Origin of the sequence: Prosthecobacter sp. (assembly GCF_044236155.1) — a bacterium.
Classification (GTDB): Bacteria; Verrucomicrobiota; Verrucomicrobiia; order Verrucomicrobiales; family Verrucomicrobiaceae; genus Prosthecobacter.
On sequence record NZ_JBIIHA010000035.1, the window covers coordinates 1 to 44,794 of the forward strand.

Consider the following 44,794-nt stretch of genomic DNA (forward strand, 5'->3'; position numbering starts at 1 on the left):
TGAAAAGATCAAACGCATGCAACGCGTGGCCACCCGGTATGACAAAACCGATGTTTCATTCATGGCTTTTGTCCTTCTTGCCATCTGCACTTTATCCCTCAGAAACCAATTTTAAAACACGCCCTAGCTCCTATGCTTTCCAAAGAAGAGTTTGAATACCATCTCGACCAACACATCAAGGCTTGGAATCCCTACAAGAAGCCTAAATCGGTGCACCCTGCTTTGACCTTACCATTTGAGAAGCAGCAGGAGATTCTCGAGGCCGCCATGATGCTTCCTTCAACTGGCGAGAGACTTCGAATAGACTATCAAAGTAGCCTTGCTGGAGTTTTGCTGGGGGCAGGTGTGCCAGTGGTCGATGATCTGATGGCATCCTGGCTACAGTGCCATGCTGAGTTCAAATACCCCTTCACTGCGTTACCATTGGCAGGCTTGGTCACATGGGCGGAGCAAAGGCAGGCATCAAATCCGCTATCGGTGGGACTACTCACCTGCCTGCGAAAGCATCATCCCAAGATATCGAAACGAGCCACGGATAAGAATCACCGCAGCCTGATGCATCGAATGGCTGTGGCGTTAGGCTTGGTCAGTAGTGACATCATTCCTGGCCCTAAAGACGCATGGACTGCGAAAGCTCTCGCATGGCGTGACTCACTTCCCGACGAGAACAAGCAGGCATGGGAGTCTTTGCTAAAGCTCGCCAGTGCCCAAAAATCCTCCAACCCATCCCAATCCTTTCTCAAGAGCGCAGGAGACTTGGTGGCTGCCTTGCCCCAGTTCAGCATGATCATGCGCGACATCCTGGAAGCGCTGGGACGAGACGGCCCCGTCGGTGTCACCTGGCGCGGCTACCCGTCGTCGATGAAGAATCTGCTGGATGATGATTACACCGACCTTTTGAGACCCCTGATCTGGCTTTGCGCTCCTTATCCTGATCTGACCAACTCGCTTGGTGATGCTTCCGCGCGTTGTTCCACCAAGATCAAAAACATTGGCCCTCTGTGTACCAAAATTGCAGCAGCTTGTGCTGACACACTGAGTCGCCAAGGGGTGGAAGCGGCAACACCATCGCTCTCCAATCTCCAGGGTGCCGTGAAACACAAATCTACGCGAAGAGCTCTGACCAAGGCAATGACTGCGGTCGCCGCCAAAGCGGGCACCGGATGGAATGAACTTGAAGAAAAGCATGTGCCCGATCACGGTTTCAAACAAGGTCATCAAATCGGCTCATTCACTGCCAAGCTCGCATGGTCGCATTCTGGCACACCTGAACTCATGTGGCATCAGGATGGGGCTGAGCCCCAGAGGTCTGTTCCAGTCGAAGTGCAAAGGAGCCACTCTGATCAGTTGAAGGAAACCAAACTCCTCCTCAGAGACGTCAAGAAGACTTACCGAGCCCAAGTCTTACGCCTTGAGAAGCTGATGTGTGAAGGTCGCGATCTGCCATATGAGATCTGGCAGGAACACTACTGTGATCATCCCATCGTGGGTGCGTTGGCTCGTCGTCTTCTTTGGAGGTTTGGCACTGAACTCGTTTATCTGGGGCAGAACTCTGCCCATTCAGATAATCGAGTCCCAATGACGCTCGACGGGCGCTCTGTCATTGGCTCTAGCGGAATGAACATCCGCCTATGGCACCCAGCAGAACTAAAAAATGATGAGCATGAGGAATGGCAAAAGTGGGCGCTAAAAAATCGCCTCGTACAGCCCTTCCAGCAGGTGTTGCGAGAGGTTCATCGTTCTGCAGACTCTCCCGATGAGACAGACGACCATCGCTACCGCAATGAACGTCTTCATCAAGGCGCTTTCGCGGCTCTGTGTCGTCAGAGAGGATGGCTCTACAGCTTCCACGGAGGTCCCGAGCAGTTCAGCCCGTCGATTTCCTACCCACGCTTAAACATCCGTGCGGTCATGAATGTCAGCGAAGAGCCAGACACTCAGGGCCGACCTATCATCTGGCTCAAGATTGCTGCCATCAGGTTCCACCAGGCTGACAGAATCGTGCCATTGAGTCTGGTGCCTGCGGTGATTTACAGCGAGGCCATGAGAGACATCGGTTTGTTCGTCGCTGCGAGCAAAGCAACCAACGATTCGGGCTGGCGTGACACCATTCCGAGCGAAGAGATGAGCGAGTAGATCTCTCAGAATCGGATCTCCCACAGATAGATTCCCCATCGTGAGGGAATTTGCGAAATAGCTCGTCACCCCTCCACCAACCCATTCGGTTTCCGCCACTTCACGCGGGCGAGGTTGAGTTCGCCGGTGTTGGTTTTGGGGCACCAGGAGCCGTCGGTGATCCAGGATTCGCCGGGGCTAGCGTTGCAGACGCCGAAGTTGCCGTTGAAGGCGACGAGGTCGGCAGCGCAAAGTTATCTCACACCAACTTCCACCCCATGCTCGCGTTGATCTTGTCCACGATCTGACGACGGCGGATCGTTGCGACAGCGCCGCGCTTCTTTGTCAGCTTCGACTTTTCGACGAGCCACAGAGCATCGCAGCGGCACAGGGTTTCCCAATCGAGGCCATCGGCACCATTGAGGCGCACTTCGGTGGGTTTGGGAGGGCGGTTGGCGCGTTGGGTCGTGCAGAGGAGGACATTCACCCACTCAGCTTTGGCCACGCGATCTGGATGGGAAACGATCACGGCCGGATGTGGGCCGACATCGCCAAAGTCATAGGTGTAGATGTCCCAGGGTTTCATACCTCGTCAGGCTTCGGGATGCGGACTCGCTTGGCGAGCTTTGCTTCGGCGGCGTTTTCCTCCTTGGTGTAAAGATGCTTCAGGCTGCCTGCTGGAAAGACTTCCCCTTCGGTTTCCTGGAGCTTGCGTAGTGCGGTGCGGACAACCTCGCTGGCGTTGTTGTAACGGCCAGAGTCGATCAACTGACGGATGAAACCTTCCCAATGAGCGGTGAGTGCGATGTTCATAGTTGCTATCTATTGCTACACGAGTGCGGTGTCGTCAAGATGGGGGGGCGTCTGTTTCGGGTGGTTTTGTTTAACTGCTGGTCGCTGGCGACCCACAACTCACCCCTCCACCAACCCATTCGCCTTCCGCCACTTCACGCGGGCGAGGTTGAGTTCGCCGGTGTTGGTTTTGGGGCACCAGGAGCCGTCGGTGATCCAGGATTCGCGGGGGCTGGCGTTGCAGACGCCGAAGTTGCCGTTGAAGGCGACGAGGTCGGCGGCGTTCACGCCATCGCCGATGAGCGGGAGCACGACGCGCTCGGTGGTGCGGATGAGGCGGAGCGTTTTGGGGTCCACCTGCGCCACCCAGAGCGGCGCACGCCAGCGGATGACCTTTTCGTTGGTGGGATCGCGTCGCGTATAAACGAGGAAGAGGCCGTCGGAATGCGTTAGCCAGTGCTGCTGCGTGCTGTTCGTCAAGAGCGGCGTGCCGTCGTCCCAGGTCCAGGGCTGCTGCGGCTCGTAGTGCAGGCCGTCATCGCTCACAGCGACGTAGCCTTTGCGATCCTCGGCGCGGATGGTGAGGTAAAAACGGCCTCCGAACCGCGTGAGCGATGGCTCGAGCAGTCCACGGCCGACGCTTTTGGTGAGCGCGTTGCCAGTTTGCTTGATGAGGAGCTGGTCGCCATCAAAGGAGCAACGAACGCCGCACACGGAGCGCGTCTGGCCTTTGACGCCAAAGGTGAAGCTCATGAGCACATCGCCATCCGGCAGCACATGGCGCTGGCCGCAGTTGTTCGAATAGATCTCGGTGGCACGCGGGTCGTCCCACACGAGCTTGCGACGCGGACCCCACGCGCCGTCTTTCCACACGGCGTAGATCGGCCAGCGCGGTGGTTGGTCGCGGAAGAAGCCTCGGTCGCGGTAGAAGACATTGTGACCGAGCGCGAGCACGCTGCCGGTCTGCGGATGAAACTCGGGCGTGATGTCGCAAACGGCCTCATTCATGCCATCGGGCAGCTTTTCCCAACCCAGCGGCGGCACGGGGGTGAAGTCGTTCCATGTTTGGCCGAGGTCATCGGAGGTGGTCCAGTGCACGTGCCCGAAGTGATCGGAGCCCACGATGGGCTGCGTGGTCATGAAGGCCTTCTTCCCGACCATGCAGGCTCGCGGATGAAACCAGGTGCCCTTGGGCAATGCGGGCGTCTTCACCACGACTTTCTCGATGGACTCGATGAGCGGGTCCTCTGTGGCAAAAGCGTGTGTGTGAGCCGACGCGAGCGCGAGGCTGGTCGTTTGGAGAAAATGGCGGCGGGTGAGGTGCATAATCATGAAACGGCATTCAGTTCCCGACGTTTGCAGGCGCACCATGGTCCGACACTTTGTTTTCCTCACCTTCGCGCTTCCTTTGATGGCTGTCGTCCTGACCGCTACGGAGAAACCCAACGTCATCTTCATCCTCGCGGATGATCTCGGTATCGGGAACGTGGGCTGTTACGGCTCGGATCGCTACAAGACGCCGCACATCGACAAGCTGGCGGCGGAGGGCACGCGGTTCACGCAGTGCTTCACGGCGGCGCTTTGCGGACCCTCGCGGGCGCTGATCATGAGCGGGCGTTATGCGTTTCGCAATGGAGCGACGAATCAGGACGCCTGCACGAACCTTGATCCGAAGGAGATCGTGCTGCCGCGTCTGTTCAAGGCCGCGGGCTATGCCACGGCCTGCGTGGGCAAATGGGGCCAGCTTCCCGGTGAGCCGGGCGATCATGGTTTCGATGACTGGATGCGCTTCAACGGCAGCGGCGTATATCGCAACGTCGATGGCGGCAAGCCAGAGCGCTACAGCATTAATGGCGACGACAAGAAGCTCGCCGATGGCGAATACATGCCGGACATGTGCCACGACCGCGTGGTGAAGTTCGTGCGGCAGCATCGCGACGAGCCGTTCTTCGTTTATTACCCGATGTCGCACGTGCATGGCGAGCTGCTGCCCACGCCGGACAGCGCTCCCGGCAGCAACGACCTCATGGCGGACAACATCGCCTACATGGACAAGCTCGTGGGCCGCCTGATCGCTGAGCTCGACACGCTGAAGCTGCGTGAGAAGACGCTCGTCATCTTCATGGGCGACAACGGCACGGGCAAAGGCATGGCGGATCGCGCCACTATCGGCGGCAAGGTGCTCTCGGGCATGAAGGGCACGATGCTCGAGTGCGGCGGCCTCGTGCCGATGATCGCGTGCTGGCCGGGCAAAACACCCGCAGGTCGTGTGAGTGCTGATTTGATCGATTCGACGGACTTTGTCGCCTCGTTTGGCGAGTTGATCGGCACCAAGCTGCCCGACATGACGTTCGATGGTCAAAGCATCGCGCCGCAGCTACTCGGGCAGCCTGCGAAGCCGCGGGAGTGGGTTTTCAATCAACTCGCCCGCATGTGGTATGTGCGCGATGCGCAGTGGAAGCTCAACGAGAAGGGCGAACTCTACGACATGAGCGGTGCGCCCTTCACCGAAACGCTCGTCAACGGTCCGCATGAGGCCCGAACGCGTCTGGAGGCGGTTTTGGCCAAGCTGAACCCCGCTGGCGGCATCCTCGACCAAGGCGACGGCAGCGGCCGCCACGCGAACAAGGAGAAAAAGAAAGCGAAGGAGTGAGGCAGGCTGAACTGAACCTGTAGGCAGAAGAATAGGGGCAAAAGAATGATCCATGCATTCTTCCGCCCCCATTCTCTTGCCTATGGGTCCAGGCCCTTGACGCAATCCTGACAAATCTCCCGAGAATCGCTGAAGCCGTTTTGACGCGCCTAGAGTTAGTAGGCAGTGCTATGAAAACGCTCCCTGTCCTCTTGCTGCTCACCACAAGCCTCGCCGCGCATGATCTGGCCACCACCGACCGCGAGGCGCTGCGGGCGCACATTTTGGAGGAGTGGAGTGTGAAGCAGACACTCCTGTCTGCCCAAACGTCACCTGATACAAATGCAGACAAGAGTGTCCGCATCACTCTCCGCCCACAAGTGGCCTCCACGGCCTCTGTCGTCCAACTCGCCGCCGCGGCAGCCGCGAAAGCGGCGAATGCGCCGAAGACCGCGAAGGCCTTTCTGCCCTTCACGAAGCTCGATCTGCATGCGGACAGTGAGTTTCTCTATGTGGGCTCGAATGGCTTGCCGGATCACAACATGATGGTGGGCATCACCGCGTGGCAGCAGCAGGTGCCGCTGCCGCAGCCGTATTTCGATGACAATGCCTGGCGCATCCCGCTGAAGCCGGTGCCAGCCAAGGAACCCGCCATGATCAAAGGCCGCTTTCTGCGCGGCGCGATCGCCTTGGCGGTGAATGGCATCCCGATCTTCAATCCGCAGAACAATCGCGGCGAGATCAGCTACGAGATCGGCGAGCTCGATCAGTGGGGCGGGCATTGCGGTCGTGCGGATGATTACCACTACCACATCACGCCGCTGCATCTCCAGGCGCAGGCCGGGAAAGGCATGCCGGTGGCTTATGCGCTGGATGGTTATCCGATCTATGGCCTCACGGAGCCGGATGGCTCGCCCGTGGCGAACCTCGACGAGTGCCACGGTCACGAATCGCCCGGCGGCTATCATTACCATGCGTCGATGAAGTATCCCTATGTCATCGGCGGCTTCCATGGCGAGGTCGTGGAGGCGGGAGAGCAGGTCGATCCGCAACCGCGAGCCCAAGGCGTGCGCGAGGCCCTCACGGCGCTTCGCGGTGCCAAGATCACCGCCTTTGAAAGCACCGGCAAGGACAGCTACAAACTCAGCTACGAGATGAATGGCGACAAACGCAGCGTCAGCTACTCAATCAAGGCCGATGGCACCTATCCCTTCCACTTCGACAATGGTCGCGAAGGCACGGCGGATGAAGTTTACACCGCCCGTCGCCAAGGCGGCGGTGGTGGCGGCGGCGATCGACCGCCTGGTGGTGGTGGCCCCGAAGGCATGAAGGGCAAAGGAAAAGGCAAGGGACAGGGCAAAGGTGGTCGCGAAGGCGAGATGCGTCGCGGTGATGAACCGCCGCCGCGTCCCGGTGAAGAAGGCGGTCGCCCACCGCGTCCGCAGGCCGAGGTGGAAGGCATCCTCGATGTGAATGGCGATGGCGTCGTGACCGCGCAGGAGTTTGCCGATAACGCGAAGTCGAACGCCGCGAAAAAAGGCCTCTCACTGCCCGACGCCATGGCGAAGGCCAAAACGGCCTTCACCGACATTGACAAGGATCGCAACGGCCAGCTCGAAGCCAGCGAATGGCAGTCGCCCGAGACTCAACTAGGTCAATCCAGTCAAAAAGGTCAATCTGGTCAAAAAGGCCCGGGCGGTGGCAAAGGCGGCAAAGACACCTTTGTCGAGCGTCCGGATCAGCCCCGCAGCAGCGACGGCAAGTTTTTGCTCACCAGCCCGGTCGTCGAGGACTTGAAGGAGCTACCGCAGGAGTTCACCGGCGATGGCGAGGCCGCCACACCGCCGCTCGCGTGGACCGGCGCACCGACAGGCACGAAGAGCTATGCCTTGATCATGGACCACGCCGACAAGGAGGGGAACATGAAGTGGTATTGGACGCAGTATGACATCCCCGCCGGCACCACGAGCCTCGCCAAGAACGCGCACGACATCGGCAAGATGGGCGCCGGCTTCAAAGGCGAGGTCGGCTACGAACCGCCGATGTCCAAAGGTGCTGGCTCACGCATCTACGTCATCACGATGTATGCCTTGAACGAGCCATTGAACGTCGCTGGCACGCCCGGACGCGAAGAGCTCATCGCAGCGATGAAGGGCAAAGTCGTGGCGAGTTCATCGCTGCGTGTCGTGCATGTCAGTGGTGGCAGCGTCGGACAGGTCCGACCCGTCGGACAAGTCGGACCTAAACCAGTGGAAGCACCCGCACCGCCGCCACCCACCGCCGCAGAGCCCAAAAAAGGCGGCAGCAAAGGAAAAGGCAAAGGAGGCCCTCCAGGCCTCGTCAAACCGAGCATCGCCGACACGATCAAACTCAACGTCTATGCCGACAATTGGTTCATGCTCTACGTCAACGGCCGCCTCGTCGCCGTGGACAGCATCCAGTTCACGCCGCACAACGTCGTCAGCGTCGATTTCCTCCCGGAGTATCCCATGACCATCGCCGTGCTCGCGAAGGACAACGCCGATCCAAAGACCGGCATGGAATACGGCACCAGCATCGGCGATGGCGGCTTCTGCCTGAAATTCGCCGACGGCACCGTCACGAACGCGACTTGGAAGGCCAAAAACTTCTTTCACGGCCCCGTGAATGGCGACACCACCAATCCGCAGGTCAAACAAGAGCCTCTCCCCGCCAACTGGTGGGCCGCCGACTTCGACGACAGCACCTGGAAGCAGGCCAAAGAATACACCATCGAGGAAGTCGATCCCAAACAGCCCTACTTCGAGAACGACTTCGAAGGGGCCAAGTTCATCTGGACCGATGACATCGCCCTCGACAACACCGTCATCTTCCGCACGAAGGTTGAGAAACCCGGCTGGACGCCACGGTGGAACACGAAGCCCGATCTCGATGTGAGTGGCGTGCCGCAACGATAACTCTTCTTCCTGCACGAATATGAAATCGCTTCTCCTCCTGCTACTCGCAGCCTCCGGTGCCTTCGCCGCCGCGCTGCCAAACATCCTCTTCATGCTCTCCGATGATCAGGCTTGGAGCGGGCTGTCCTGCCAGATGCACCCGGACATGCCGGACTCGAAAAGCAGCATCGTGCAGACGCCGAACATCGCGCGACTCGCGGAACAGGGCATGAGGTTCAGCGCGGCGTATGCGCCCGCGCCGGTGTGCTCGCCGACACGCATCAGCTTGCAGACGGGACGCAATCCGGCGGCGCTGGGATGGACCAAGGCGGCACCGGCGGAGATGGGTCATCGTTTGATCGAAGGCGACAATCGCAAAAGCATTCGCGACGACGAGATCACCATCGGGCAGATGCTGAAGTCCGCTGGCTACGCCACCGCCCACTACGGCAAATGGCATCTCTCCGGCGGTGGACCCGCCGCACACGGTTACGACGAGAGCGATGGTGACACGGGCAATCAGGACGCCGCGCCGCATCTGCCGCCGAACCCGGTGGATATCTTTGGCATGGGCACACGAGCCGTCGAGTTCATGAAGAAGAGCCAGGCGGCCAAGAAGCCGTTCTTCATTCAGATGAGTTACAATGCGCTGCATTATCCAGAAAACGCCACCCCCGCGTTGGTGGAGAAGTATCGGAAGCTCGCCGGTGGCAGAGACGACAAGGAAGTCGGTCGCGCAGCCATCGCGGAGGATCTCGATCGTGGTGTGGGCGAGTTGCTGGCCAAGCTGGATGCCATGGGTCTCTCCAAGAACACCATCGTCATCTACATGTCCGACAACGGCGGCTCGAACCGCCGCACCCTGAACGGCGGCAAGGGCGATGTGTGGGAAGGCGGCATCCGCGTGCCGCTGATCATTCGCGGCCCCGGCATCGAGGCAGGCTCATGGTGCCATCAGCGCGTCGTCGGCTACGATTTCTTCCCGACTTTCTGCCGCTGGGCCGGTGTGAAGTCTCCACTGCCAACGCAACTCGAAGGCGGCGACATCACCCATCTGCTCAGCGGTTCATCCGATCCCGTGAAACGATCCCGCGAGCCGCTGGTCTTCCATTTTCCGCATTATCAAGGCGACTCACCGCACTCCGCGATCCTCAGCGGCAACATGAAGCTCATCCACTTCTACGAAACGGGCGAAAACCAGCTCTTCGACCTCCAAGCCGACATCGGCGAAACAAAGAACCTCGCCTCCAAACAACCCGAACTCACTGCCAAGCTCTCGAAGCAGCTCGCGGACTACTTGATCGAAGTAAGAGCCGAAATGCCAAAAGCCAATCCGAACTACGATCCCAAACAAGAGCCCGCAAAGAAGGGCGGAGGAAAAGGTGGGAAGAAGGGAGGCAAAAAGCCATGAAGCCGCTTGTCTTATCATCTGGGTTTGCCGCGCTAGCCTTGCTATTGATCGCCGCCGCGCCGGACGAGAAACAGAAGGGCGGAGGCAAAGGTGGCGCAGGCCAGGGAGGCCAGGTCGAGCCGGCGGTGGTGCCGCCTTATCTTTTCAATGTGTGGCTTTGCAGACCGGGCGCGGAGTCAGTGACCGTTAGCGTGCTCGCTTGGGACGAAATGGAAGCTTTCATCGAGTATGGCGACGGATTGAAGACTGCACCGATGAAACTGAAGGCCGGTGAAACGCAAAACATCGTGCTGGGAGGTTTGAAGCCGGACACGGGTTACAACTACCGTCTGACCTACCGCCGCGCGGGTGGCGAGGCTGTGCAGGATGTCATGCGCAGCTTTCACACGCAGCGGAAGGCTGGCGAGCGCTTTTCGTTCGTCATGCAGGCGGACTCTCACCTCGACATGAGCACGGATGTGCGTGTTTATCAGCAGACGCTGGCGAACATGCTCGCCGACAAGCCGGACTTCATGATCGACCTCGGCGATACGACGATGGTGGACAAGTTCGGCAGCTTTTACACGCGTTCAGAGTCGCAATACAAGGCGCAGCGCTATTACATGGGCCGCGTCGCGCACAGCGTGCCGATCTTCATGGTGCTGGGCAATCACGACGGCGAGCGCGGCGAGCGTTCCGACATGGCCGAGTGGTCCCTCCGCATGCGCCACACCTACTTTCCGAATCCGACGGACGGCAACGACAAGCACAGCTACTTCGCCTTCGAGTGGGGAAACGCGCTCTTCATCGGCCTCGATCCGTTCTGGGCCACGACCAAGCGAGGAGCCTCCGGCTGGGACATGACCCTCGGCGAGACGCAGTATCGCTGGCTGTCCCAAACGCTCGCGAGCAGCAAGGCGGCGATGCGTTTTGTGTTCATCCATCACCTCGTCGGCGGTCTGGGTCGTGATGTGCGCGGTGGCTCCAAAACGGCGGCCTACATGGAATGGGGCGGCAAAAACGCGGACGGTAGCGAGGGCTTCAAACAGAACCGTCCCGGCTGGGAAATGCCGCTGCATCAGCTTTTCGTGAAACACGGCGTGAACATCGTCTTCCACGGCCACGACCATCTTTTCGTCAAAGAAGAGCTGGATGGCATGATCTACCAAGATGTGCCGCAACCCGGCCATCCGAGCGGCGGCACCCGCAGCGCCGAAGAATACGGTTACGGCGGCGTCATCCTCGGCAGCAGCGGACATCTGCGCGTCACGGTGGAGGCGAATCAGGCCAAAGTGGACTACGTGCGCAGCATCGTGCCCGGCGTGACGCGTTCCGATCTCGAAAACGGCGCGGTGGAGCACAGCTACATCGTGCGCCCGCGGTAAAATCGGCGCGCAAGGTCAGGGCTGCGCCTCTCGTTTCAGCGCGGCCATGAAAACCATGTTGTTGCCTCTCCTGCTAGTCGCCTCCGCTTTTGCCGCGGAGGCGCCGCGTCCGAACATCGTGTTCATGCTGGCGGATGATCTGGGCCGCGCGGATTGCGGCTTCATGGGCGGGAAGGACATCCAGACTCCGCACCTCGACAAGCTGGCGAAGGCAGGCGCGATCCTTGACCAGTTTTATGTGCAGCCCGTGTGCTCGCCGACGCGCGCCGCCTTGATGACGGGCCGGTATCCGATGCGTCATGGCCTGCAGGTGGGCGTGGTGCGGCCGTGGGCCTTGTATGGCCTGCCGCTGGAGGAACGCACGCTGCCGCAGGCGCTAAAGGAATCCGGCTATGAGACGGCCATCGTGGGCAAGTGGCACCTCGGCACCTTCCAGCCGGGTTATCTGCCGTTGCAGCGCGGCTTTGATCATCAATACGGCCACTACAACGGCGCGATCGATTACTTCACCCACATCCGCGATGGCGGCTTCGACTGGCATCGCGATGACAAGGAGAACCACGACGAGGGCTACTCGACACATCTGCTCGCCAAAGAGTCCGTGCGCCTCATTCGTGAGCGCGACGCGAAAAAGCCGCTCTTTCTTTATGTGCCTTTCAATGCTGTGCATGCGCCGCATCAGGTGCCGGACGAGTATTTGAAGCCCTACGGTCATTTTAAAGGCAATCGCCAGAAATATGCGGGCATGCTGGCCGCGATGGACGAGGCCGTGGGGCAGATCGCGGCGGCGATCGATGAGGCGGGCATGCGCAAGAACACGCTCTTCATTTTCTCCAGCGACAACGGTGGCCCGAATCCAGGCCAGATCACTGACAACGGCCCGCTGCGTGCCGGAAAAGGCACGCTCTACGAAGGCGGCACGCGCGTCGTCGCTTTCGCGACCTGGGACGGTGTGATCAAACCCGAGAGCAAGGTCACCGCTGCGCTACACATGGTCGATTGGTTTCCCACACTTCTGAAGCTCGCAGGCGCATCGCTCGAACAAAAGCTGCCGCTGGATGGTCGCGACGCATGGCCCGCCATCACGGAAGGGGCGGCCTCGCCGAACGAGTTCATCCTTTACAACACCACGCCGGGCAACGGGGCCATACGCGTGGGCGACTGGAAACTCGTGATGGGCGGCAACGTGGCTGACAGCGAGGATGGCAGTGCTGAAGCCGCGCCGAAGAAGAAAAAGAGCAAAAAGAAGCAGGAAGGCGGCGGGCCGCAGATCGAGCTCTTCAACCTAGCCACAGATCCGAACGAGAAAAACAACCTCGCGGCCTCCAATCCCGAAAAAGCGACCGAACTGCGCGCCAAGCTCGCAGAACTGACCGCGCAGGCCGTTCCGCCGAAGAGCGCGCCCAAGGCCGCGGATTTCAAGACACCCCGCGTCTGGGGCCAGGCGGACTGAGCCGCGCTGGTGATTTTCATTCGCCATTCATCATTCGGGTTTCATCATTCCTGATGGACCTGCCCGATGTGATCGCCCATTGCCTGAGTCTGCCCGGAGCGGAGGAAACAATGCCGTTCGGTCCCGAGGCGCTCGTTTACAAGGTGGGCGGGAAGATGTTCGCCGTCACCGTGCCGGAAGATTTTCCATCACGCATCAATCTGAAGTGCGACCCACAACGTGCAGTCGAGCTACGGGACGAGTACAAGGGCATCAAGCCTGGCTGGCACATGAACAAGAAGCACTGGAACACCGTGATGCTCGACGGGAGCGTGCCGCCGAAACTCGTGCGTGAACTCGTCGAGCATTCGTACCAGTTGGTCGTGGCTTCTTTGCCTGGAAAAATCCACGCAGGTCTGGAGAAGCAGCCGTCTTCCCGCCGGAAGAAGTGACTTACTTCTCTTTCGGTGGCGACCACTCCGCTGGCTGCGGGCTCGTGGAGGTCAGTGGCAGGTCATCGGTGTAGTGCTTCTGCCAATGGGTCATCTTTTCCAGCAGTGAGGCGATGCGATCTTTCTGCGCCGGATCATCTGCAAGATCGTTGAGTTCCTCGGGATCGTTCGTGAAGTCAAAGAGCTGCGAGCGGTTGATCTGCGGGTAGCGGATGAGCTTGTAGCCGTCGGCGATGACAGCGCGTTGCACCTTCATGTAAGCGAGGAACATCTCCTCGCGCACGGTCTTGGCCTTGCCCTCGATGACCGGCTTGAAACTGATGCCGTCGATGGTTTTCGGCACCTCGGCACCGGCGAGATCACAAACGGTCGGATAAATATCGAAGAGATACACAAGCGCATCGCTGCCACCCGACGGGATGCCGGGACCGGCGAAGAAGAGCGGCGCGTTCATGCCTGCGTTGTAGAGATTCTGCTTCCCGAGCAGGCCGTGACTGCCGACGGCGATGCCCTGATCGGCAGAGAAGAGGATGATCGTGTTTTCAAATTGCCCGCTCTCCTTCAACGCGGCCAAAATGCGCCCGATGTGATGATCCATCGCCGTGATCGTCGCATAATACTCGTGCAAGGTGCGGCGGATCTCATCTTCCGTACGCGGCCAGGGCGAGAGCTTCTCATCGCGGATGGACATCTCGCCATTGTTGAAGGGGTGAACAGGCCGGTAGTTCTTCGGCAGCGGGATTTGATCACGTTTGTAGAGATCGAGATACTTCTGCGCGGCGACGCGAGGATCATGCGGATTGCCGAAGGCAAGATACATGAAGAAGGGCTTCGATTGGTCGCGCTCCTTGAAGAACTGCACCGCATGATCGGCAATCTCCTGTCCTGGCTCGCCGCTTTTGCGTTCTGCCGCGTCGTTTAGCAGGTACTTGTTGTGCTGGAACTTCGCCTGGATCAGCGTCGCCGTGTTGCCCTTCTTGCCGTGGTGATAGGTCTCGTAGCCCGCGGCTTGCATGGAGAGCGGGAAGTTCGGCGCGTCACCCGGCGCCAGCATGCCCTTCGCGCCGCCGCCCTTGTTCTTCTTGTTTGGATTCTTGCCGGCATTGGCCGCAGGCGGCTGATAGTCCTTCCAGCGGAAGAAGGCGTTGCCGGAGAGCAGCATGTTGCGGCTTGGCGTGCAGACCGCGGGCGAATTCCCGCCAAAGCAGAACGCGTTTTTGAAGGCGAAGCCGCGCTGCACGATCGAATCGAGATTCGGTGTCTTCACGACCGGATTACCGAGTGCCGCGATGCTGTCCGCGCGCATGTCATCGGCAAAGAGAAACAATACGTTCGGCTTTCCAGCCGCGCTGACTGCGAAAGGGAGCAGAAGAATCGCGAAGAGCAGGGATTTCATGGTCGGGACGACTTCAACGTGCCGCCGCATCCATGCTATCGTCCTTTTGCGTGTCCCAGAGCAGCTTCATGGCGATCACTCCGAGCCAGGGAGTGAGACCGGTGAGCGCGAGCGCGGGATCATAGCTGCCGAGTTTCACGCGGAGCCAGCCAAAGAGCGACTGCAGCGGTGAGGTGGTGATCCACACCCACATGCTGAAGAGGCCGGTGAGCCGCGACACATGCTCCGCGCTCAGCTCCTGCACAAAGCTGTAGTAGCACGGAAACATCGCGAGTGACGCAGCGCCAACGACGAGCAGCAGCCCCAGCAGCAGCGGGCTTTTGCCAAGCCACGGGATGCAGATGGTCAGCGATGCCAGTAGAGCCGCCGCGTCGAAGATTCGTCGCTTGGCCACATGGTTCGACAGAGAGAAGCGCTTCACGAGTTGCAGCGACAGGACGCCTGCGAGGATGCAACCCACGTCCGTGGCGATGTAGTAAACCGAGACGAAGTTCGCGGTGCTGAGCGCGTCGTAGCCACGGCCTTGCTGCAAAAACAGCGGCAACCACGCACGGATGATTTGCCAGGGAATCTGGATGCCGACGAGCAGCAGCGCGATGGCCCAGAACTTTTTGCTGACGATGAGCGGCATCAACGAGGAGGAACCAGCCTTTGAATCGCTTTCATCCGCGGTCGCCGTCGTGGTTTGCAGGCGGAAGGATGCCAGCCACAACACAATCCAGACCACACCGGTCAACGCGATGACCTGGAAGGCAAAGCGCCAGCCCTGTGGATGCCCGTCCGAGAGCCAGAGCACGAGCCGGGGCGTGATGATCGCGCCGATGGACGCGCCGCTTTGCAGCACGCTGTTGCCCATCATGCGCTCGCTCGGTTGCAGCAGGCGGAAGGTCGTCTTCAACGCGCACGGCCAATGCCCGGCCTCGAACAAGCCGAGCATGATGCGCGCCGCCATGAACTGATGATAGTCCGCCGCCCACGATGACAGCAATCCCGCCAGCGACCAGCCGCCCAGCACCACCGGATACATCCAGCGCAGGCTGAAGCGCTCGCAAAGAAAGCCGAACACCAGCGAGCCGAACCCGAAGGCGAGGCCGAACGCCGTCTCCAGATTGCCATACTGCAAATCATCCAGCCTGAACTCCGCCTTCACCGCCGCCGCCGCATTCGACAGCGTCTGGCGGTCCATGTAGTTGATCATCGTCGCCAGCAACAGCAGGCCGCAGATGTACCATTTCCAGGCGGGAGAGCGGTTCATGTGATGTTTAAGTTGTTATCCCTCCCAGCTCTTCCCATCCCACGCGATCACACGTTCCAGCATCTTCACGACTTGTTCGGTGAAGCATGCGAACAACACCTCGCCCTTCTCCGCCGTCGCAGAGCGAGGATCACCGACGTGGCCGGGTTCGCTGCGGTCGGTCATGATCCAGCCGCGTGAGGCGGGTTCGAAGGCGTTGCCGAAGGGAACGTCGCCGGTCTTCGTCAGATCACCGACGAGTTCGGGCCGCAGACGCAGCACCATGCTGGTTTCCCATTCGCAAGCGTGGCCCATGACGCGTTGTTTGATGCAAGGATCACGCGTCCAGGGCTCCGCGCCGAGATTCCAGTAGGTGGCGAAGAGCAGCAGCAGGTCTTTGCGGTTGCGGTATTTCTGTCTCGTCTCAAAAACGGCCTGCTTGCCGGGGATGTCGTTACCGCCATGACCGTTGAGGAAGACGAGGCGCTTGAAGCCGTGGGCAATGAAGTTGTCCATCAGGCCGTTGAGCAAATCGAGATACACCCGCGGCTCCGCCGACAATGTGCCGGGGAAATCCATGTGATGATGCGAATTGCCCAGCCAGGTGAGCGGCGCGATCAAAACGCGATCTCCCAGCGCCGCTTCGGTGCGGCGGATGAGTTCGTTCGTCAGCATGCTGTCGGTAAAGACCGGCATGTGCCGTCCGTGCTGCTCCAGCGCGGCCACGGGGAAAATCAACGGCGTGTCACGGCTCAGCGCATCCACCTCGTTCCATTTCAGATCGGCGAGTTGCATGGCGTTCAGCGGATTTCTTCGATCTTGATCGTGTGCGTGACCGGTTTGATGGATTTCCTCACGTTGGCATCCATCCTCGCGTGCTCGTCGGCGAATTTCTTTTTCAGCTTCGCCAGCGCGGCAGCCACTTTCGGTTCCTCGGCGGCTTCGGTGGCCACGACGCGCATGTGCGTGACGAAGCTTTTGATCAGCGTCGTTTCGTAGGTCTGCTTCAAGCCGATGGCGTTGCTCAAACCGGCAAACGCGGCATCAAACGGCGTCTGCGTGAACTCGGCGGCGAGATTGATGCCTGCTTCGAGCTGTTCACGGCTGAATTCTTTGCTCTGCGCTCCCCAGGTGACCTTCGCCTTCGCGGAGCCGAGGTTTTTCACCTGAAGCGTCAGACGATTAAGGTCCTGATTGAAGCTGGTGAAGGGCAGGATGCTGCGATTGCTGCCCGCGCTCTTGGGATCAGCGTCGAAGCAGAACGGCCACTTCGAGCTTTCCAGCTCCACACTGCCGCCTTGGCTACTTTTGACGACGTGGCCGCTGCTCGCCGTGCTTTGGCCCTTCAAATCCACCGTGATCGTGCCGATCTCGCCGTCGAAGCCGAGCGCCTTCAGAAACGCCTGCGCCATGAGAAGCTGCCCCGCAGGAGCTGGGTGGAAGCCGTCGCCGCCGAAGGGCCCGTAGCCTTTGCCCAGCGCCGCCTTCGACTTCGTGAGCGCGCTCATCATCGTGTCATGCACGTTCGCGAAGGGCTGTTTGTTCTCCTCAGCGAGCTTCTTCGCGATGTCGCGAAGCTGGGCGAGGTTTTCGTTGTAGATCTCGCCCTTGATTGTGGGACGCGTGAAGAAATCCGGATCGACACCACCCGGCGAACCCACCGCCACCAGCTTCACACCGACTTTTTTGAACCCGGCCAGAATGGCGCGCATGTTCTTCTCATATTCAGCGCCGATCTCCGGCAGATATGCCTTGTAGCTGCCGTCATTCATGCCGTAGCAGGTCGTGGCGACGTTCGGATTGAACACGGCGAGATCATTTTCCAGACGCGCCGCGAATCCGCCCGCCCGCTCACCGCTCCAGCCAAACTGGAACACCTTGATGTCGCCGCGCCCGGTGCAGGCCAGCAGGTAGGCCTCGATGTATTTGGAGTAAATTTTCTGCTCCGTGATACTGTCCCCGATCACAGCGACGCGGGCGTTGGGCGGCAGCAGAGATTCAGCACGAAGACTGGCGACAGTGAGGAGGATGGAAAGAGCGGAGAGAATGCGCATGGCAGAGATGCACATACCGCCAAAAAGCCGCTCTTCTGGCAAGGATTTGTTTTTCGCGGTGAGCCAGGGTTAAAAGCCATCAGATGTAAACCGCTGATGAGACGCTGAGATGACGCTTATCATGAAGCGTTGAAATGCTCTTATCAGCGTCCCGTTAGCGTCATATCAGCGGTTAAGTTCGGGAGAGCTATCATCGCATCATGCTCTCCGTCTGCGCCAGCACGTCGGCGAAGGGAATGCGCTCCAGCAAACCAAAGCTTGGGTGCCTGCCGAGACGTTCGCGGCTCGTGGCGGGGCTGGTGAGGCCGCAGAGGAAGCGGGCGAGCTGGCGTGAGCTGCGCAGGGAGGGATGCTTCTCGCGCAGCAGCTCGTGGATGGCGGCGACATGCTCGGTGGTGATGGGAGGAGCCTCGGATTGCGGGATTTCACGCGGTGAATCGTCGGTGATGCCCTTTTCACGCTCTTTGCAGCTCGTGCAGGTGCCGCAGTCGGCTTCCATGGCTTCGCCGAAGTAGTTGAGGAGCCATTTGGTGAGGCAGCCGCGATGCTGGGCGAGTTCGAGCACCTGGCGCAGGCGCTCGACATCGCGGCGTTCGCGGTCGGCGAAGAGCTGCTGCATTTTCTTGGTGATCTCCTTTGGATCGCGGCGATGCGCATCTTCGGCGAGGCGATATTTCTGGCGGCTGCCGCTGGGCTTGAGTTCGATGTCGCCGCTTTCCTGGAGCCAGGTGAGCGCTTTGAGCACGCGGTCACGCGGTTCTTCGAGCGCGGCGGCAGCTTCATCCGGATTGAGCGTCGTCCATTTCGTGCCGCGCTTGCCGCATTGGAAAAGGCGGCGCAAAAAGGCCTGCCGCTCCGGTTTGTGGCCGCTGAGGATGCGCTGTTCGGGTTGGAGGAAGCGGAACTGGTAGCTGGCGTAGAAGGAACCGAGCGGACGCAGGATGCCGTCGAGTTCCAGATTCGTGATGACGGTCTCGATGACCAGCGGGCGGATGTCCGTGGCGTGCGAGAGATCGTACATCGACACATCAAACTCGGGTCCGGCAAGCAGCAGGTGATCAAGGAGCTGGCGGATGGCCTGTGGCGTGGGTGTGTCGCCAAAGGTGAAGTTTTCGAGCACGATGCAGTCGTCAGCACACGCGAGCATCTCGCAGACGGACGTTTTGCCATCGCGACCAGCGCGGCCGGTTTCCTGCGAGTAGTTTTCGAGCGTCTTCGGCAGATTGTAGTGATACACGGCGCGGATATCCGCCTTGTCGATGCCCATACCGAAGGCGATGGTGGCGACGATGACATCCGTCTGCCCGTTCATGAACGCATCCTGCGCTGCGTGGCGATGCTCGTCGGGCAAACCCGCGTGATAGGCGAGGGCGTTCACGCCGCTCTTCTGCAAATGTGTCGCCACATGCTCGGCGGTGTGTTGCAGCGTGACATAGACGATGCTGGGCACCTCGCGCTTGAGCAGCAGCTTGGTGAGCACAGGCAGTCTTTGCTGCGCGGAGCAGGGCGTGATGCGGAAGTGCAGATTGGGCCGCAGGAAGGTCGTTTGCACGTGATCTGCCTGCTCAATGCCAAACGCCATGCGAATGTCTGCCGCGACGGACGGCGTGGCCGTGGCGGTCAGCGCGAGCACGGGCTTGATGCCGAGTTCCTTCGCCACCAAGGCGAGGCGCAGGTATTCCGGGCGGAAGTTGTGGCCCCACTCGGAGATGCAGTGAGCCTCATCGACCGCCATCATCGAGATTTTGAGGCGCTTGAGCCGCTCGACGAAGTTTTCGTTCATGAGCCGTTCCGGGGCGATGTAGAGCAGCTTCAGCGTGCCGTCGCGCATGTCGTCGAAGACCTGCATGGCCTCCTGCGGCGACAAAGACGAGTCCAGGCGTGCCGCGGCAATGCCACGAGCCTTCAGCGCCTGCACCTGGTCCTTCATCAGCGCGATCAGCGGCGAGATGACGAGCGTCACGCCATCCATGAGCAACGCAGGCAGTTGATAGCACAGCGATTTGCCCGCGCTGGTCGGAAAGAGCGCCAGCGCACTCCGTCCGGCCAGCAGCGCCTCCATCACCTGTTCCTGCCCGGCACGAAAGGCCTTATGGCCAAAGTGCTTTTGGAGGGCGGCTTGGAGATCGTGAGGCATCCCCCACTCTTGGCACATTCAGGCTTCGGGCTGCAATGCAAACCTAGCGGAGTTCGTTCTCTCGCGACCATGAAGACCTGTCTCGCCGCCCTCCTCTGCCTCTCCACCGCTGCTTTTGCCGCTGACGAGGGCTTCACGCCGCTGTTCAACGGCAAAGACCTCACGAACTGGACCCTTCCCGAAGGTGACAACGGCCACTGGAAAGTGATCGACGGCGTGATCGACTACGACGCGTGCAGCGAGGCACCGGGGAAAGACAAGAACCTGTGGACCGCGAAGGAATACGGCGATTTCACGCTGAAGATCGACTGGCGGCTCAAACAGACGACCGGCCTCTATCCGATGCCCGTCGTGCTGCCAGACGGCACCCACAAGCTCGATGAAAACGGCAAGGAGATCAAAATCCCGACGCCCAATGCCGACTCTGGCATCTACCTGCGCGGCCAGGGCAAATCGCAGATCAACATCTGGTGCTGGCCCATCGGCAGCGGCGAGGTCTATGGCTACCGCATGGACAAAACGATGCCGCCCGAAGTGCGCGCCGGTGTGACACCGAAAGTGAAGGCCGACAAGCCGGTGGGCGAGTGGAACACCTTCGAGATCACGATGAAGGGCGACCGCCTCACCGTCGTGCTCAATGGCCAGACCGTGATCGGCAACGCCCAACTTCCCGGCGTCCCCGCGAAAGGAAAACTCGGCCTCCAGCACCACGGCGGCAAGAATCCCAAGACCGGCGAGCTTTCTGCCGCATCAAGCCTGATTCAGTTCCGGAATGTGTCGATCAAGGAGCTGTGACTGGCATGTGGTAGATCCATTTTGGAGAATTCCCACATGCTATTTACCCGCCTATTTGAGCAGAAACCGACGTTTGTGTTGCTTTGCACGCAAATAGCCGGGTAAAACCACACCATCAGTACAAAACCCCGTCGCAAAGAAACATTCTTGTCGGAGATAAAGCTGCTGACAAAACAACGCTTCTGTCGATAAATCACCTGTTCTGCCAAAAAATGAAGAGCCATGAACCTCTTTGAGCTACTGTTCTTCATCGCCGCTATCGTCTGCGCAATCTTCGGTGCGACCTAATTTAGCCAGTTCGGAGTCGTCGCGGCTCTTGGTGGCGGAATAGCCGGATTGACTGCGCCTTTCATTTTGGGTCAGGTCGTGTGCTGGATTGATGACATTCGATTTTCGCGAACTCGCGAGGGACGACGCAGAGCAATTGCTGAGGCTGAATTCGACAAAGAGTTTGAGGAGAAGCGGATTTCATCTTGGCGCGCACGGCCACGCAAAGGGAAGGATGGATCGTTCATCGTGACCATCTACTACGGGAATACCCGTCCGCCCCGCAGGGCATTCTTCCGATTCGCAGGCGATTCTATGACACCGGAGGTGATCACAGGCGATGAAGCACAGAACTACATCGATGTCCCGCCCATGCGATAAACCAAGGCAGAACAAGTCAGTGGTGGCAACGGCGGACAACGCCGCTAGTTCGCTCCGCTCTGGACGCCATTTTTCCGCCGTCCCACACTTCAAACGTTCCCAATCCCGATGAATGGGGAACGTTCGCGGAAGAATCGATTCAGCTCCGTGACCCGGTGTTGCCGACTCACTTGCTGTGCACGTCGCACTTCTCGGGCTCGGGATCGGTCTCTTCGACGACGGCTTTGTCCTTGAGGAACTCCATGGCTTCCTGCAGGAGCAGGTCACCGCGCACGTTGTCGATGAGGCCATTTTTCTGCGCCTCGGCCATGAACTTCTTCGCAGGCATCTTCTGACGCTCGGCGATCTGGGCGAGGGCCATGGCGACTTTCTGGCCGGGGACTTCGAGGGCTTCCTTCTTCGCGATTTGCTCGAGGATGAAGCTGACCTTCACGTTCTGGCGGGCCTGGTTGGTGGCGCTGTTGAGGATGTCATCCTGCTGCTTCACCAACTCGTCCTCGCTGATGCCCTGCTGCATGGCACGCATGGCGATCTCGTTGGTGCGGCGCTGGGCCTCGCGATTCACGACTTCCTGCGGCAGCTCGAATTCGACCTTCTCAAACAGGTGGGCGATGACCTGGTTGGCCTTCGCAGCGTCACGAGCCTGCTCTTTCCGGCGGCGGATGGCGTCACGCACTTCCTCACGCAGGGTTTCCATCGTCATTTCCTCGCCGCCGATCTTTTTGATGAATTCCTCGGTGAGCTCCGGCACGGCCTTGTTCTTCACGCCGTGGCACTTGGCGGCCAGGGTGATCGTCTTGCCGCGCAGGGCCTCAAAACGGAAGTCGTCAGCGAGGGTGAGGTTCAGCGTGCGCTCGTCATCCTTTTTGATGCCGACGAGGCCAGCGTAGAAGCCGGGGAGGAAGTCGTCCTCCTCGGCGAGGAGGAACCAGTTTTCCTTCATCTCCTTCAAATGAGCGGGCGCGTCCGGCATCGCCTCGTCGAGAGACTGGCCGTCGAGGCTGCCCTCGGTGCTGAGCACGACGACATCGCCGATGGCAGCAGCGCGGTCCACGTCTTCATAGCTGGCCTGGTTTTCGCGCAGGTGGAGCAGGTCGTGATCGACATCGGCGTCCGTGACTTCGATGCGGGGCAGTTTGACCGGGATGCCGGTGTATTCCGGCAGCTCAAACTTCGGCGCGAGGCTCATCTCGATGGTGAAGCTGAAGCTCTTGTCCGTGTCGTGATACATCTTGTCGTTCACGGCGAGGACGTTCAGCAGCTCGAGGCCTTCGCTCTTCACGGCCTGGCGCAGGCCTTCGCTGATGAGCTTCTTTTCCAGCTCGTCCTTCACCTCGTTCTCGTAGCGCTTCGCGACGATGCTCTTCGGCGTCTTGCCGGGGCGGTAACCTGGGAGGCGCACCATGCTGGCGAAGTAGGTGATGATCGCGTCACGCTCCTTGCCGACTTGGTCGGCGGGAACGCGGACGTGGGCGACGGCGCGGCAGTTGGGCTGGTGTTCGACGTTGATGTTCATGAGAAAAAGGTGGTTGGGGGGCGGTCTGCGGGGCTGCAAACCGGCCTCAGGGTCCGGGGGGCGGGCATGCTAGGACAACTTCCCGGTTTGACAACCCCGGAAAACCCGGTTCTTCCCCTCCATGCACTTGTTCAAACGATTCGAGGTCTGGCTGCTGCTCGTCGCGGGCGGCATCGCCATGTGGTGGTCTTTTCAAGACGGGACGACTCCCGCCGATGACCTGCCCGTGGCAGCGATGAGCCCCGATTCCCCGCTCCAGCTCCGCCGCTGCACCCTGGAGCGCGATTTTGGCAATGCCAGGCTCGACCTGGAAATCCGCTACAAAAATTCCAGCCCACGCCAGCTCTACATGCAGCCGCCGGACGTGCGCCTGATCAACGCGGCCGGCAAGGACGTGCCGCCCTTCATCCTGCCGGTCGAAAAGCCCGCCAGCATCGAGGCGCAGACCACGTCCGACCTTCGCCTGCGCTTCTGGCTTGAAAAAGCCGACCTGGCCGGCCCCCTGACGCTCGACATCCGCGGGCAGACGCTGGAGGTGAAAAACAGCGCGCCGTTTGATCTGGAGAAGCTGGAGAACAAGAAGCCGAAGGTGTGGACGGGTGCGGTGTGGAGTTTGCAATGACGAAACCAGAATGGCGAATGCCGAATGGGTGAATGCATTGCGGTGCTCTGGCTCCTGTTTGTGGACATCTTGTTCCCCATTCGGGCTTCGGGTTTCATTCCTCATTCGCCATTCTGATTTCGTCATTTCCGTCGCGCAGAGCATTCCGACTGAATTAAAAATCGCGTCTCACACCTCCAGAATCACCCACGTCGCGCCCCACGAGCCACTCGTCTCGTCCGCGGGCCAGATCCACTGCCGCACCTCCGGCAGTTTCGCGAGCAACTGATGCACGCCGGTCCTCAAAGCGCCGCTCCCTTTGCCATGGATGATGCGGACGCAGTGAATGCCGCGTTTCCGGCACTCGGCGAGGTATTCGGGGATGAGGCTGCTGATTTCATCCGGCCGGAAGGTGTGCAAATCCAGCTCCGGGCCGATCGGGTGCTCCACCACGTCTGGAATCATGTCATCTTCGGCTGCGGACATGCGGCGAGTGTGACTGGAAGCAGGATGAACGTCCAGCAGCAATCGGGTTGTGATCCAAACGTCCGCGTCTAGCATGCGCGGAGCGTTTTCCGAGGAGATGGCCTTGCTTCCCCACCTACGATCCTGGTTTCAGCGGCTGCGTGATCTCGCGCACGAGGGACGGTCGTTGCTGCAAGGCGTCGTGGCCGACAGCGCGCTGGATCCATTCCCGCTGAAGCGCTCGCTGCACGGCTACGGAAAACGCAGCTTCCTAGCGGACCTGCGGGCCGGTGTCACGGTGGCCCTGCTGGACATCCCGCAGGGCATGGCCTACGCGCTCATCGCCGGGCTGCCACTGCAATACGGCATCGCCTGCTCCGCCGTGGCATCGCTGGTGGGTCCGCTGCTGGCTTCCTCACGCCAGACGATCTTCGGGTCCACGAATGCGACGGCCTTCATGGTGTTCTCTTACTTCGCGGCGTATCCGCAGCTCGACCGCCTCGGCATGATGCCACTGCTGGTGTTCATGACGGCGGCGCTGCTCATCGCCGGGGCGTTTTTGCGAGTGGCGGATCTCACGCAGTTCATCAGCCGCACGGTGGTGGTGGCGTATGTGACCGGCGCGTCGATCCTGATCATCGTGAACCAGCTCCCGGTGCTGCTCGGCATCCCGGCGGAGGTCTTGCAAGCCAGCGGCAAGCTGGTCATCACCTTCCCCGGCCACGTTCACCGCATCCTCACGCATCTGGATCATTCGGGCTGGCTCAGCATCGCGTTTTCCGCGCTGACCTTCGGCTGTTTCATTGGCATCAAACGCTGGCTGCCGCGCTGGCCGGCCTTTGCGGCCACGATCATCGTGATTTCCCTGTTCGCGCTGATTCCGGCGGCGTTCGGACTGCATGTGCCGACGTTTCGCAACGCCACCTTCGCCTGGGACGAGTTGCTGCCGCCCTTCCCTGACTTCGTCTCCAGCGGAGCGCTCGCGGACGCGAGCCGGTTGTTCGGTCTCGCGCTCGCGCTGGCCTTTCTCGCGACTTTGGAAAACAGCGCCATGTCCAAGACGCTCGCCAGCCGCTCAAATCAACGCGTGGACCCGAACCAGGACATGCTGGCGCTCGGCGCGGCGAACCTGGCCTGCGCCTACCTCAGCGGCATGACGGCCTCCTGCTCGCTCACTCGCACCGCCTTGAACCACGCCTCCGGGGCGCGCACGGGCTTCGCCAGCATGTGGAACGGCCTCTGCTGCCTCGTCGGCGCGCTGACGATCGGCGGCGCCGTGGCCTACATCCCGCGCGCCGCCCTGGCCGCGCTGGTCGTGTGCGTGGCCGCATCGCTCTTCAACAAGCGGCACATTCTCATCTCCATCAACGCCACGCGCTCGGACGCGCTGGTGTTTGCCGTCACGCTGCTCGCCACGCTGATGCTGCCGCTGCACGTGGCCATCTTTGTCGGCATCGGCGTCTCCATCGTGCTGTATCTGCGCAAGGCGAGCCGCCCCTCGCTTGTCGAATACGAGTTCAACGAGGAAGGTCATCTCACGGAGGCGAAACAGGGCGTCCGCCAGCATCCGGCGATCTCCATCGTGCATGTCGAGGGCGAGCTGTTCTTCGCCTCCGCCGATCTCTTCCGCACGCAGATTCAGCGCTCCTGCGCCGCCGACCCGAACCTGCGCATCATCATCCTGCGCCTCAAAAACGCCCGCCATCTCGACGCCACCTGCGCCATGGCCATCGAGGATCTCGTGCGTGCGTTGCGCCAGGACGGCCGCGATCTCATCATCAGCGGCGTGGTGAAGGATCTTTATCGTGTGTTGAAGGACTCCGGCCTTGTGGAGGTCGTGGGCAAGGACAACATCTTCCCCGCCAGCCCCGCGAACCCGAACCTCGCCACGCGCAACGCCCTGCGCCGCGCGCAGGAGATCCTCGGCATCAAGGACGCCGAGGTGCGCATCTACTACGATCCGTCCAAGCAGCACAAAACGTAATCCTGCCGTCATGAAATGGTCCTTCCGCATTTTCACCTTCGCCGGCACCGAGGTGCGCATTCATCTGACTTTCTTCCTTCTGCTGCTGTTCGTCGCCAGCCAGGGGCTGATGGGCGGCCAGGGCATGGCCGCGGCGGTGGAGTCAATGCTGTTCATCGTCGCGATGTTCGCCTGCGTCGTGCTGCATGAGTTCGGGCATGTGCTGGCCGCGCGCGGCTATGGCATCAAGACGCCGGACATCACGCTGCTGCCCATCGGCGGCGTGGCACGGCTGGAGCGCATGCCGCGCAAGCCCTCGCAGGAGTTCGTCGTGGCCGTGTGTGGACCGCTGGTGAATGTGATCATCGCCTCCGCCATCTACCTCGGCCTCGGCATCACCGCCGAAGTGAATCCCGGCTACGACTTTCTCCAGTCCGGGCACTTCTTCCAGAAGCTCATGGTCTGGAACATCTTCATGGTGCTCTTCAACATGATCCCCGCCTTCCCCATGGACGGCGGACGCGTGCTGCGCGCCATTTGCGCGATGTTCCTCGACTACGGCAAGGCCACGCGCCTCGCAGCCTCCATCGGCCAGGGCATCGCGATGATCGTGGTGATCGCGATGCTGGTGAACCAGGTGCATTTCAACCCCATGCTGCTGCTCATCTGCTTTTTCATCTTCATGGCCGCAGGCCAGGAGGCCGCCGCCGTCACCCAGCAGGAGGCGACGCGGAATCTGCGCGTGCGCGACGCCATGCTCACCGACTTCCGCACGCTGCCGGCGCACGCCACGCTGCGCGACGGCGTGGAACTGTTGCTCGCCGGCACGCAGCAGGATTTTCCCGTGCTGGACCCGCACGGCGGCATGCAGGGCATGCTCACACGGCATGATCTGATCTCCGCGCTCGCGGAAAAGGGGGCCGCGCATCGCGTCATCGACGTCATGCGCCGCTGCCCGGAGGCCACGCAGCCCGCGTTCGAGCTTGCTCAAGCTCTGGATGCGCTCAACGCGAGCGAATGCCCCGCGCTTCCGGTCATCGACCCGCTCAGCGGCGAGCTTGTCGGCCTCCTCACGGCCGAAAACATCGGCGAGGCCCTCATGATCCGCGCGGCGCTGATGAAGCTGCGCGCTTGATCTGGTTCACTCCGCGTTGGGCAGATTCACCGCCGGCAGCGGCGCGACGATGTTCACCGGCCACGGCGCAAACTTCTCGATGATGCCGGGGCCGAGTTCCTTGCCGGTTTCGTAGGCTCGACGGAACATCTCGAGTTTGGCGTCGATGTTATCGACGTGATGCAGCGCAATCGCCTCCGGGGTCTTCGGCAGCACCGGGGAGCCAAATTCATGCGTGCCATGATGCGCGGCGATGAGATGCAGCAGATGCAGGCGCACGCTCTCAGACGCCGGTTCGAGCGTGGTCCAAGTCGCCGCCTCGGGCGAGTCCATCACGTCACGCCACAGCTTGTTCACCAGTTCCAAACCGAGCGGAATGTGGCCGAGCATCTCGGCGGTGAGGTTGTAGGGCATGGTGAAGCCGGATTCAGCATACGCGTTCTCCCAGAGCTTGCCGCAGTCGTGAAACAGCACGCCCGCGATCATCAGATCGCGGTTCAGATTCGGATAAACACCGGCGACCGCCGCCGCGCAGCGCATCATCTGCGCCACATGCTCCACGAGGCCGCCACGACGCGCGTGATGATTTTTCCGCGCTGCTCCGGTTCGCCGGAAACGCTCGCCGTGACGCTCCAGAAACACGGAACACAGTTTCAGCAGCCGTGGATCGCGAATCGCCCCGACGAAGGCCGTGATGTCGTCATAATCGGCCTGCTGGCGTGCGGCGAGCTCAGGATCACCGAGCAGCAGCGTGCTCATTTCCGCTTCTGAAAGCGCGCGCATCTGCACCTGTCGCGGCTCCAGGCCGTATTTGCCGTCCACCCACTGCCCCGCGAGCTGGATGAACATATTCCGCCCGAGCTTCGCCACGTCGTGAAACTGCGGGTTGTTGTCAAACACACGCCACAGCAGCGAATCGGCCGCATCGACCAGCTTCACCTCGAAAAACGGGCTGCCAGCGCTCGTCGTCTTCTCCAGCCGCGATTCGACCTGCACATGCAGCCGATACGGCTGCGGCGATTGATTCGCGACCTGGCGGAGCTGCGTGATCGTGATCAGGTCGAGCTCGTCTGGCAGTATTTCGCTCATGAGGAGGAGTTTTTGGTGTGTCCCGGATTGTTTTGCCAAGGCGTGCCTGTCGTGTCGGAAAGCGGGGCGCTGATTTTCGGTGCGTTTCCAGGAATCTTGTCGTCTTCGCCGATGAGCATGAAGAGCACCATGCCGATGACCGGGGCGAGGGTGATCACCAGGAACCAGAGGATGCGCTCGTGAGTTCCAAAGCGCCTGCGGTTAAGCAGATAGGCAAGAACCGCACAGTAAATCAGGATGTATAAGACCCAGGCCGCGACCCAGAGCGGCTCTGAACTGGTAATTTTGAAATCTGGCATGGCTCCGCGAATTCAAGCGGCAACCCATGGAAAAGCAACCGGGCATACCGCCGCTACATCGCCGGCTGGCCGATCTCGCGCCACGGTCCTTGTTTGAGCACGATATCGGGCACGAGGGACTGCCAGTTGGCATCACGGGCGTGGATCATGTTCCGCACCTCGGCGCTGGTGTGGAAGAGGAATTCCTGGTTCGGTTCCTCCAGCGCGCGCACGCATTGGGTCTCGATGAGGTAGCGCAGCAGATGCTTCTGCTCGGGTGTGACGCGGGCGTCGTTCACGCCGCGCACTTTGCCGGTCATGGGATCGCCCATCGGATAAACATAGACGCGCACCTGGTTCTTGAAGAGGCGGCCGAAGGCTTCGAGCAGGCCGCCTTCGAGGTCGGAACACCAGCGTTCGTTGAACAACTCCTGGAACAGCGGCAGTCCAAGCACGATGCCGATGGGACATTGCGTGTGGCGGGCCAGATAGCTGCTGACGCGGTGAAACTCGGGATACTTTGAAATGAGCACGTTTTTTCCGAGCGCCTGCAAAATGTCCGCGCGCGCGAGGAATTCGCTGTCCGGCACCTCGGCGCCGCCGGCGAGGAGGTTGTGCATGGTGATCTCGAGGATTTCGACGTTGTCCCGCGCACCATCGCCAAAGTCGGCCTGAAACGCGGCCTGGCCGCGCTCGATCATGTCGAGATTGAGCTTCGTGATGGGGTCAAAGCTGCCGCGCTTGAGGAAGACGGGCTTTTTGTAGAAGACATCGGACGCCTGCCAGATTTCGCCGTTGGCGCCGAACAACGCGGCATCAGCGAGACCGTGGCGCACGAGCTGGAGCGCGACAAGGCGGTCCTGGAATTCGGAAGCGGCGAATGCAGGGCCGCTGAAGTCGATCATGTCGATCTCGACACGTTTGCGGGTGAGATCGTCGAGCAGGCTTTGCAGGAAAGTCGGCAGATCATCGCGCAGATGGAAGGCGGCGTAGAGCAGATTGACACCGAGCTTGCCGAGCGCGTCGGATTGCCGCGCATTCGAGTCATCAAGGAGACGGACATGAAGCTGGATGTCGTTGCTGGGGCCGCAGGGCTCGGTTTGAAACCGCAGGCCCAGCCAGCCGTGGCATTCCTCCTTGGTGTCACGATACGATTTCGCGCGCACGGTGTCGGCGAGCGCGAAGAAGGTCGTGGTGGTGCCGCGTTTCGCATTCAAGCGCTGGATGAGCATCGGATACTCATGTTCCAGCATGGCGCACATACGCTGGCGCGAGACGTAGCGCGTGGCCTTGCCGTAAATCTCGTCGCTGATGATCATGTCGTAGGCGGACATGGTCTTCGCCACGGTGCCGGAAGCGCCGCCGGCGCGGAAGAACCAGTTCGCGATCTCCTGTCCGGCGCCGATCTCCGCGAACGTGCCGTAGATGGTTTGCGCAAGGTTGATCTTGAGGGCTTTCTCAAGCGTGCCGGGGCGGTCGTTGACTGGATTCATGGGGTGGAATCATGATGCGCATACCGTGCGCCGATGCACGAGACATTTGAAGGCGCTTCCGGCACCGTGAGGGTCGAGAAGCTGCGGCGGAGCGCCGTGTGGACGGAGAAATTCGGCAAGAGTTTGATGCGAGGCTTCTTCGATGCCGAGCTTGGCCAGCCACGCTCGATAGTCGGTGAAGTTGATGTCGGCGGTGATGTCCTGGCGGCCGGGGTTGGCATAAATATCGGCTCCTGTGAGCCTTTGATGCAGCAGGTAAGCACGCAGCGTGCCTTGTGGACGTCGATGATAGAGCTGCGGAAATTCGCCGCCGTAGTCGATGGAGAGCATCGCGCCACTTTTCCACTGCGGCGTCCAGTTTCGCAGCCAGTCGCGGATGCTGGGGTGGATTTCACAACGCTGGCCGTCTTTGAAGGCCGTGTGGCGGAGAACGCTGTAGTGCGCCGCTTCGTGCTGGTGCGGATGGAGTGATTCAGGCAGCCAGACTTCGAGCCAGCGCTGTTTTGCGGCGCTCCACTCCACCAGCGTGGCGGGAAAGGCATCGAGAAGCTCGTTGTGGTAGATGAAGGCGTTGCCCTCGGCCCGTGCGAGCGCGGCTTCGAGGCTCTCATGCCAGTGAATCGCGCTGCCGAGGCGTTTTTGCTGCTGCTCACGAAGCACGGGGGAAGTCTCGACGATGTGGAAGGTAAACTGCCGCCGCGTCCACCAACCGAGGGCCTTGCGCACAGTCTGCATGAGCGATCCATCACCTGCGCCGACCTCGATGACATGACGCACGCGTGGCAGGATGCCCGATTCCGCTTTGAGCCAGGCAGCGGTGGCCACCCCGAGGCTCGGTGACAGCGTGACTGAGGTGCTGAAATCACCCCGTGATCCAACGGTGCGGATGTGGCGCGTGTAATAGCCGCGTTCGGGATCGAACAGGGCACGGGCCATGAAGCTAGAAAAGGACTCCGACATGGTGCTTCAAGCTGTTCCCATGACTTCATGCAGGCGCGCCACCTCTTTCAGCGGCAGCGCCTCGACCTTATCATGCACGGGGTAGCTCCTTTCGCCGGGGTGGATGATCCACGCGCGCTCAAGCTGGAGGTCATCGAGCGCGATGTGGAGGGATTTGGTCATCTTGGGACCATCGTTGACCTTGAACTCGACACCGTAGGCTTTGCCACCGCGAAAGAGCAGCAGATCGAGCTCGGCACCGTTGTGTGTGCCCCAGTAGTAGGTCTCCGTGCTGCCGCAAAGAGCCAGCACCTGCTCCAGCCCATAGCCTTCCCATGAGGCACCAAGCTTTGGGTGCGAGTGCAGGTCTTTCGTTGTCTGGATGCCGAGCAGGCTGTGCAGCAGGCCGCTGTCTCGCACATAGACTTTGGGAGCGCTGAGTTCGCGTTTGCCGAGATTCGTGTGCCAGGGCTGGAGCCGCCGCACGACGTAGGTGCCGCATAATATATCGAGGTAGTTCCGGGCGGTGCCTTCCGAGGAGCCGAGGGAGCGTGCGAGTTCGGCGGCATTCCACTGCTGACCGTGGAAATGTCCCACCATCGTCCAAAAGCGTCGCAGGGTCGGCGCGGGCGTGCGGATGCCGAGCTGGGGCAGATCGCGTTCGAGAAAGGTGCGGATGAAGTCGGTGCGCCAACGCCAGCTTGCGGCGTCGCCCTTGGCCAAAAACGAGCGTGGGAAGCCGCCGCGCAGCCACAGGTCATCGAGTTCGTCCGCTTTGACCTCGCCGACATGAAAGCCGGTGAGATCGACGAAGCCCACGCGGCCCGCGAGCGTCTCGGAGACGCCTTTGACGAGGTCTGGCGAGGCGGAGCCAAGGATCAGGAACCGCGCAGGCCTGTCGCGACGGTCCGCCAGCGGGCGCAGGGTGCTGAAAAGCTCCGGCATGCGCTGAATTTCGTCGATGACGACGAGTCCGGTGAGTTTTTTGAGCGCCAGCTCCGGCTGAGCCAGGGCGGCGCGATCCTCCGCGCTCTCCATGTCGAACCAGTGCCCGCCTTCACGGTCGGCGAGCATCCTTGCGAGCGTGGTCTTCCCGCACTGACGCGGCCCGAGCAGGGCGGCGACAGGGTTTTCGTCTAGGGCCGTTTCGAGGCGGCTCATGGCTTCCTGGCGGTCGATCATGGTTGAAATTATCCATGAAAATCCTCAGATCAATTGCGGATTTTCATGGACATTTGGCGTCCCGAAACTTTTCCGTAAACTTTATCCCTAGGCTCTGAGTAAAGCGAGATTCAGCATGGGTAAGGATGGCATGCCTAGCGGCGCTTCAAACCTTGTGCTCAAAACAAGGCTTTGACCTCCTCCGCGATGATCTCCAGGCCTTCGTGCACAATGTGCGGGGGCTGGGAGTAGGTGAGGCGGAGGCATTCGTTGGGGTGCTGCCAGGGCTGGTCGAGGCCGAAGGCGAAGTAGTGGCCGGGGATGACGAGGACCTTTCGCGCTTTGAGTCGGCGGTAGAGTTCGGCGGCGGGGATGGGCAGGCCTTTGAGCCAGAGCCAGAGGAAAAAGGCCCCTTCCTGCGCATGGAGCGCCCATGGGACTTTTTCGCCGAGGGTGGCGGTGAGGATGCCTTTGGCGTGGTCGCTGCGTTCTCGATAAAACGGGCGGATGGTATCGCGGCCGAGCTTGATGAGCGTGTCATCGGCGAGCAGCGGGGTGAGGATGGCCTGGCCGAGATTGCCGTTTGAGAGCGCGGTGATGGCGTTCATGTTCGACAAGGCTTTCACGATGGGCGCGTCGGCGACGACGATCGAATTGCGCACACCGGGGAGGCCGACTTTGCTCATGCTGATGCTGAAAATCATGCCGGGCTGCCACTTCGGCTGGAAGCCGTTGTGGATGACGCCGGGGAAGGGATGGCCGTAGGCGTTGTCGATGATGAGCGGGATGTTTTGAGCGACGCAGAGGGCGTGAAGGCTATGGAACTCGTTTTCAGTGAGCACGTTGCCCGTGGGGTTCGTGGGACAGCTCACGGCCATGGCGGCGATGCTGGGATCGAGGCGCAGGCGGTCGAAATCGACGTGGTATTTGATCTCGTGCGGGCCGGTCTCGGTAATTTTGGGCAAACAGGCGGTAAATTGGCCTTCGCAGAGCGCCTGGTTCGCGTAGCCGATGTACTCGGGCAGCAGCGGGAAGAGCACGCGGCGCTTTTTCCCGGCCGTGTCGCCCGCGAGGAGGTTGTAGAGCAAAAAGCAGGCGCTCTGGCTGCTGGGCAGCACGGCGACGTTTTCACGCGTGACATCCCACCCGCACTCGCGGCGCAAAAAGCCCGCCATCGCCTCGCGGAAGAGCGGATTGCCGCCGGGCGGGTCGTAATTGAGCAGTGCCTTGTCGATGCTGCCATCGGCTAGCATGTCGGCGATGCGCTGACGCCACAGCGCCTGCGCCTGCAGGATGGCGGCCGGTTGCCCGCCACCGAGCATGCGCATGTCGGGATGGAGCGACAAAGCCTCGCCGAGGTCATCCATGAGCTCCTGGATGCCGCTGGGGCCGCCGAGGCGGGTGCCTATGTCTGAGAAGGTAGTCATGGGGTGGGAATGACGAATCATGCTTCGTCATTCGGAATTCGCCATTCGTCATTGCGGACCGTCTTCAGCCCACTCGCGTGCTCACCCAGTCGCGAATATCAAAGTCCTTGGCGGTTTTCTCCACCTGCCAGCGGCCGTCGGCGTTGAGGCGGAAGCTGCCGACCCAGCGCTGGTGCCACTTTTCGGGCTCGATCATGCTGAGGTGGCATTTCGTGCCGACTTCATAGAGGTGGTAGATTTCGCCCACGACAGGCTCAAAGCCGAAGTGGGCCTCGTAGATGAGTTTGTTCCAGTTGAAGGCATCGATCACCTCCAGGTAGCGCTCCTGGATCTCCATCATCTCCTGCTGGAGCTCGCGCTCCACGCGGGTGACGCCGCGGGATTTGAAGTTGGTGAGGTCCTGCGGGACGATTTTGGCCGCGAGGCGTGAAACCGGATAGGCGAGGTAATTGCCTCGCGGCTCAGGGGCTTGCAGAGCTGTGTCGATGGGGTCCAAGGTGAGTGAAATACGACTCGGATGCCTTGCAGGGTGGACAAAATGGGTCGCGCGGCAAGATGGTGCTTTGAATTGAATTGCGTTTTGACTGTCATAACCTGCCGCCCCATGAAGTTTTCCTGCCAACTGTTCGCAGCATCCCTGCTTGCCACGCTACTGTCATCCTGCGCCTCGACCACGATGGACAGCGTGCCGACAGCGGCAGAATTGAGCGCCTACGAGAGGGTGATTCGTGCCAGGCTTCAGCCTGAATATGACGCGCTGGAGAAGCAGCGTTCGAGCGGATCGATCAACCAGGAGACCTATGCGGATCACAAGCGGAGACTGGATGCCAAAGTGTCAGAGGAGGTGAACAACGCCGCGTGGCAGAAGCACTTCCTGGCGGAGTCTGAACGCAAAGCGGACGGGATCCCGACCCCTGATGCGCCTGTAGCCTTGAACGCACGAGCAGGAGGCGGCGTAAATACGTTCTACCAGCCTTCCAATCAGAATTTCGGCAATGTGATGGGCCAGGCAGGATCGGCCGGCTTTGGCAGCCTGAGCGGGGCGCGCGAGCAGCTCAACAGCCAGCTCAACAGTGTCCGAAATGATTCGATGTCCGCAGGCGGCACCTTCCTTTCCGCACCGCCTCCAGGATCGGTTTACGATAGCCAGATGAAGCGCTGAAAAGAGCCGCCAGCGCACGGAGCAGGCATCCACACTGAAGCAAGACGCTCGTTAGCGGTAAAAAAGTGAAAGCCCTGTGAGGAGTGAACCCCACAGGGCTTTTTGTGACGAGATGTCCCGCCACATTGACCTCACAAGGAGGTCAACGAGTTACTTCTTCTTGGCAGCCTTTTTGGCGGCTTTCTTAGCGGGGGCCTTCTTGGCGGCTTTCTTTGCAGCTTTCTTAGCCATGGTGTTTGTCCTCTGTTTGTTGTTGGTTGCGTTTTGTTTTGCCGAGGAGGCGGATTTGCCTCCACGGACATTTTTTCCTTCGGCGGCCTTGGCGGCGGCGCGTTTTTCTTCGATCGCGGCCTGCGCGGCGGCAAGGCGTGCGACGGGAACTCGGAAAGGACTGCAGCTCACATAAGTGAGGCCCACTCGGTGGCAGAATTTGACGCTGTCAGGATCACCGCCGTGCTCACCGCAGATGCCGAGCTTGATGTCAGGCTTGGTCTTGCGGCCTTTTTCGATGGCGATCTTGATGAGCTGTCCCACACCAGTCTGATCCAGCGTGGCAAAGGGGTTCTTCTTGAAGATCTCGTTCTCGGTGTAGGGCATCAGGAAGCTGCCCATGTCATCACGGCTGATGCCGAGCGCGGTCTGCGTAAGGTCGTTCGTGCCGAAGCTGAAGAACTGCGCCGTCTCGGCGATTTCATCAGCCGTGAGCGCTCCACGCGGCACCTCGATCATGGTGCCGACGAGATAGTCGAGCTTCACTTTTTTCTCGCTCATCACTTCTTTTGCCACTTTATGCACGATTTCGACCTGAAGGTCGAGTTCTTTCTTGAAGCCGACGAGCGGAATCATCACTTCCGGTTTCACCTTGATCTTCTTCTTCGCGACATCAGCCGCGGCTTCAAAGATCGCACGCGCCTGCATCTCGGTGATCTCAGGATATGCGATGCCAAGACGGCAGCCACGATGTCCGAGCATCGGGTTGAACTCATGAAGCGCCTGAACGCGGGCGGCAACTTTCTCGACGGAGACACCCATCTTCCTGGCAAGCTCAGCCTGTGCTTTTTCTTCGTGCGGGACGAACTCGTGGAGAGGAGGGTCGAGCAGACGAATGGTGGCGGGCAGACCTTTGAGAGCGGTGAAGATGCCAGTGAAGTCCTCGCGCTGATAAGGAAGCAGCTTGGCAAGCGCCTTCTTGCGGTCGGCGACGTTGTCCGCGAGGATCATCTCACGCACAGCGTCGATGCGATCACCTTCAAAGAACATGTGCTCGGTGCGTGTGAGGCCGATGCCTTGCGCACCGAATGCGATGGCGTTTTCGGTCTGCTCGGGGTTGTCGGCGTTCGTACGAACTTGAAGGCGGGTGGCCTTTCCGCACCAGTTCATGAGCTGCTGGAAGCTCTTGAACTTCTCGGTGGCCTTGGCGATCGCGTCACCGTGAAGCATGCCGGTGATGATCTCGGAAGGCGCGGTCTTGAGCTGGCCGGCGTAAACCGTGCCGCTGGTGCCGTCGATGGAGAGGTAGTCGCCTTCGCTGAAGGTCTGGCCTGCAACGGTGACGGTCTTCTTGTCGTAATCGATCTCCAGAGCGGCCGCACCGCAGATGCAAACCTTGCCCATCTGACGGGCAACGAGGGCAGCGTGGGAAGAAACACCACCACGGGCGGTGAGAATACCTTCGGCGGCGATCATGCCGCGAAGATCTTCGGGGCTGGTCTCATTGCGGACGAGCAACACCTTCTCGCCTTTTTGCTCGGCGATGACGGCACGGTCAGCATTGAGGTAGATTTTGCCGGAGGCGGCTCCGGGACCGGCGGGAAGGCCGGAGGCGATGGCCTTGGCCTTCTTCACGTCGGCGAGATCGAAGATGGGCGCGAGAAGCTGGTCGAGCTGGTCGGCAGGATTGCGCAGGATCGCGGTTTCCCAGTCGATGAGCTTTTCCTTCACCATGTCCATGGAGAACTTCAGCGCGGCTGCGGCGGTGCGCTTGCCATTGCGGGTCTGCAGCATGAACAGCTTGCCTTCCTGGATGGTGAACTCGACGTCCTGCACATCCTTGAAGTGTTTTTCGAGCGTCTGACGAACCTTGAGGAGTTCGGCATACGACTTCGGCATTTCCTTCGCAAGTTGAGCAACAGGCTCGGGTGTGCGCACGCCGGCGACGACGTCTTCACCCTGGGCGTTGATGAGGAACTCCCCGTAGAATTCGTTGGCTCCGTTGGCAGGATTACGAGTGAAGGCCACGCCGGAACCAGAGGTCGGGCCCGTGTTGCCAAAGACCATCGCCTGCACGTTCACCGCAGTGCCCCACTCGGCGGGGATGTTATATTTGCGGCGGTAAACAATCGCACGGTCGTTCATCCAGGAACCGAACACGGCGCCAGCGGCACCCCGAAGCTGGTCCCACGGATCGCTCGGGAAGCTCTTGCCAGTGCGCTCTTTGACGAGCTGCTTGAAGCGCTTCACCAGTTCCTGCTGGTCGGCAGCGGTGAGGTCGCTGTCGAGGATGTCCTTGTGATAGGTCTCGTGCTTGTAGGTCTCGATGACGACTTCAAAGGGCTCGTGGTCTTCGCCTTCGCGCTTCTGCACACCGAGAACGACGTCGCCATACATCTGGATGAAGCGGCGATAGCAGTCCCAGGCGAAACGCTCGTTATTCGTCGCGGCGACAAGCGACAACACCGTCTGGTCATTCAGACCGAGGTTCAGAATCGTGTCCATCATTCCAGGCATGGAGTCACGGGCTCCGGAACGCACGGCGACAAGCAGCGGGAAGCCTTTGGCGTCACCGAACTTGTAGCCCATGATCTTCTCCATGTTGCGGATGCCGGCTTCCATCTGGGCCTGCAAAGCGGCGGGATAGGTCTTCTTGTTCTGGTAATAGTAAGTGCAGACTTCAGTGCTGATGGTGAACCCAGGAGGCACGGGAAGGCCGATGCGGCTCATTTCCGCAAGGTTCGCGCCCTTACCGCCCAGCAGGGCTTTCATGGAGCCGTCACCGTCTGCTTTTCCTGCTCCAAAGGAATAAACGTACTTTTTCTTGTCTGCGCCGCTCTTCGTTGCTTTAGCCATAGATATTGCCGGTCGATTGATTCGAACCGTGGTTGTGTTTTGTTTCAGTGGGGGGGATTGGAGCGCGGATGTATAGCGCGTGATTATATGATGCAAGCATTTGTTGACAATCAAAAGATCCCCCGGCTCTCGACCAGTTCGTCATGTCTCGCGCCATTTCGCGCGCAATTACGAGTGTCGCGTCGCTTGATCCAACACGCCATCACAAGTATTGACGCGCAGATTTAAAAGCGATTTAATCGCTTTGGAAAATGCTTCGCAATGCTCGCTAAAAGCACGTCGGGCTGCCGCCAAACCAACACAAACAAACTTCATGAAAACCAACCCCCGTTTCCAATTTGCCGCGCGACAAGGATTCACTCTTATCGAGCTGCTGGTCGTCATCGTCATCATCGCCATTCTCGCGGGTTTGGTGATGAGTCAGGCCAATAAAATCATGGAGGATGGACGCAGGCTCCAGGTGCAGACCGTCATCAAGGATCTGCGCATTGCCATCGGCAGCTATCAAGTCGAATATAATCGATACCCCGTTGATCCCTCGATGTTGAGCGGATCAGACGGACAGGATGCGCCGGAGTTGCAGACCAACGAGCAAAGCGGGATCATCACCGCCCTCACCGCCATCTCTTCAGCCTCGGGAGGCTCCAGTGGTGGCAGCGGAGGAGGCGCCGGCGGTGCAAACTTAAATCCAAAAGACATCAAGTTCATCGACCTGCCCATGGCCAAGAACGGCATGTTTGGCCTGGTCAATGCGACTCCGCCTTACAAGCTCGTTGACCTGTGGGGACAGACCTACCGGGTTCTGCTCGACACTAATGGTGACAAGCAGGTGCCGAATCCCGACCTCAAAAATTCCGATCCAAAAATCTCGGCCAATCCCAACAGCCCGGCGCCGCAGAACCTCCCGACCGAGATTGCCATCTACAGTTGGGGATTCGACAAGCGTCCATACACCAAGGATGACATCGCCTCCTGGAGGCAAAAATAAGCCGAGAGGCAGGCTGGACTCATCTCAGGGCGCGGTGGCCATCTGTCACCGCGCTTTGTATTCCAAGCGAAGCGGTCAAACGTACTTGGCCAGAAGCTCGCCCGCTTTCGCAGGATCGACCTTCTCATAGAAATCGTCCTCCACCATGCAAACGGGGCCAAAACCGCAACTCGCAAGGCACTCCGCGAATTCGATGCTGTATTTGCCGTCCGGGCTCACCGCGATCGGGTGATGGTGATCTGTGTGCGAGCGGTCGATGTTCGCCGTTTTGCAAAACGAATCCATCAGCTCGTAGCTGCCGGCCATCGCACAAGAAAGAGTCCGGCAGACGCGGATGTGATACTTGCCCGGCGCGGTCTGGCGGAATCCAGGATAAAAGGTCACCACCTCAAGAACCTGGATCGGCTCCAGGCCCAGCTTTGCAGCCACCCAGTTCACGGCTTCATCGCTGATATAACGGAAGTGGTGCTGCATCAGGTGCAGAAGCGGAAGCACGGCGCTTCGTTTCGACACCGGATAATGCGAGATGACCTCGTCCATCTGCTTCTCCAACTCGGCTGGAACTTCAAAGGCCATGCGTGCGTGTCTCGGATGAAAGGGTTGGGTATGAATCAGCGGTCACATTCGCCCATGACGAAATCCAGGCTGCCAAGCACGGCCGGGATGTCGCTGACCATGTGGCCGGGAAGCAGCTTCGACAGGATGCAGAGGTTCAGGAACGAAGGACTGCGGATTTTCAGACGATGCGGCACCCCGCCACCGGTGCTGTTGATGTAGAAGCCCAGCTCGCCCTTCGGGTTCTCCGCGGAGAAGTAAACCTCTCCCGCGGGCGCGTCGATGCCTTGTGTTGCGATGATGAAATGATGGATCAGCTCCTCCATCTTCATCAAAACCTTCTCCTTCTTCGGCAGCAGGCCCTTTGCATCGGCGACATTGATCGGACCTTCAGGCAGCGAGGCGAACACCTGGCGCAGGATGCGCACGCTCTGGCGCATCTCCTCCATGCGCACGAGGTAACGATCGTAGCAGTCGCCCTTCGTGCCGACAGGAATGTCGAACTCATACTTGTCGTAGTCGAGGTAGGGATGCGCCTTGCGCACATCAAACTCGACACCGGAGCCGCGCAAATTCGGTCCGGTGATACCATAGGCGATGGCTTCCTCCTTCGAGATCACACCGATGTTCTGCGTGCGGTCGATGAAAATACGATTGCGGGAGAGGAGCTTGTCGATCTCATCAATGACCGGCTCCAGCTCGTCGAGAAACTTCTTCACCGCGCCGGCAAAGCCGTTTGGCAGATCGCGGATCTGGCCGCCCACGCGCGTGTAGCTGGTGGTGAAGCGTGCGCCCGTGAGCTGCTCGCACAGGTTGTAGATCTTCTCGCGCTCGGTGAACGTGTACAGGAAAACGGTCATCGCACCGACGTCCATCGCGAACACCCCGACTCCAAGCATGTGCGCCGAAATGCGCGCAAGCTCGCAGCAGATCACACGGATCGCCTTGCCACGGGCAGGCAGGTCCCAGCCCAGAAGTTTCTCCACCGCGAGCGCGTAGGCAACGTTGTTCGCCAGAGGTGCCAGATAATCGAGCCGGTCCGTGTAAGGCACGAACTGGTTGTAATGCATGTTCTCGGCGATTTTCTCGTCGCCGCGATGCAGGAATCCAACGTCGGGATCAGCCTTCGTAATGATTTCCCCATCGAGCTCCAAAACAAGGCGGAGCACGCCGTGCGTGGCCGGATGGCTGGGGCCCATGTTCAGCACCAGCTTTTCGCCCACGATGTCCGTCGTCGTTTCTTCCACGCTTTCGAGGTAACGGGCCGCCTTGGCGGCGGCGTCCGGAGCCTCGTATTCTCGGGTGACTGTGGGCATGAAAAGCGGGGGTGATTCTGACTTGAGGGAGCTATCTATCTACGCTGCCCCAAGTGCGGCAAGACGATTTTGTGAAAAATTTCACAAGCGTGGCCAAATTCACCCCGCCCGTCTGTCCCAATTGCCGTCACGCCTTTCTTTATTCTTTATTAAAAGGGGGCATCGCTCGCGGCGGTTGCCCGCAGGCGGGGTTTGCGACAAACTCCAGCCGCCCATGCGCCTTGGTTATTGTCTCACACTGTGCCTGATTCTGGTTTTCGCCCTCGGCGGACCAGTTTGGGCCGCAGCGCCGCCCGCAGACGGCATTTTGGACGAAACCCGGGCGCTCACGGAAGAAACACACCGCCAGCTCGCCTACGAATTAAAGCTTTTCCGCGAGGATTTGAAATGTGATGCCTGGATCACCGCCTCCAGCTTCACGGCGAACGGGGTGACGCTGCGGAGGCAGGCGCAGATCACCCGCAGCGAGTGGAGCGGCCAGCGTCCTGCCGTGCTCATGGCTTACGACCGCGCCACAAACAGCAGCGCCATCTCCTTCGCCCCGGTGTTTTGGGAGCGCTACTCCGCCGCAGAGCTCGTCGAAATCATGCAGGACACCCGGCGCACGCTCATCGATCCCAAGCTCTCGCTCGACGAACGCATCGCCGTCGCCACACGCCACTGGATCGACCGCCTACGCGTAATGGAAAGCATCCGTCTGAAGCAATCGCTCTGGGTGCAGCGCGGAGAGAAAAATTTCTCCCTGGCGCTCGTCATCGTGCTCGCCGGAGCCTCGGCTCTCGCAGCGGTGCTCGGCCTGGCATCACGCCTTCGAGAGCAGCGCACGGACAGGCGCTTCCGCTTTCCCGAGGTTCATGTCAGCATGCGCTTTGGCGCGCCCTACGGTGGTGGTGTCACCGCCGAGATCAAAGCCGATGCCAATGCCCAATGACGGAATTCGTCATTCTTCATGCTTCGTTGGCATCATTTCCTTTGATGCCCATCTTCTCCAGGGCCTTGTCGAGGTGCTCCACATACTTCCACGGCAGCTTTTTGCGCTGATACTTGCGAAACAGGAGGTCTCGCAGTTCCAGCCAGCGCTCAGGCGTCGGCTCCATCGGCATCCACCTCTCGCCATCGGGATGCGCGAGCTGGAACTGCCAGTCACGCGAGTTCCAATACGCGCGGATGTACTGCTTCCGCCCGTCCTCGATTCGTTCGTGCCACTCGTGGATTTGGTTTTTGGTCATTGAGAGCACGCAGGATGCGCTAGTATCGCCCCCATGCAAGCCGCCAGCCCCGGCAACTCCCCCGCCCTGCCGAAACTCCTGCTCTACCTCCTCGCTGTCATGCTCGGTGGCGCGCTGCTGGCCGTACCGCTGTTTCATCTCGGCAAAACGGCCCATGGCTGGCTTTCCACGCCCTCGTGGCAGGAGCTTGGCATCGCCAGATGGCTGCGCGGCGAAATCGAACGCGCGAATTTCACGCGCTACTTCAATCGCGCCGTGCTCGTCTCCGCCATCGTGCTGATCTGGCCCTTCCTGCGCTGGGTGAAATTGGACCGCTCGCTGCTGCCTGCCTGGAAGCCGTTCAGCGCCGGCCTCAAACAATGGGCGCTCTCCTTTGCGCTCGCCAGCGGCCTTCTTCTCGTGCTCGGCATCGTCTTTTTCAAACTAGGCGCGTATCGACTGCATCCTGACCCGCGCTGGTTCAAATTCGGCGAGCCCATCACCGCCGCGCTCGGCGCCGGCATCGTCGAGGAATTTTTCTTTCGTGGCCTTCTGCTCGGCCTGCTGCTGCGCACCATGTCCACGCGCTCCGCATTGCTCGCTGGCACATTCGTCTTCGCGCTCGTTCATTTCCTCAAGCCGCCGGAGGGCTGGCAGATCGAAGATGCCGCCGTCACCTGGAGCAGCGGCTTCCTCGTGCTCCAACAAATCGTGCTCGGCTTTGGTGACGTGCAGTTCCTCCTCGCCGAATTCGCCACGCTCTTCGCTGTCGGCTGGGTGCTCGCGCAAGTCCGCATGCAGACCGGCGCGTTGTGGGCCGGCATCGGCCTGCATGGCGGCTGGGTCTTCGGCTTGAAATACTTCAGCGGCCTCATGATTCACAACAATGGGTGGCTGCCGTGGGTCGGCCCCAACCTCAAAATCGGCCTCGCACCGCTGCTCATGGTGCTCCTCACCGGCTGGATCGCCTCTCGGCTGCTGCGCGCGCGATAAATCGTTTGCAGCCGCCGTGCTGACACGGGATCATGGCCGGCATCAACCCCTCGCCCGGGTGGCGGAATTGGTAGACGCGCCAGACTTAGGATCTGGTTTGGAAACAAGTGCAGGTTCGAGTCCTGTCCCGGGCACCATGTTCGTTCGCAACTTGTTCACGCCTCATTTTAAAGCTGCGGCCAGATCAGTAGCGGCTTTTTCCCACCCCGACGCATCGCAGGCTCCGAACGCCGTCACCATACGCCAGGTGCCTTCGAATCCGGCGGGCACGGTGGCGTTGTTGAAGCACTTCAGGTAAAATTTGCGGTAGCTGCCAGGCACGTTCCAGATCATCGTGACGTGTTCTCCTTGCTGCGGCGCGGAAAGGAGGCGCGAAACGCCGAACTGGCTGCTTTTCGGCTCGAAGACGGCCATCCAGTCGATGCGCTGGTTGATGAAAAACTTCCGCGCGGTGGCATCTCCATCGTTTAAGGGGCCGGAGAGCATTGGGGCAGGCTCGGCATCCGTTCCGGCGCAAAATGCGGAAACGCTCGGCGCCCATGCGTGCATGAAGTGATACACGAGCTTGAGCGGCACGGCCTTCGTGGTGCGCACGGTGGTCGTTTCGTGCAGTTGGTTGTTTTTGAGCTCGGCGATGCAGGTGAGCTCGAATTCACGGACGCGTGATTTTCGCTCAAAACGAAACGTCCGTCCCTTCAGCACGGCTTCGGGCTTCTCAAGGCGTTTGCCATCGAGGATAAAGGCGAGCGATTCAAGCGGCTCCGGCTCGTTTTCGAGATGCGCCGTGCCGATGAAGCCGCAATCGGGAAACGAGAACACCGTGCCGTAGGCGCTGCGCTCCGTCGTCATGGCTGAACCACGATAGTCGATGCGCCCGGGCGTCCATTGCGACGCTTGTCGCAGCAGAAGCGACACCTCGCCACAAGTCACGGTGATCGTCGCCAGGTCAGGGCCAAGGTTCGGCTTGAACGGTTCTTTAGCCGAACCCAAAGCGGCGGTGACGACGAATAGCAGAAGATGAATCCAACACGGGCGGGCAGACATGCGATGATTACGTGCTGAGTCCGGCGTTTCGTCCGTTGAAGCCGCTCTTCGCCTATTTGCGGAACGACTTGAGGAAATTGAAGATCAGCCAGACCTGGGCAAAGCCGATGGCGACGAGCAAAACGCCGAGCTGCACGGCGCTGTCCTCCTTCGGCACGGCCAGACGCAGGATGAACGCCAGCATGATGAGGCTGATGAACGATAAGCCTGCCCCGATGGCGGGGCTGCTCTCGGGCTGCGTGTCCGGAGTTGGAATGTGCGTCGGCAAACCCTCCCTCTTTTCGTTATCCGGTGGCTCGCTCATGGCAGTGAGATGGTTGATTAAAACCCGACCCCGAAGTTCCAAAGAGCAGGAATGCCCCGATTGCTGTGAACTTTGGAACCCGGGTTAAAGCTGAAGAAGCAGCTTTTTTCTAAACTACCGCCGCCACTTCGTTTTTTCATGTCTCCTGACTTTTTGGCAGCCAGCCCCGATAAGATCACCCACCAATGATTGCCATGATGTCACCCCAGAGAATCTCAAGAAACTCGCCGATTCCGATCAATTGAAGAGCCCCGAGATCTCCGAAGATCGTCAGGAATGCCTGGCTGCCGGCGGTCCAACGGATTTCAAAATACTTGATGAGCGTTGCCGGTTCGCCCAAGCCAGCCGTGAAGATCACGGAAAGAGCACCGAGGGTGAATGGCGCCTCGTGATCCATTAAGAACAAGATGGAGACGGTGACCACCGGCGCAGATGCGGTTGAAACGCCGGCCAGTGGTGACAGATAAGCCGCGGCACCCAAAATTGGCAGTCCAAAGGCAAGCTGCGTGTTCGTGCTGAAGAACGGACCACCAATCACCGTGTCTTCCGGCAGACCGCCGGTCCAAGTGTCGAACTCGTCCACATAAAGAGAGTCCGGGCCAGCCTGACCATCTAGGGCGTGTTTTAAAATTGTACAGATAGAGCAACTGGTGTAGCGAGAAGAATGGAATTACATCCAAGCTATCAGTTGGCGGTGCCCAAGCTGGCCCGTGTTATAAGAGCCATAGATTCCTA

At 60.2% G+C, this 44,794-nt stretch carries 39 protein-coding genes, 1 tRNA gene and 1 pseudogene; 17 read left to right on the top strand and 24 right to left on the bottom strand.

Features of this window, described 5'->3' with window-relative positions; all coding sequences use genetic code 11:
• Nucleotides 1-132 precede the first annotated feature (132 nt).
• Entirely contained in the window at nucleotides 133-2,136 is a 2,004-nt protein-coding gene (locus ACILSE_RS20745) for a DUF4132 domain-containing protein (protein WP_395719353.1), read from the top strand.
• Between the two features lie 238 nt (nucleotides 2,137-2,374).
• Here ACILSE_RS20745 and ACILSE_RS20750 read toward each other — a convergent pair whose 3' ends face one another.
• The 3 genes from ACILSE_RS20750 to ACILSE_RS20760 form a co-directional block, all read right to left on the bottom strand.
• A complete protein-coding gene (locus ACILSE_RS20750) occupies nucleotides 2,375-2,701 on the bottom strand; it encodes a type II toxin-antitoxin system PemK/MazF family toxin (protein ID WP_395719354.1) in 327 nt (108 codons plus the stop codon).
• The gene (locus ACILSE_RS20755; RefSeq protein WP_395719355.1) at nucleotides 2,698-2,928 is read right to left on the bottom strand and encodes a type II toxin-antitoxin system ParD family antitoxin; all 231 of its coding nucleotides are present in this window, start codon (nucleotides 2,926-2,928) and stop codon (nucleotides 2,698-2,700) included. The genes ACILSE_RS20750 and ACILSE_RS20755 overlap by 4 nt, the downstream gene beginning before the upstream one ends.
• A 99-nt stretch (nucleotides 2,929-3,027) precedes the next feature.
• Nucleotides 3,028-4,239, bottom strand: a complete 1,212-nt coding sequence (locus tag ACILSE_RS20760; RefSeq protein WP_395719356.1) for a sialidase family protein — start codon at nucleotides 4,237-4,239, stop codon at nucleotides 3,028-3,030.
• A 37-nt stretch (nucleotides 4,240-4,276) separates the two neighbouring features.
• Here ACILSE_RS20760 and ACILSE_RS20765 point away from each other — a divergent pair, with 37 nt between their 5' ends.
• The 7 genes and pseudogenes from ACILSE_RS20765 (at nucleotide 4,277) to ACILSE_RS20795 (ending at nucleotide 13,113) form a co-directional block, all read left to right on the top strand.
• A complete protein-coding gene (locus ACILSE_RS20765; protein ID WP_395719357.1) occupies nucleotides 4,277-5,560 on the top strand; it encodes a sulfatase-like hydrolase/transferase in 1,284 nt (427 codons plus the stop codon).
• Nucleotides 5,561-6,084: 524 nt separating this feature from the next.
• Nucleotides 6,085-7,710 (top strand): annotated as a pseudogene (locus tag ACILSE_RS20770) (YHYH protein); the annotation flags it as partial.
• A 78-nt stretch (nucleotides 7,711-7,788) separates the two neighbouring features.
• A complete protein-coding gene (locus ACILSE_RS20775; protein WP_395719391.1) occupies nucleotides 7,789-8,475 on the top strand; it encodes a hypothetical protein in 687 nt (228 codons plus the stop codon).
• 19 nt (nucleotides 8,476-8,494) lie between these two features.
• Complete coding sequence (locus ACILSE_RS20780) at nucleotides 8,495-9,865, top strand: sulfatase (protein WP_395719358.1); 1,371 nt, start codon at nucleotides 8,495-8,497, stop codon at nucleotides 9,863-9,865.
• Entirely contained in the window at nucleotides 9,862-11,229 is a 1,368-nt protein-coding gene (locus tag ACILSE_RS20785; RefSeq protein ID WP_395719359.1) for a metallophosphoesterase family protein, read from the top strand. The genes ACILSE_RS20780 and ACILSE_RS20785 overlap by 4 nt, the downstream gene beginning before the upstream one ends.
• A 46-nt stretch (nucleotides 11,230-11,275) precedes the next feature.
• Nucleotides 11,276-12,682: an arylsulfatase gene (locus tag ACILSE_RS20790; RefSeq protein WP_395719360.1), complete on the top strand. Its 1,407-nt coding sequence runs from the start codon at nucleotides 11,276-11,278 to the stop codon at nucleotides 12,680-12,682.
• 53 nt (nucleotides 12,683-12,735) lie between these two features.
• The gene (locus ACILSE_RS20795) at nucleotides 12,736-13,113 is read left to right on the top strand and encodes an MmcQ/YjbR family DNA-binding protein (protein WP_395719361.1); all 378 of its coding nucleotides are present in this window, start codon (nucleotides 12,736-12,738) and stop codon (nucleotides 13,111-13,113) included.
• 1 nt (nucleotide 13,114) lies between these two features.
• Here ACILSE_RS20795 and ACILSE_RS20800 read toward each other — a convergent pair whose 3' ends face one another.
• The 5 genes from ACILSE_RS20800 to ACILSE_RS20820 all read right to left on the bottom strand — a co-directional run bounded on the left by ACILSE_RS20800 (nucleotide 13,115) and on the right by ACILSE_RS20820 (nucleotide 19,934).
• The gene (locus ACILSE_RS20800) at nucleotides 13,115-14,509 is read right to left on the bottom strand and encodes a sulfatase-like hydrolase/transferase (protein ID WP_395719362.1); all 1,395 of its coding nucleotides are present in this window, start codon (nucleotides 14,507-14,509) and stop codon (nucleotides 13,115-13,117) included.
• Between the two features lie 13 nt (nucleotides 14,510-14,522).
• The gene (locus ACILSE_RS20805) at nucleotides 14,523-15,764 is read right to left on the bottom strand and encodes an MFS transporter (RefSeq protein WP_395719363.1); all 1,242 of its coding nucleotides are present in this window, start codon (nucleotides 15,762-15,764) and stop codon (nucleotides 14,523-14,525) included.
• A gap of 15 nt (nucleotides 15,765-15,779) precedes the next feature.
• Nucleotides 15,780-16,538 carry a creatininase family protein gene (locus ACILSE_RS20810; protein ID WP_395719364.1) on the bottom strand — a complete coding sequence of 253 codons (759 nt, stop codon included), beginning with the start codon at nucleotides 16,536-16,538 and terminating at the stop codon, nucleotides 15,780-15,782.
• Between the two features lie 5 nt (nucleotides 16,539-16,543).
• Entirely contained in the window at nucleotides 16,544-17,797 is a 1,254-nt protein-coding gene (locus ACILSE_RS20815; RefSeq protein WP_395719365.1) for an SGNH/GDSL hydrolase family protein, read from the bottom strand.
• Between the two features lie 190 nt (nucleotides 17,798-17,987).
• Nucleotides 17,988-19,934, bottom strand: coding sequence for an ATP-dependent DNA helicase RecQ (locus ACILSE_RS20820; RefSeq protein WP_395719366.1), 1,947 nt, complete (start codon nucleotides 19,932-19,934; stop codon nucleotides 17,988-17,990).
• A gap of 69 nt (nucleotides 19,935-20,003) precedes the next feature.
• Here ACILSE_RS20820 and ACILSE_RS20825 point away from each other — a divergent pair, with 69 nt between their 5' ends.
• Complete coding sequence (locus ACILSE_RS20825) at nucleotides 20,004-20,729, top strand: DUF1080 domain-containing protein (protein WP_395719367.1); 726 nt, start codon at nucleotides 20,004-20,006, stop codon at nucleotides 20,727-20,729.
• An 814-nt stretch (nucleotides 20,730-21,543) separates the two neighbouring features.
• Here ACILSE_RS20825 and tig read toward each other — a convergent pair.
• Nucleotides 21,544-22,893 (bottom strand): trigger factor, encoded by a 1,350-nt coding sequence (tig, locus tag ACILSE_RS20830; protein ID WP_395719368.1) that lies wholly within the window; start codon nucleotides 22,891-22,893, stop codon nucleotides 21,544-21,546.
• A gap of 121 nt (nucleotides 22,894-23,014) precedes the next feature.
• On the opposite strand from tig, the gene ACILSE_RS20835 reads away from it, so the two are divergent.
• Nucleotides 23,015-23,515, top strand: a complete 501-nt coding sequence (locus ACILSE_RS20835) for a hypothetical protein (protein ID WP_395719369.1) — start codon at nucleotides 23,015-23,017, stop codon at nucleotides 23,513-23,515.
• A gap of 168 nt (nucleotides 23,516-23,683) precedes the next feature.
• On the opposite strand, the gene ACILSE_RS20840 is transcribed toward ACILSE_RS20835, so the two are convergent.
• The gene (locus tag ACILSE_RS20840) at nucleotides 23,684-23,980 is read right to left on the bottom strand and encodes a Smr/MutS family protein (protein WP_395719370.1); all 297 of its coding nucleotides are present in this window, start codon (nucleotides 23,978-23,980) and stop codon (nucleotides 23,684-23,686) included.
• 97 nt (nucleotides 23,981-24,077) lie between these two features.
• Here ACILSE_RS20840 and ACILSE_RS20845 point away from each other — a divergent pair, with 97 nt between their 5' ends.
• Both ACILSE_RS20845 and ACILSE_RS20850 read left to right on the top strand, forming a co-directional pair.
• The gene (locus ACILSE_RS20845; RefSeq protein ID WP_395719371.1) at nucleotides 24,078-25,943 is read left to right on the top strand and encodes a SulP family inorganic anion transporter; all 1,866 of its coding nucleotides are present in this window, start codon (nucleotides 24,078-24,080) and stop codon (nucleotides 25,941-25,943) included.
• A gap of 10 nt (nucleotides 25,944-25,953) precedes the next feature.
• The gene (locus tag ACILSE_RS20850; protein WP_395719372.1) at nucleotides 25,954-27,057 is read left to right on the top strand and encodes a site-2 protease family protein; all 1,104 of its coding nucleotides are present in this window, start codon (nucleotides 25,954-25,956) and stop codon (nucleotides 27,055-27,057) included.
• 6 nt (nucleotides 27,058-27,063) lie between these two features.
• On the opposite strand, the gene ACILSE_RS20855 is transcribed toward ACILSE_RS20850, so the two are convergent.
• From ACILSE_RS20855 to ACILSE_RS20885, 7 genes are all read right to left on the bottom strand, one after another.
• Nucleotides 27,064-28,125 (bottom strand): HD domain-containing protein, encoded by a 1,062-nt coding sequence (locus ACILSE_RS20855; protein WP_395719373.1) that lies wholly within the window; start codon nucleotides 28,123-28,125, stop codon nucleotides 27,064-27,066.
• Nucleotides 28,122-28,424 (bottom strand): hypothetical protein, encoded by a 303-nt coding sequence (locus ACILSE_RS20860; RefSeq protein WP_395719374.1) that lies wholly within the window; start codon nucleotides 28,422-28,424, stop codon nucleotides 28,122-28,124. Before ACILSE_RS20860 ends, ACILSE_RS20855 begins: the two co-directional genes overlap by 4 nt.
• 53 nt (nucleotides 28,425-28,477) lie before the next feature.
• Entirely contained in the window at nucleotides 28,478-29,896 is a 1,419-nt protein-coding gene (locus ACILSE_RS20865; RefSeq protein ID WP_395719375.1) for a TonB-dependent receptor, read from the bottom strand.
• Nucleotides 29,897-29,905: 9 nt separating this feature from the next.
• Nucleotides 29,906-30,832 (bottom strand): SAM-dependent methyltransferase, encoded by a 927-nt coding sequence (locus ACILSE_RS20870; RefSeq protein ID WP_395719376.1) that lies wholly within the window; start codon nucleotides 30,830-30,832, stop codon nucleotides 29,906-29,908.
• Between the two features lie 30 nt (nucleotides 30,833-30,862).
• On the bottom strand, nucleotides 30,863-32,017 hold the full coding sequence (locus tag ACILSE_RS20875; RefSeq protein ID WP_395719377.1) for an ATP-binding protein: 1,155 nt from the start codon (nucleotides 32,015-32,017) through the stop codon (nucleotides 30,863-30,865).
• A 158-nt stretch (nucleotides 32,018-32,175) separates the two neighbouring features.
• Complete coding sequence (locus tag ACILSE_RS20880) at nucleotides 32,176-33,423, bottom strand: valine--pyruvate transaminase (protein ID WP_395719378.1); 1,248 nt, start codon at nucleotides 33,421-33,423, stop codon at nucleotides 32,176-32,178.
• Between the two features lie 64 nt (nucleotides 33,424-33,487).
• Entirely contained in the window at nucleotides 33,488-33,919 is a 432-nt protein-coding gene (locus ACILSE_RS20885) for a DUF2452 domain-containing protein (RefSeq protein WP_395719379.1), read from the bottom strand.
• A 108-nt stretch (nucleotides 33,920-34,027) separates the two neighbouring features.
• Between ACILSE_RS20885 and ACILSE_RS20890 the strand changes: the two genes are divergently transcribed.
• Complete coding sequence (locus ACILSE_RS20890; RefSeq protein ID WP_395719380.1) at nucleotides 34,028-34,585, top strand: hypothetical protein; 558 nt, start codon at nucleotides 34,028-34,030, stop codon at nucleotides 34,583-34,585.
• Between the two features lie 150 nt (nucleotides 34,586-34,735).
• Here ACILSE_RS20890 and ppdK read toward each other — a convergent pair whose 3' ends face one another.
• Entirely contained in the window at nucleotides 34,736-37,651 is a 2,916-nt protein-coding gene (gene ppdK / locus ACILSE_RS20895; protein WP_395719381.1) for a pyruvate, phosphate dikinase, read from the bottom strand.
• 211 nt (nucleotides 37,652-37,862) lie between these two features.
• Between ppdK and ACILSE_RS20900 the strand changes: the two genes are divergently transcribed.
• Nucleotides 37,863-38,639, top strand: a complete 777-nt coding sequence (locus ACILSE_RS20900) for a type II secretion system protein (RefSeq protein ID WP_395719382.1) — start codon at nucleotides 37,863-37,865, stop codon at nucleotides 38,637-38,639.
• Between the two features lie 75 nt (nucleotides 38,640-38,714).
• On the opposite strand, the gene ACILSE_RS20905 is transcribed toward ACILSE_RS20900, so the two are convergent.
• Together ACILSE_RS20905 and nuoD are read right to left on the bottom strand one after the other, a co-directional pair.
• Nucleotides 38,715-39,215 carry an NAD(P)H-dependent oxidoreductase subunit E gene (locus ACILSE_RS20905; RefSeq protein ID WP_395719383.1) on the bottom strand — a complete coding sequence of 167 codons (501 nt, stop codon included), beginning with the start codon at nucleotides 39,213-39,215 and terminating at the stop codon, nucleotides 38,715-38,717.
• 35 nt (nucleotides 39,216-39,250) lie between these two features.
• Nucleotides 39,251-40,510 carry an NADH dehydrogenase (quinone) subunit D gene (nuoD, locus tag ACILSE_RS20910; RefSeq protein ID WP_395719384.1) on the bottom strand — a complete coding sequence of 420 codons (1,260 nt, stop codon included), beginning with the start codon at nucleotides 40,508-40,510 and terminating at the stop codon, nucleotides 39,251-39,253.
• 214 nt (nucleotides 40,511-40,724) lie between these two features.
• On the opposite strand from nuoD, the gene ACILSE_RS20915 reads away from it, so the two are divergent.
• Entirely contained in the window at nucleotides 40,725-41,441 is a 717-nt protein-coding gene (locus ACILSE_RS20915) for a hypothetical protein (RefSeq protein WP_395719385.1), read from the top strand.
• A gap of 16 nt (nucleotides 41,442-41,457) precedes the next feature.
• On the opposite strand, the gene ACILSE_RS20920 is transcribed toward ACILSE_RS20915, so the two are convergent.
• Complete coding sequence (locus ACILSE_RS20920; protein ID WP_395719386.1) at nucleotides 41,458-41,739, bottom strand: hypothetical protein; 282 nt, start codon at nucleotides 41,737-41,739, stop codon at nucleotides 41,458-41,460.
• 33 nt (nucleotides 41,740-41,772) lie between these two features.
• Here ACILSE_RS20920 and ACILSE_RS20925 point away from each other — a divergent pair, with 33 nt between their 5' ends.
• Together ACILSE_RS20925 and ACILSE_RS20930 are read left to right on the top strand one after the other, a co-directional pair.
• Nucleotides 41,773-42,711, top strand: coding sequence for a type II CAAX prenyl endopeptidase Rce1 family protein (locus tag ACILSE_RS20925; protein WP_395719387.1), 939 nt, complete (start codon nucleotides 41,773-41,775; stop codon nucleotides 42,709-42,711).
• Between the two features lie 52 nt (nucleotides 42,712-42,763).
• A tRNA-Leu gene (locus ACILSE_RS20930) sits at nucleotides 42,764-42,848 on the top strand.
• Nucleotides 42,849-42,873: 25 nt separating this feature from the next.
• Here the strand turns inward: ACILSE_RS20930 and ACILSE_RS20935 are convergent.
• From ACILSE_RS20935 to ACILSE_RS20945, 3 genes are all read right to left on the bottom strand, one after another.
• Nucleotides 42,874-43,755: a hypothetical protein gene (locus tag ACILSE_RS20935; protein WP_395719388.1), complete on the bottom strand. Its 882-nt coding sequence runs from the start codon at nucleotides 43,753-43,755 to the stop codon at nucleotides 42,874-42,876.
• 52 nt (nucleotides 43,756-43,807) lie between these two features.
• Nucleotides 43,808-44,059, bottom strand: coding sequence for a hypothetical protein (locus tag ACILSE_RS20940; RefSeq protein ID WP_395719389.1), 252 nt, complete (start codon nucleotides 44,057-44,059; stop codon nucleotides 43,808-43,810).
• 175 nt (nucleotides 44,060-44,234) lie between these two features.
• Complete coding sequence (locus ACILSE_RS20945; protein WP_395719390.1) at nucleotides 44,235-44,642, bottom strand: hypothetical protein; 408 nt, start codon at nucleotides 44,640-44,642, stop codon at nucleotides 44,235-44,237.
• Nucleotides 44,643-44,794 lie beyond the last annotated feature (152 nt).

Coding starts and splice junctions, on each gene's coding strand:
- ACILSE_RS20745 (WP_395719353.1), top strand. CDS start 133: ATGCTTTCCAAAGAAGAGTTTGAATACCATCTCGACCAACACATCAAG.
- ACILSE_RS20940 (WP_395719389.1), bottom strand. CDS start 44,059: ATGAGCGAGCCACCGGATAACGAAAAGAGGGAGGGTTTGCCGACGCAC.
- tig (WP_395719368.1), bottom strand. CDS start 22,893: ATGAACATCAACGTCGAACACCAGCCCAACTGCCGCGCCGTCGCCCAC.
- ACILSE_RS20780 (WP_395719358.1), top strand. CDS start 8,495: ATGAAATCGCTTCTCCTCCTGCTACTCGCAGCCTCCGGTGCCTTCGCC.
- ACILSE_RS20935 (WP_395719388.1), bottom strand. CDS start 43,755: ATGTCTGCCCGCCCGTGTTGGATTCATCTTCTGCTATTCGTCGTCACC.
- ACILSE_RS20840 (WP_395719370.1), bottom strand. CDS start 23,980: ATGTCCGCAGCCGAAGATGACATGATTCCAGACGTGGTGGAGCACCCG.
- ACILSE_RS20905 (WP_395719383.1), bottom strand. CDS start 39,215: ATGGCCTTTGAAGTTCCAGCCGAGTTGGAGAAGCAGATGGACGAGGTC.
- ACILSE_RS20875 (WP_395719377.1), bottom strand. CDS start 32,017: ATGATCGACCGCCAGGAAGCCATGAGCCGCCTCGAAACGGCCCTAGAC.
- ACILSE_RS20825 (WP_395719367.1), top strand. CDS start 20,004: ATGAAGACCTGTCTCGCCGCCCTCCTCTGCCTCTCCACCGCTGCTTTT.
- ppdK (WP_395719381.1), bottom strand. CDS start 37,651: ATGGCTAAAGCAACGAAGAGCGGCGCAGACAAGAAAAAGTACGTTTAT.
- ACILSE_RS20750 (WP_395719354.1), bottom strand. CDS start 2,701: ATGAAACCCTGGGACATCTACACCTATGACTTTGGCGATGTCGGCCCA.
- ACILSE_RS20820 (WP_395719366.1), bottom strand. CDS start 19,934: ATGCCTCACGATCTCCAAGCCGCCCTCCAAAAGCACTTTGGCCATAAG.
- ACILSE_RS20870 (WP_395719376.1), bottom strand. CDS start 30,832: ATGGCCCGTGCCCTGTTCGATCCCGAACGCGGCTATTACACGCGCCAC.
- ACILSE_RS20920 (WP_395719386.1), bottom strand. CDS start 41,739: ATGACCAAAAACCAAATCCACGAGTGGCACGAACGAATCGAGGACGGG.
- nuoD (WP_395719384.1), bottom strand. CDS start 40,510: ATGCCCACAGTCACCCGAGAATACGAGGCTCCGGACGCCGCCGCCAAG.
- ACILSE_RS20790 (WP_395719360.1), top strand. CDS start 11,276: ATGAAAACCATGTTGTTGCCTCTCCTGCTAGTCGCCTCCGCTTTTGCC.
- ACILSE_RS20865 (WP_395719375.1), bottom strand. CDS start 29,896: ATGAATCCAGTCAACGACCGCCCCGGCACGCTTGAGAAAGCCCTCAAG.
- ACILSE_RS20860 (WP_395719374.1), bottom strand. CDS start 28,424: ATGCCAGATTTCAAAATTACCAGTTCAGAGCCGCTCTGGGTCGCGGCC.
- ACILSE_RS20810 (WP_395719364.1), bottom strand. CDS start 16,538: ATGCAACTCGCCGATCTGAAATGGAACGAGGTGGATGCGCTGAGCCGT.
- ACILSE_RS20795 (WP_395719361.1), top strand. CDS start 12,736: ATGGACCTGCCCGATGTGATCGCCCATTGCCTGAGTCTGCCCGGAGCG.
- ACILSE_RS20815 (WP_395719365.1), bottom strand. CDS start 17,797: ATGCGCATTCTCTCCGCTCTTTCCATCCTCCTCACTGTCGCCAGTCTT.
- ACILSE_RS20880 (WP_395719378.1), bottom strand. CDS start 33,423: ATGACTACCTTCTCAGACATAGGCACCCGCCTCGGCGGCCCCAGCGGC.
- ACILSE_RS20915 (WP_395719385.1), top strand. CDS start 40,725: ATGCGCCTTGGTTATTGTCTCACACTGTGCCTGATTCTGGTTTTCGCC.
- ACILSE_RS20855 (WP_395719373.1), bottom strand. CDS start 28,125: ATGAGCGAAATACTGCCAGACGAGCTCGACCTGATCACGATCACGCAG.
- ACILSE_RS20760 (WP_395719356.1), bottom strand. CDS start 4,239: ATGATTATGCACCTCACCCGCCGCCATTTTCTCCAAACGACCAGCCTC.
- ACILSE_RS20890 (WP_395719380.1), top strand. CDS start 34,028: ATGAAGTTTTCCTGCCAACTGTTCGCAGCATCCCTGCTTGCCACGCTA.
- ACILSE_RS20835 (WP_395719369.1), top strand. CDS start 23,015: ATGCACTTGTTCAAACGATTCGAGGTCTGGCTGCTGCTCGTCGCGGGC.
- ACILSE_RS20805 (WP_395719363.1), bottom strand. CDS start 15,764: ATGAACCGCTCTCCCGCCTGGAAATGGTACATCTGCGGCCTGCTGTTG.
- ACILSE_RS20800 (WP_395719362.1), bottom strand. CDS start 14,509: ATGAAATCCCTGCTCTTCGCGATTCTTCTGCTCCCTTTCGCAGTCAGC.
- ACILSE_RS20845 (WP_395719371.1), top strand. CDS start 24,078: ATGGCCTTGCTTCCCCACCTACGATCCTGGTTTCAGCGGCTGCGTGAT.
- ACILSE_RS20785 (WP_395719359.1), top strand. CDS start 9,862: ATGAAGCCGCTTGTCTTATCATCTGGGTTTGCCGCGCTAGCCTTGCTA.
- ACILSE_RS20765 (WP_395719357.1), top strand. CDS start 4,277: ATGGTCCGACACTTTGTTTTCCTCACCTTCGCGCTTCCTTTGATGGCT.
- ACILSE_RS20850 (WP_395719372.1), top strand. CDS start 25,954: ATGAAATGGTCCTTCCGCATTTTCACCTTCGCCGGCACCGAGGTGCGC.
- ACILSE_RS20755 (WP_395719355.1), bottom strand. CDS start 2,928: ATGAACATCGCACTCACCGCTCATTGGGAAGGTTTCATCCGTCAGTTG.
- ACILSE_RS20925 (WP_395719387.1), top strand. CDS start 41,773: ATGCAAGCCGCCAGCCCCGGCAACTCCCCCGCCCTGCCGAAACTCCTG.